The sequence below is a fragment of the Nocardia sp. NPDC051832 genome (assembly GCF_040681285.1).
GTDB lineage: Bacteria > Actinomycetota > Actinomycetes > Mycobacteriales > Mycobacteriaceae > Nocardia.
In genome coordinates, this window is sequence record NZ_JBFAYL010000003.1 from 1 (window position 1) to 56,545 (window position 56,545).

Below are 56,545 nucleotides of genomic sequence, written 5' to 3' on the forward strand. Positions count from 1 at the left end.
TTATTTATATTATACTAGTCCTACAAAAACTCTAACCGCACCAACAAAAATAATCCCCCCGCGGCCAAAACCCCCGGCCGCGGGGGGGGGGGGGGGGGCCCCCCCCCCCGCCCCCCCCCCCCAACACTCACTTCGAGACACAACCTAGCCGGCTCCAGGCAAACCAGAGCCTCCGGCTCAGTGGGTCCCAGTACCACTGAGCCGGAGGCTCTTTTGGCTGCTCAGAACAGGGTCAAGGTCTGAGCAGCCGCAGGCGCGGAGGCCTTCTCCGGGGTCGGTGCCGGAGTCGGCTTCGCAGGCGCCGCCGGTGCCTTTTCGGCCACCGGCTTCTCTACTGACAGCGCCGTCTCGGTGCTTGGCCCTGCCGCTGCCGCCTTCCGTGCTGCTTCCCCAGCCAGCACGTCGGCCTTTTCATTGAAGTAGTTCCCCACGTGACCGCGCACCCAGCGGAACCGCACCGGTCCCGGGCGGGTGGCGATGGCCCGATCGATCTGCTTGATGATCTCGACGTTCTTCACCGCGCCGCCGCTGGCGGTGCGCCAGCCGTTGATCCGCCAGCCGTTGATCCACTCCGAGGAGCATTTGATGGCATAGAGCGAGTCGCTCTCGATGAGCAGCGGTTCGGCTCCCGGATGGGCGATGATCGCCTCGTGGACCGCGCGCAGCTCGGCGATCTGGTTGGTGCCCGACGCGCCTCCCCCACTGTTGGATCCCCCCTCGTGATTGACCCAAGCCCAGCCGATGGCGCCGCCGGGGTTGCGGAGGCAGGATCCGTCGGTGCTCACGATGATCATGGCTGGCACCCTACGCAATCCGGCCGACAAGATCGGTACCGTGGAATTCCTCTATCTCCCTTCGCAATTGCGACTCGGTGCGGCGTAGTGCCGAGCGCACCGCGGCATCCACCAGGCTGGCGCATACGCGCCCGGTGAATCCTCGCGGAGCAGAGTACTCCGCTTCTGAGGTGAGCACCGCACGCCCGTAGCCGAGTGGATCGAAGCGCAAGGTCAGCGTCCCGGAGAGCGGGCCGCGCAAGGTGTAGCCGATCACCACATTGCGGCGGTACTCGGTGATTTCGCAGGCCAGGACGGGCCGCCAGATTGCGATCCGGGCGGTGGCGGCGAAGCGGGCGCCGAGGCCGTGGTCCATCTCGCCGACCGGTTCGAACGCGGCGACGGCGAACATCCAGTCCGGGACGAAGACGTAGTTGTCGGTGTAGCTGAACGCTGCCTCAACCGGTGCGCCGACGTCACTCGCGTACTTGATGTGGCCCATGAGGCCCTCCCTGCCCGATTTCCGGCGGCGATCCACGGCTGGCCTAAAAGTACTACAGCTCTCCTCTTTATTGGAGTCGATCGACGATATGGGCGGCGATCGGCATGGCCGAGGTGGCCGCGGGCGAGGGCGCGTTGAGCACGTGCACCATGCGCGCGGTGCGTTCGATCATGAAGTCGTGCACCAGGGTTCCGTCCCGCAGCACCGCCTGGGCGCGGATGCCCGCCGTCCGCGGACGCAGGTCGTCGAGCGTCAATTCCGGGCAGTAGCGGCGGCATTCGGCCAGATAGCCGCGTTTGAACAGGGAGTTGCGCAGCTCCCGCGCACCGGTGCGGACGTGGTTTCGGGCGACGCGATGCAGGCCGCGGTAGCCGAGGACGTCGCGGGCGTCGCGCAGGTTCACACTGCCTTTGCGGTAGCCCTCGCGGGCGAGCCCGAGCACCGCGTTGGGACCTACGGTCAGCGCGCCGTCGATGGTCGGGCTCAAGTGGACGCCCAGGAACGGCAGACTCGGATCGGGCACCGGGTAGATCAGGGTGCGCACCAGGTCTTTTCGCTCCGGCGGCAGCTGGTAGTACTCGCCGCGGAAGGGCACGATGCGGAAATCGATGGGCAGGCCCGCGAGCCGGGCCATCCGGTCGGCCTGCAAACCCGCGCAGGCCACCAGCTTCCGGGCGGTCCAGGAACCGGCCGGACCGGCCGCGGTGACTGTGTCGGCGGTTTCGGCGAGGGCCGTGATCTCCGCGCCGAACACAATGTCCCCACCCGACTTCCGGACCATTTCAGCGAGTGCGACAACGACTTTCGTGAAGTCGATGATGCCGGTGCCGGGGACGAACAGCGCGCCGGTGCCGGTTACCCTGGGTTCGCGCCGGCGCAGCTCGGCGGCATCCAGGAGTTCGACGTCGACCCCGTTGACGACCGAGCGCTCGTGCAGCGCCAGCATTCGCCGATGCTCTTCGGAATCGGTGGCTACCAGCAGTTTTCCGCAGACCTCGAAGGGAATGCCGTGCGCGGCGGCGAATTCCTTGGTCCATTGCGCGCCGCGGCGGCACAGTTCGGCCTTCAGGCTGCCCGGTTCGTAATAGATGCCGGAATGGATGACCCCGCTGTTGTGGCCGGTCTGATGGGTGGCCAGGGCCGCGGATTTCTCCAGCAGGACCAGGCTGGATCCGGGATGGCGGCGCAGGATTTCGTGCGCGGTGGCGACGCCGACGATGCCGCCGCCGATCACACAGAAGTCATAGGTGCTGGCGGTGCCGGGCGACGTCACACGGTAATGGTGCCAGGCGTGGCCGCCGGTGCGGGCTGTGATGTCAGCGGCGATGGCTCCGACGAGGAAACCGGTGCCTGCTCGGACGGTGCCGGCTCCGACGGCGGCACCGAGGACGGCGCCGGATTACGGTTCAGCTGGATCGCGTGCTCGCCCAGCGCCGGATCGGAGAACACCAGGGTGACGCCCGCGCGGGCGTCGAACTCGGTGCGCAGGCGGGTGACGCCCGACAGTTCCTCCTGTGCGCCGAGACCTTCGCGGACCGGTTCGGACAGCAGGATGTTCGACAGCGTGGAGAACACGTTGGTGTCGAGGGTGATCGCGAAAGTATTGGTGTGGACCGGCGCGACGTGCGCGCCGACGTAGGCGCTCTCGCCCAGGTGCAGCGTCCCGGTCAGGCCGGGCGGTGTGCTCGGCGCGGTCGAGACGACCTGCGGCACACTCTGTTCCGGCGCGGGGGCGGGCGTCCGGAAGAACGCGGGCAGCACGTTGTGCTCGCTGGTCAGGCGGACCGCGCTGGTTTCCGGATCGATGCCGGAGTGGTTCGCGGTGGATTCGCCGGATTCGCGCACCGGTGCCGGCCGCGCTGTCTCCGAACGCTGGATATCGGTCATCTGACTCATGATGTAAGCGCCGGCGGCGCCGGTGAGCCCGATACTCGCGGCACCGGCGAGCACGATGGCGATATGCCGGATGACCTGGGCAGGATTGTGTGCGTGCACGATGCTTCCCCTTCCCTGGGCGCCCCTTATCTCCCCTGGCGACGACCCGCATCGTTGAAAGCCGTACGCCCGTCCAGGTTACGGCCCGGGGTGCGGCGTCGGCGCCCAGGTGCGAGCAGGATCACAACTCCGCACGGTCGGGTGTGAACTCTGCGAAGCCGGGTAATTGAAAGTGGCAGGTTTCTGGGAGGGGTCCACCGGGTAAATAGGGAGGTAGTCGGCGAGCGTCATCCTCGACTGCCACATCGAGACACCCGGCCAACGGCGTCCGGCCGACACGAACGGCGCACCCAAGTGTGATGCTCGCCGGCTCCCGAATTTTCGGATCGGGGGCCGGGTGGCTCCGGCCGGACCTCGCGTCCGGCCGGTTACCCGTTTCAGCTGAACTGACCCGCTTTCCGGCCTTCGCCGGTGGGTCCGGCGAACGCTTGCGCGATGGTCAGCCAATGCGCGGCGTCCGCGCCCTGCGCGGTCAGCGCCAGATCGTCACGATGCCGCCGCTGCGTCACCAGCAGGCAGAAATCCAAGGCCGGGCCTGTGATTCGCTGCGGCGCGTCCGCCGGGCCCCAGGTCCACACCGAGCCGTCGGGCGCGTCGAGTTCTACCCGGAATTCCTCGGCAGGCGGGTTCTCGCCGCGCACCTGGTAGGCGAAGTTCCTGGTCCGGACGCCGATATGGGCGATATTGCGCAGTCGCGCGGCGGGTGCGCGGGTGGCGCCGAGCGCGTCGGCGACATCCTGCCCGTGCGCCCAGGTTTCCATGATGCGGGCGGTGATCATCGAGGCCGCGCTCATCGGCGGGCCGAACCAGGGCAGTTTGGTCCCGGCGGGCACCGCGCGCAGCGCCTCGATCAGCTCGGTCCGGCCGCCCTGCCAGCGCCGCAGCAGATCGGCGGGCGGCGCGGTGGCGGCGGCTTCGGCGGCTTCGTCGACGAAGGTGAGCGCTTTCGGCCCGGCCTCGGCGACCAGGGTCAGGAAGCGCGCGGAGTCGGCGGCGGCGAGGGTGGCGACCTCGTCGGTCCAGGCGAGGTGACCGATCTGGTGTGCGACGGTCCAGCCTTCGGCGGGCGTGAGTCGCGCCCAGTCCGCCGGCGCCAGCGGGGCAACCAGGGATTCCAGGTCCGCGCATTCCGCGGCGAAATCGCCGAGCAGCGCCTCTAGGTCAGCCATGCCGCTCAGCATCGCAGCGGTCTCGGAAAAAGGCAAGCACGCGTGCTTGTTTATTGCCGAACGGACCCGCTCACCACCCGAACAGCACCAGGTGGGCCGCGCCCACCACCAGCCCGAGCACCGCGCCGTGCAGGTACAACAGCCACGCGTCCTGCTCGACCGAGGCGTAGAACATCTCCATGAACTCCCCCGGGCTCAGCTCCTGCAGCTTGCGCGCGGCGAACTCATCGATCTTCTTGGCCTGCTCGCGGGCGAACTCCTCGTCGGCGATCATGCTCGGCGCCAGGCCCACGGCCGCGCCTGCCGCGCCGACCTTCAGATTGTCGAACTGCCGCTTGCCGAACGCGGCCCGCACCATCGACTTGGCCGGGCCCAGCTGCCGATGGATCTCGTCGGCGACCAGGCGCTCGATCAGCTGCCTGGTCTTGTCGCCGTTGGGACCCTCGAGCAGTTCGCTCGCCAGATTCGGCAGCGTCAGCACCTGATAGGCCAGGATGTGCGCGAGATCGGTCGCGGCCTGCGGCTGCCGCTTGGCCAGCAGCGCCTGCCGCCACAGGTACTTGTAGCGCGGCTGCGGATCGCCCGGCTCGAACACCATCTTCACCGCGATGACGTTGACGGCCACGCCGATCGCCGCCGCGCCGGCCAGCACGATCACCCACGCGGGCAGCCACCCGACGATCGGAATCTGCTGGTGCACATGCAGATACAGCGCCATCAGCAGGCCGAACGGCCCGCCCAGCAGGCCGATCCGGACCATGAACTTCAGTTCCGGGGCCGCGATGGTGGTGGTCAGGTCCTTGAGGATGTACGGGTTGTCCTGCAGGTACCGGATGACGAAGCTCTTGATGTCGATGAGCTGATCGATGTTGTCGCCGAGGGTTTCGAAGGCCCGCTCGCACAGTGCCGGGAGTTCCTTGTCGATGCGCTGGTAGATCACCTGGCGCACCTGCCGCGGCACCGACCGCCACAGATCTGGGTTCTCCCGGTACATGATCTCGTCGACGATCGGCTGCACCTGGGCGCGGGCCAGCTCGGCGATGTAGTCGGCGATGCCGTCGAGGTCGAGTTCGTGGATGAAATCGCGCGGGCTGCCGATCCGCATCAGCGCCTTGTCGACGCAGATGCTGGCCATCTTCTCCGCGCGCGCCGGAATGAAGCCCTGGAACCCGAGCCGCCGGCCGTCACCGGAGAAGGTGGGCAGCACCTGCACCCGGCGCGGGAAATACGGATACAGCAGTTGCAGGCCCGGAATCCGGATCCCGCGGAACTGCACCGGCCAGAACAGCATCAGCACGCCGGTCCAGTTGGTCAGCCACCCGGCCAGCGCGCTGAAGATCGGGAAGGTGATGAGCTCGACCACGAACTTGGATTGCCCGGTCAGCTGTTCCCAGTCGATGAACACGCCGGAGGCGAGTGTCGCCATCGTGGGATCCCCCTAGAGCCTGACCTGAGAACTTAAGGCCCCAACAGTCTCATTGCCTTCACGGGAGTGTCAACGCGGGAAGCGGCATGCAGATACGTGCCGAAGCCCTGCACCCAGTCGATCAAGCGATACTGGCGCCGCAGCAGATCACGCCTGGTGGGGCCGCCCGGGCCGAAGGCCTGCCGGGCAGCGGTGCGCGCCATCCGCCGGGTGCGCCGGGTGATCAGCATGGCGGGTTCCTCGGCCGGTGCGATCCCCCGCTCGACGGCGGTGGCGATGGTGGAGCGGAACCAGCGCCGCTCGCCCCGCACCACCGAGCTGTAGATCAGCGCGAAGATCAGCAACGCCGCCGCCATCCGCAGGATCAGGATGACGATCGCGAGCCCGTCCTGCGGTTGCGGCGAATCCCACAGGAAATGGAACAGGACGCCCAGCAGGTAGAACATCACGAACACCCGCACCCGTTTGGCCATCGGCCATTCCGAGCGCGCCACGGCCTGCACGATGCCGATCCCGGCGAGCGCGGTGAGCATCCAGTGCGAGGTGATCCCGGTGACGAACCGCAGCGCGCCCACCAGGATCGCGTCGGTCGCGGCGGGCTGCGCCGATTGCAGCCCGGCGTTTGCCTCATAGGTGGCGTTCTCCACGACCTGGAAACCGAGCCCGGTGAACCCGCCGAGCAACAGGCCGTGGATGGGCCGCCACAGCAGCGTCCGCCAGAGCCAGGCCACCGTGAAGACGCCCAAGCCCTTGATCGCCTCTTCGACGATCGGCGCGGAGATCGCGGCCTGCCAGTTGATGGCGAACGCGTCTCCGGCCAGATTCTTGATCACCTCGAGGTTGTGATCGTTGGCCCACATCGCGATGCCCGGTCCGGCCAGCGCACCCCAGAGGAAGCCCATGACCAGGGCGCGGCCGATCCAGACATGGGCGCGCAGCCGGTCCAGGTGGATGAGCAGCCCGCCGAAGACGACGAAGGTCAGCACCACGAACGGCGCGCCGGCCAGGCTGTCGCGCCAGGTCAGGACGAGTACCGGCAGCAGCTGATAGAGCAGGCCGAAGGCGCCCGCGAGCAGTGCCGCGCAGTAGACCCAGAAGACGGGCGATCTTCTCATTGCTCGACCCGGAGTGTGTCCGCGATCCGATCCAGCTGCTCGAGCGTCGCGTCTTCGCCGTGCAGCACCAGCGTGACCAGCAGATTCTTATTGCCGAGGATGGCGCACACGCCCTTGGACTTCGTGCCGTGGCAGACCGGCCCGGCGAACCCGTGCTGGTTCCACAGCTCCCAGTCCCGGTCCCATTCGGCGGGGAAGCCCTCGACGCCCAGGACTTTCAGCCGCCAGTCGGCGGCGTCGCCGAAATCGGTGACGCCGTTCACGACGCTCACGGCCAGCACCGCGTCGTCCCTGGTCAGCAGGGCGGCCGAGCCGTCGCCGGTGGGGCGCCGGTCCCAGCCGTCGACGCCGGCGAAGTTGACAGTGTCGGGCTCGGCGCCCCCCGCGGTCAGCTCGATCACCGCACCCGCGTGCTGCGGGGTCTTCCGGTCCGGGACGAGCGTGGCCAGGAGCGCGGGAACGGCGAGCAGCGCGGCCAGCACGACGAGGACGACAGCGGCGACTCTCCAGTCGACACGCCGCGGTGGCGGGCTTTGCAGCACATCCGCCATCCGCGCCGCGGGATCCCGCCAGGCGGGATCCGGATCCCAGTCCTCATGTGGCACGCCACTGCTCATATCCAACGCTCCGCTCGGCTTCTAACGCCTGAAGTAACCGAAGAAACTAGCCGTAACCTGCGGCTCAGTAGCGCCAACGATAGGGCAGCCGAACGACCATTCCGGTGAGCGACGCGGCGCGGCCGCCTGCGCGTATTCGCCGACAGCGAACGGGGGCACGGATCCGGAACAAACCCGGAAGCGGCGGGGTTGACTGGACATCGCTCAACTTTCAGAAGGGTCGAAGACGTGACTACACCTCAGAACCTGCCGGTGCTGTTCCTCACCGATCCGATCGTGCTGCCGGGCATGGTCGTGCCCATCGAACTCGACGAATCCGCGCAGGCCGCCATCGACGCCGCGCGGGCCGCCAAGACGGATCAGGTGCTCGTCGCACCGCGGCTGGACAACGGCTACGCCTCCTACGGCGTGGTCGCCACCATCGAACAGGTCGGCCGGATGCGCGGCGGCGCGCCCGCCGCGGTCCTGAAGGCCGAACGCCGCGCCAAGATCGGCCACGGCGTCACCGGGCCGGGCGCCGCGCTGTGGGTCGAGGCCGAGCCGGTCGAGGCCGGCGTGGCCGATGGCCGCAGCAAAGAGCTTGCGGCCGAATACAAGAAGCTCGTCGTCTCGGTGCTGCAACGGCGTGAGGCCTGGCAGATCATCGACGCCGTCAACCAGCTCGACGATCCCGCCGCGATCGCCGACACGGCCGGCTACGCCTCCTACCTGACCGCCGACCAGAAGCGGGAACTGCTCGAAACCCCGGATGTCGCAGCGCGTTTGACCACGCTCATCGACTGGACCAAGGCGCATATCGCCGAGGCCGAGGTCACCGAGAAGATCAGCGACGAGGTCCGGGAGAACGTCGAGAAGACCCAGCGCGAATTCCTGTTGCGCCAGCAACTCAACGCGATTCGCAAGGAACTCGGCGAGGACGAGCCCGACGGCGCGGACGACTACCGGACCCGGGTCGAGCAGGCCGACCTGCCCGCCGAGGTGCGGGAAGCGGCGCTGCGCGAGGTGGGCCGGCTGGAACGGTCCAGTGATCAGAGCCCGGAGACCGGCTGGATCCGGACCTGGCTGGACACCGTCCTGGAATTGCCGTGGACGGTGAAAACCGAGGACAGCACCGACATTTCGGCCGCCCGCGCGGTTCTGGACGCCGATCACCACGGGCTGGACGAGGTCAAGGACCGCATGGTCGAGTACCTGGCCGTGCGCGCCCGCCGCGCGCAGCGTGGGCTGGACGTGGTCGGCGGCCGGGGCTCCGGCGCGGTGCTGGTGCTCGCCGGTCCGCCCGGTGTCGGCAAGACCTCGCTGGGTGAGTCCGTGGCCCGGGCGCTGGGCCGCGAGTTCGTCCGCGTCGCCCTCGGCGGCGTGCGCGACGAGGCCGAGATCCGCGGTCACCGGCGCACCTATGTCGGCGCGCTGCCCGGCCGGATCGTGCGCGCCATGAAGGAAGCGGGATCGATGAATCCCGTTGTGCTGCTGGACGAGATCGACAAGGTCGGCGCGGACTTCCGCGGTGATCCGGCGGCGGCGCTGCTCGAGGTGCTCGACCCCGCGCAGAACCACACCTTCCGCGATCACTACCTGGATCTGGATCTGGACCTGTCCGACGTGCTGTTCATCGCCACCGCGAACGTGGTGGAGTCCATCCCCGGCCCGCTGCTGGACCGGATGGAGCTGATCACCGTCGACGGGTACACCGAGGAAGACAAGGTCGCCATCGCCCGTGACTTCCTGGTGCCCCGGCAGTTGGAGCGCAATGCCCTGACCGCCGAGGAGGTTTCGATCAGCGAGGCGGCGCTGCGGGAGATCGCGGCGAACTACACCCGGGAAGCGGGCGTCCGGCAGATGGAGCGGCTGGTCGCGAAGGCGTTGCGCAAGGCGGCAACTCGGCTGGCCGAGACGCAGAGCCTGGGTTATGACTCCGAGCTGGGTTACGACTCCGATTCGGGCGCAACGGCTCTGACCATCGACCTGGATGACCTGAAGGACTACCTGGGCCGGCCGCGCTTCACCCCGGACGGGATGGAACGCACCGCGGTCCCCGGTGTCGCAACAGGATTGGCGGTCACCGGCATGGGTGGCGACGTCCTCTATATCGAGGCCAACGCCGCCGAGGGCGAGCGCGCGCTCACCCTCACCGGTCAGCTCGGCGACGTCATGAAGGAGTCGGCGTCGATCGCCCTCACCTACGTGCGCTCGCACCTGGAGGAGATCGGCATCGAGCCGAAGGTGCTGGATCGCAACATCCACATCCACTTCCCGGCGGGTGCGGTGCCGAAGGACGGACCGTCGGCGGGCGTCACCATGGTCACCGCCCTGGTGTCGCTGGCGCTGGGCCGGCCGGTGCGCGGGGATGTCGGTATGACCGGCGAGGTCACGCTGAACGGGCGAGTGCTCCCGATCGGCGGCGTCAAGCAGAAGCTGATGGCCGCGCAGCGCAATGGCTTGAAGACGGTCTTCATCCCGGCGCGCAACGAACCGGATCTGGACGACGTCCCGGCCGAAGTGCTTGCCGCACTGGATGTTCGCCCCGTCGCCGACGTGGCGGAGATCCTGGCCTACGCCATCGAGCCGGTGCGGGAAGCGTCGTTGACCGCCCCGAAGTTCGCAGCCACCGCCTGAGCGAGCGGAAACGGGCCGGGCACGGAATCCACCGTGTCCGGCCTGTTTTCGTGCTGTCGGCAGGCGGTACCACTGTTATCCGTCTAGCTGCCGTTGGCTTCCAGAGCGCGCTCGACAGACCGCGTCGTGCCCTGCGCCACCGCGCACAGCACCGGCTCGGAACCAGCTGTCTCCGCATAAATTTCGCAACTGACGACCGCCTGGCGGCGAGTAGCGCCGGTGACCTTCGCCTGCGCCCGCAGCCGATCGCCCGCGGCGGGGCGCAGGTAGGTGACGCTGAAACCGCCGGTGAGGACATTCGCGCCGAGCACAGTCCCGGCCGCGAAGGTGAGCGCGTTGTCCGCGGCGTAGGCCAGCACTCCCCCGTGCACGAAGCCGAACTGCTGGCCGAGCTCCGGCCGGATGGGGATGATCAGCGTGGCGGCGCCGTCGCCGAAGGCGGTGATCTCGGTGCCGACCAGCTGCGCGAACGGCTGCGCGGCCAGCACTTGCTGGGCTAGATCGAAGGTCAGTGCGGTCGAGGTGGTCATCGGAACTCCGTCCGTCGTGGTGGGTGGCCGACACGCCGAGTCGGTTGCGGCGCTTCGGGATTCAGCGGTCGTCGGCGCGCAGCGCGACCCAGGCGGCGTCGGCTAGCTCCTTGCCGACATCCTTGGGCGAGGAGCGCATATCCCCGCCGAGCCACTGGCGGGCGTATTCCTGCGCCGGACCCAGCCACAGGGCGTAGACCAGGTCGAATTCGAGGTCGCGGACCGCGCCGTAGCGCGCGTGCGTGCGCCACCAGCGGTACACATTGCCGAAGAATTCCTTGTTGCTGTCGCTGTCGCGCATGCCGGGCGGCCGGGATGCGGCGAGAACCTTGGCCCGGTACTGGTTTTCGGTGACCCACCGCAGATGCTCGCGTACGCCCGCGGTGATCCCCTCCTGCGCGCCGGTGCTCTGCCCGACCGCGACCCAGAAGTGCTCCTGATAGTCGGCCAGCGCGTGCGCCCACACCTGGCGGTACAGCTCGGCCTTGTCTGGGAAGTGGTGATACAGCGCCCCGACGCTCGCGCCCGCGGCATCGCGGATCTGGGTCAGCGTCGCATCGAGGGCGCCGCGCTCGGCGAACTGCCGCTCGGCCGCCAGCAGCAACCGATCTCGAATCTTCATATCCAGAATTTAGTTCTGTTTTGTGGACATGCGCAAGGGCTCCCAACGTATTGGTCAGCTCAGTACGGGCGGCGGCGCACCCAGGTCCAGAAGTTCCGGCGCGGATTGCGCGCCTCGATGTCGCCGGACTTGACGCGGCCGTCCAAGCGCAGCAACGGCGCACCGGTCAGATGCGGGACCCGCAGCTTGCCCGCCACCTCCCCGCTTTTCACGACCACCTGGTCGAAGTCGACGCCCCAGCCGTAGGGCAGCACCAGCTCCAGCGTGCCGGAACCGAGATCGACGTGCACCGTCACCTCCTGGTGCGTGCACACGGCTTCGGTGAAATCGAGATGGATATCGCCGGATCCGCATTCGATGGTGAGCTCCGACGGCACGACCCACCGGCCGCGTTTGTCTCGGGACCCGCTCTTGGTGCGCAACTCGATCGGCGGCGCGGTGCGTCCGGGCAGATCCGCGGTCACCGCGACCAGTTCGGCCTGGGTCCGCGCCGCGTAGACCTGCGCCAGCCGCCGGTCCAGCTCGAGCAGGTCGAGCCGGCCCTCGCCGACCGCGACCTCCAGCTGCCGTGCGGCGAGCGCGCGTTCCGGGTCACCCACCCGCACGGCGGGCAGCGGTACCGCGTTGTCGGCCGATTCCGTCATCGCGCCCTCCCTCGGTCGGCTCCACCCGATCGTACGACGAGGATCTCGATGTCGCGCGTGAGCTGGACATTTGCCCCAGTTTGTCGGTCCGGTGCGGTAAGAACGACATATGGCCCGGTGGCTGCTGCATGTCGATCTCGACCAGTTCCAGGCGGCGGTGGAGTTCCGCCGTCATCCGGAACTGCGCGGTCAGCCGGTCATCGTCGGGGGTAACGGCGATCCGAGCGAGCCGCGCAAGGTGGTCACCTGCGCGTCCTATCCGGCGCGGGCCTTCGGGGTGCACGCCGGCATGGCCTTGCGCTCGGCTCAGCGCAAATGCCCCGAAGGGGTGTTCCTGCCGCTGGACATGGTGGCCTACGAGGAAGCCTCGGAGGAGGTGATGGCGCTGCTGCGCGGGTTTCCCGGCCGGGTCGAGGTGTGGGGCTGGGACGAGGCCTTCCTCGCCACCGACACCGATGACCCCGAACACCTCGCCGCCGAAATCCGCAGCGCCATCGCAGAACTTGGCCTGACCTGCGGTATCGGAATCGGCGACAACAAACTCACCGCCAAACTGGCCACCGGTTTCGCCAAGTCCGTGAGCAAGTCCGATGCCCCGGCGGCGGGCGACGGTACCGGCATGTTCCGCCTCACCGCCGCCAACTGGTCCGAGGTGATGGCGCATCGTCCGACCTCTGCGCTGTGGGGCGTCGGCAAACGGATCGCCGCCCGCATGTCCGAGCTGGGCATCGACACGGTCGGTGATCTGATGGCCGCCGATCGGCAGCGCCTGGCCGCCGAGTTCGGTCCGAACACCGGGCCTTACCTCTGGGTGCTCGGGAAGGGTAAGGGCGACACCGACGTGGTCACTGAGCCGCGAGTTCCGGTGGGCCGCAGCAAATCCGAGACCTTCCCACAGGACCTGACCGAGCGCGCCGAGATCGAAGCCCAGGTGGCTCGCATCGCCGCCGAGGTCGCCGAGGAGATGGCCGCGGCGGGCCGCACGCCCTTCCGGGTATCGGTCACGGTGCGCAGCAATACTTTCTACACCCGCAGCAAACAGACCAAACTGCCCGAACCGACCAACGACGTGGCCGTCATCGTGGAAACCGCCGTGCGCATCCTGGATCGCTTCGAGCTCGCGCGCCCCGTGCGCCTGCTCGGCGTCCGCCTGGAACTGCTGCCCGAATAGCGCTCACCGCCAACGGTGTACGACGGCCACCGGTCTACCCGCGAAATCCGCCGCGGTCACCGCCAGCCGCCAGCCGGCGTTGGCGCTGTCCTGGAGAAATCCGTTGCCCGTATCGACATCCACCCAGGATCCGTCGGGTAGCAGGCAGGTGTCCGCACCGGTGTCGGAGAGCTGATTCCACGCGTCGACCCAACGCATTTCGATTTCCGCGGCAGAGACGTGGTCCGCGGGATCTTGGTGCGTCATGCGACCACAGTAGGTTTCCCCGCGGGTCTTCTCCACCGGTGGAATTCCACCACCACCCCGGCGGCACTCGTATGCTCGAGGCCATGGAGTTCTGGGCGATGGTGGCGCAGCGGTCGGATAACGGGATCGAATTGACGCGGGAGAAGGTCGGCGAGGAGTTCCTCGGCCCGGGCACCGTGCTGATCAAAGTGCACTACACGAGTGCGAACTTCAAGGACGGTCTGGCGATCACCGAGGGCGGCGGGGTGGTCCGCGACTACCCGATCGTGCCGGGCATCGACCTGACCGGCGAGGTGGTCGGTTCCGAGGACGACCACTTCGTCCCGGGCGACCTGGTGGTGGCGCACGGCTATGACATCGGGGTCTCACACCACGGCGGTTTCGCCGAGTACGCCCGCGTTCCGGCCGAATGGGTGGTGAAGCTGGACGGCCTGACCCCGCGGGAGGCGGCCGCCCTCGGCACCGCGGGCTTCACCGCCGCCATGAGCGTGCAGGAACTGCTGAACCGCGGGCTGACTCCCTCGGACGGCGCGGTGCTGGTCACCGGCGCGACGGGTGGCGTCGGCAGCGTCGCGATCGACATTTTGTCCGGCCTGGGCTTCGAGGTGGTCGCCTCCACCGGCAAAACCGATGCGGCGGAGTTGCTTTCCGAACTCGGCGCCGGCGAGGTGATCGGCCGGCTGCCCGAAGATCCCGACGCCAAGATCCGCCCGCTGGCCAAGTCCCGCTGGTCCGCGGCGGTCGACAGCGTCGGCGGAAAATCCCTCGCCTACATCCTCAGCTCCATCGCCTACGGCGGCACGGTCGCGGTCAGCGGCCTGACCGGCGGCGCCGACCTCCCCACCACGGTCATGCCGTTCATCCTGCGCGGCGTCGCGCTGTTCGGCATCGACTCGGCGCATTTCCCGATCGATCAGCGCCGCGATCTGTGGGCCCGGCTGGGCAAAGAGCTGAAGCCCCAGCACCTTTCGGCGATCGAGAATCTCGCCCCGATCACCGAGGTGGCGGAAGTGCTGCGTTCCATCCAATCCGGAACTCACTCCGGCCGGACAGTGCTGGCGGTCGCCGGCGCGTTCTGAAACACGAAATCGGCCCGATCGGGTGATCCGATTGGGCCGTTTTTCGGGTGTTCGGCTGCGCTACTTGGCGATTGCCAGTTCCTCGGCTTCGGTGGGCGTTTCCGGGGTGCTCTTGGTGTTTCGCATGACGAACAGGGCCAGGACCGCGGCGACCAGGACGCCGACGCCGCCCGCGACGAAGCTGGCCGTCATGCCGCTGGCGAAAGCCGTTCGGGCGGTGTCGATCAGGGCGGAGTCACCGGTGCGCGCGGCCACCGCGAACGCGTCGCCGATGGAGTGGCGGGCGGCCTCGGGTGCGTCGTCGGGCATGGCGTTGGTGAAGCCGGTGGACAGGATCGAGCCGAGCACCGCGATACCGAGGGCCGCGCCGGCCTGCTGGATGGTGTCGTTGAGGGCGGAACCCGCGCCGGCCTGCTCCTCCGGGACCGCGCTCATCAGGGCGGCGATGGCGGCAGGCTGGGCGAACCCGGAGCCCGCGCCGAGCACGACCAGGGCGATGGCGACCATGGTGAATCCGCTGTCGGCCTGCAGGTTCGACAGCAGCCCCAGGCCCACGGTGCTGATCAGCATGCCGGTGACGGCGAGGGTGCGGTTGCCGACTTTGCTGCCCAATCCGGCGCCGAGACCGTTGCAGACGATGGAGGCCAGCAGCATCGGGATCAGCGCCAGGCCGGCCTTGGTGGGCGAGTAGCCGAGCACGAACTGCAGGTACTGGGTCAGCACCAGCAGGATGCCGCCGTTGGCGACTTGCACCAGGGTGAGCGAGAGGCTGCCGCCGGCGAAGTCGCGGTCCCGGAACAGGTTCAGCGGCACCATCGGCTCGGCGACGCGCTTCTCCCAGACGATGAACGAGACCAGGCTGACAATGGCGATGGTGAGCGTGATCAGGGTGGAGGCGTGATCGAAACCGCCCTTGGGGAATTCGATGATGGTCCAGACCAGGGCGGTCATGCCGACCATGGACAGCACGGCGCCGGGCACGTCGGGCTTGGCCTGCGGCCCCTTGGACTCCGGCATCAGCACCAGCGCCGCGATGATGGCCACGATCGCGACCGGAATGTTGATCAAGAACGCGGCGCCCCACCAGAAATGCGCGATCAGTACGCCGCCCAGCACCGGGCCGCCGATCAGGCCGAGCACCGACGCGGCGCTCCACGCGGCCATCGCCTTGCGGCGCTCCGCGTCGTCGAACACGGTGATCAGGATGGACAGCGTGCTCGGAAGCACCAGAGCGCCGCCGATGCCCATCACGGTGCGGGCCACGATCATCTCGATCGAGCTGTCGGCCAGCGTCGCACCGAGCGAGGCCAGCCCGAACAACGCCAGGCCGATGATCATCACCCGCCGCCGGCCGTACCGGTCGGCCAGGCCGCCCGCGGTGAGTAGCAGGCCGGCGAACACCAGGATGTAGGAATCCAGGATCCACTGGATGTCCTGCGCGTTCGCGCCGAGGTCCGCGGCCAGTGGCGGCACCGCCACCGCCAGCACGAAGTTGTCGATGACCAAGACCAGGGTGCTCAGGCACAGCACCACCAGGATCCACCAGCGTTTCGGGTTGCGGGTGTCGATCGCGTCCATCGGAAAGCTCTTCTCTCGCTGTGTTGCGTACGCTGTTTGCGTGTTGCGAACACTGTACGCATAAATTGAAGGCGTTCGCAAGTGCGAACGTTGTGCGCTAGGCTGGTGGAAACGGAAAGGAACCCCATGCCAAGCGAGAAACCGCAGGTCGAATCGGTGTGGACGCGCCCGCGCAAAGGCCGGGACCAACCCGCGCTCACCCGCGAGCACATCGTCGCGGAGGCCGTCGCCCTACTGGACGCCGAAGGCATGGACGCGCTGACCATGCGGCAGCTCGGCGCCCGCCTCAACGCCGGCGCCACCTCCCTGTACCGGCACGTCGCCAACCGTGACGAACTGATCGAACTGGTGGTGGACGACGTCTACGGCGAGATCGCCGTTCCGGGCATCGAGGGCCCCGCCGAATGGCGCTCCGCCACAGTGCAATTCGCGGTCAACATGCGCGCCATGATCCTGCGCCACCCCTGGATGGCCATCACCCTGAGCCAAGTCGGCCTCTCCCACTTGGGCCCCAACGTCACCCGCATGACCGACCGCATGGTCGCGCTCTTCCAGGCCGGAGGCTTCGCCCCCGAGGAAGTCGGCGACGCTATCAGCGCGGTGAGCTCTTATGTCGCGGGCGGCAGCGTCAGTGAAGCGGCCTGGCTCACCACCATCGCCCGGTCCGGGCAAACCGAAGCCGAACTGGTGGCCGGGCTGCGCCCCGCCGTCGAACAGGCCGCCGCCGAATTCCCCCGCCTCAGCGCGGATCTCACTACCGAAAGCTGGAACCAGGATCCGGCCGAAATCCGAACCCGCAAATTCACCTATGGACTCGACCGCCTGCTCGACGGGCTGGACCCGCGCCGCAACACCTGAGTCGGCTCGGGCCGCCAGCGTTCTCTGCGGTTGCCAGGCCTTCTGATCGCGCGCCTCACACACGTAGGCGCGACCCCGCCTGTGCGATGGCATAGGTGGGGTCGCGGAAACGCGTGTGCTCTCAGGCGGCGACTTCGACCGGGTCGTCGGCGAATTGGGTGCGGTACAGCTCGGCGTAGCGGCCCTCGGCGGCGAGCAGCTGAGTGTGGGTGCCGCGTTCCACGATGCGGCCGTCTTCCAGGACGACGATCAGGTCGGCGGCGCGGATGGTGGACAGGCGGTGCGCGATCACCAGGGCGGTGCGTCCGTCGAGTGCTTCGGAAAGCGCTTCCTGGACAGCGGCTTCCGAGGTGGAGTCCAGCGAGGCGGTGGCCTCGTCGAGGATGACCACCCGGGGCTGCTTGAGCAGCAGCCGGGCGATGGTGAGGCGCTGGCGTTCGCCGCCCGAGAGGCGGTAACCGCGTTCGCCGACCACGGTGTCCAGACCGTCCTGTAGCGAGGCGACCAGATCGCCCAGGCGGGCGCGCTCGAGGGCGTCCCACAGCTCCGCTTCGGTGGCTTCCGGGCGGGCCAGCAGCAGGTTCGAGCGGATCGAATCGTGGAACAGGTGGCCGTCCTGGGTGACCAGGCCGACGGTGTCGCGCAACGACTCGGTGCTCAGCTCCCGCACATCGGCGCCGTTCAGGCGCACCGCGCCGCTGTCGACGTCGTAGAGCCGGGAAACCAGCTGCGCCACAGTGGATTTACCGGCGCCCGAGGAGCCGACCAGCGCGACCAGCTGACCGGGCTCGGCCCGCAGCGACACATCGTGCAGCACGTCCACGCCGCCGCGAGTGTCCAGCGTCGCGACCTCTTCCAGCGAGGCCAGCGACACCTTGTCGGCGGAGGGGTAGCCGAAGGTCACGCCGTCCAACTCCACGGCGACCGGGCCCGCGGGCACCGGCACCGCGCCGGGCGCGTCCTCGATCAACGGCTTCAGATCCAGCACCTCGAACACGCGCTCGAAGCTCACCAGTGCGGCCATGATCTCCATGCGGGCGCTGGCCAGCGCGGTCAGCGGGGTGTACAGCCTGGTCAGCAGCAGCGAAAGGGCAACGACCGCACCGGCATCCAGCTGCCCGCGCAGCGCGTACCAGCCGCCCAGACCGTAGACCAGGGCGAGCGCCAGCGCCGACACCAAGGTCAGCGAGGTGACGAACACCGTCTGCAGCATCGCGGTCCGGACTCCGATATCGCGGACCCGGCGCGCCCGCAGCGCGAACTCGTCCGATTCCTGCACCGGCCGGCCGAACAGCTTCACCAGCGTGGCGCCCGGCGCGGAGAACCGCTCCGTCATCTGGGTGCTCATCGCCGCGTTCAGCTTCGCCGCCTCCCGCTGCAACGTCGCGAGCCGATTGCCCATGCGCCGGGCCGGAATCACGAAAACCGGCAACAGCACCAGGGCGAGCAGCGTGATCCGCCACGAAATAGTGAGCATCACGCCGAGGGTGAGCGCCAGCGTCACCATATTCGCGACCACACCGGACAGGGTGTCGCTGAAGGCCCGCTGCGCCCCGATCACGTCATTGTTCAAGCGGCTGACCAGCGCGCCGGTCCGCGTCCGAGTGAAGAACGCGATCGGCATCTTCTGCACATGATCGAACACCGCCGTCCGCAGATCCAGGATCAGCCCTTCACCGATCCGCGACGACAACCACCGCGTCCCCACCCCGAGTGCGGCATCGAAGAGCGCGAGCACACCGATGACCAGCGCCAGCAGCACCACCACCCGCGGCGCCGCACCACCGACGATGTTGTTGACGACTCGCCCGGCCAGCACCGGAGTAGCCACCGCCAACAGCGCCGACACCACGCTGAACACCAGGAACACCGCGATCCGCGTCTTGTGCGGCCGCGCGAACCGCAAAATCCGCTTCGCCGTCGCCACACTGAACGGCCGCTCCTCATCGGGCGCGTTCATCCGCCGATACATCTGGCTGTACGCCACCGATTCGATATTCACGCTCGCACTCCCTCTGCACTCCCGGCCCATCCAACCCGGCACCCCCGACACTAGAACCTCAACATTTGTTGAGATCAAGCCATTCCCAGCCGAACGGACTTTCCGAACCTATCGACGGCCCGAACGCCCCAGGGAGGCCCTGCTACTACCACCACCAAAGCCAGGTTCTGTCGAACCCGCCTGGCCTGGCTGCGCACCACCCCCTTGCGCCGGTCGCGCTTAGATGCGTACGCGACGGTTGGGGGCGCGCTCGAGATTGGTGCGGCGGGTGCCGTGGGGGTGGTCGGGGGCGGGCATAGGCTGGCTGGGTGAGCGCGGATCGGGTGGTGGAGGCGTTGCGGGAGCGGGTCGGCTGCGAGGTCGATCTGTCGCCGCGTCGGCGGGTGGAGTACTCCTCTGATGCCTCGAACTATCGGGTTTTGCCTGCGGCGGTGGTTTTTCCGCGTAGGGACGAGGACGTGGCGGGGGTGCTGGAATTCGCCGGGGGGAATGGGATTTCGGTGACGGCGCGTGGGGCGGGGACGTCGGTCGCGGGGAATGCGATCGGGGTCGGAGTGGTGCTGGATTTCAGCCGGTTCATGAATCGGGTGCTGGAGGTGGATCCGGAGCGGCGCGTGGCTCGGGTGCAGCCCGGGGTGGTGTTGTCGGAGTTGCAGCGGCAGGGGCGGGCGCATGGATTGCGGTTCGGGCCGGATCCTTCGACGCAGAACCGGTGCACGCTCGGCGGGATGATCGGGAACAATGCCTGCGGCCCGCGGGCCGTGGCTTGGGGGCGGACCTCGGACAACGTGCGGGAGCTGCGGATACTCGACGGGCGAGGTGTCGAGCGGAGGTTGGGTAGTGACCTGGCGGTGGTGCCGGGGCTGCCGGAATTCACCAGGGCGAATCTTGCCGTGCTGCGTACCGATCTCGGGCGGTTCGACCGGCAGGCCTCCGGATACGGGTTGGAACATTTGCTGCCGGAACGTGGTTCGGCGGTCGCGAAAGCGTTTGTCGGTACTGAGGGCACCTGTGGACTACTGCTCGACGCCACCGTCGACTTGGTCGCCCTACCCGAGGCCACAGTGTTGACGGTGCTCGGTTACGACGACATGGCAAGCGCGGCAGACGATGTCGCGGCCGTGATGGCGTGTGGCCCGATCGCTGTCGAAGGCATCGATGCGCGCCTCGTCGATATCGTTCGCGCACACCGGGGAACCGTGCCGGAACTCCCCCGCGGCGGCGGCTGGTTGTTCGTGGAAACCGCCGGTGCAAGCCCGCAGGAAGCGTGGGACACCGCCGCACGCCTGTGCACAACGGCGAATGCCCTGGATTCCCGAATCGTCACCGAACCTGCTGAAGCAGCGGCGCTGTGGCGCATCCGTGCCGACGGCGCGGGCCTGGCCGGTCGCACCCCCGAGGGGAAACCGGCCTGGCCCGGCTGGGAGGACGCCGCGGTACCGCCCGAACACCTCGGCGCATATCTGCGCGACTTCGCCGACCTCACCCGGGACCATGGCGTCGACGGCCTGCTCTACGGCCATATCGGTGACGGCTGCATCCATGTGCGCCTGGATCTGCCGATCCGGGACGCACCCGAACGTTTCCGGGCGTTCCTGTTCGACTCCGCCGAGCTGGTGGTCCGCTATGGCGGCTCACTCTCCGGCGAACACGGCGACGGCCGCGCCCGCTCGGAACTGTTGCCGCTCATGTACTCCCGCGAAGTGCTCGACGTATTCGCCGGGTACAAGGCACTATTCGACCCGAACAACCTGCTGAACCCCGGCGTCCTGGTAGATCCCCAGCCGATCGATGCCGATCTGCGTGTCGCGAATCTGCCAATAGTCCCCGCCACCAACGGTTTCGCCTTCCCCCATGACGACGGCGACCTCGCCACCGCCGTCCACCGCTGCGTCGGCGTCGGCAAGTGCCGAGCCGACACCACCCCCACCGGCGGCTTCATGTGCCCGTCCTACCTCGCGACCGCCGACGAGAAAGACAGCACCCGCGGCCGCGCCCGCGTCCTCCAGGAGGTCGTCCGCGGCGCCCTCCCTTGGAACTCTCCCGCCGTCGCCGAATCCCTCGATCTCTGCCTGTCCTGCAAGGCCTGCCGCTCCGACTGCCCCGCCGGCGTAGACCTCGCCACCTACAAATCCGAAGCCCTGCACCGCCGCTACCACCACCGCCTGCGCCCCCTCGACCACTACACTCTCGGCCAACTCCCCCGCTGGCTCACCCTCGCCACCCGCATCCCCCGCACCGTCAACACCTTGTCGAACATCAACTGGCTACGCCGAATCAGCCTGCGCGCCGCGGGAATAGACCCCCGGCGCAAGATCCCCCGCCTCGCGGACCGCAGCCTCCGCCGTCAACTGCGCGAAAGCCCATGGACAACAGAGCCGCCCGCACCCCTCGAAATCGCTGCTGCGGAGCAGCCGGAAGTCCTGCTGTGGATCGATACCTTTACCGACGCTTTCGATCCTGAAATCGCGCTGGCGGCCGTTCGATTGCTGCGTTCACTCGGCTATCGGGTGCGTTATCCACAGGAACGGTTGTGCTGTGGATTGACGTGGATAAGTACGGGCCAGCTGGATGACGCGCGGGCACGATTGCGCGCCACGCTGGACGCGCTCGACGAGCATGTGCGGGCGGGTGGGATCGTCGTCGGTCTGGAGCCGTCTTGTACGGCGGTGCTGCGAGCCGACCTGCCGGAGTTGCTGTCCGATGATCCGCGAGCGGCGCGGACTGCCGCGGCTGTCCGCACTTTGGCGGAGATCCTTGCGGCACAACCGAACTGGGAGCCACCGCGCAAAGACGGGGTGGAGGTGGTGGTGCAGCCGCACTGCCACCAGCACGCCGTGCTGGGATTCGACGCCGACCGGCGAGTGCTGGCGGCGATGGGGGTGCGGGTGCGCGAGGTCGCCGGATGCTGCGGGCTCGCGGGTAATTTCGGCATGCAGCGGGGGCACTACGACGTCTCGGTGCGGGTCGCCGAGAACGGTCTGCTACCGGCGTTGCGCGCGGAAAAGGACGCGGTGTTGCTGGCGGACGGCTTCTCCTGCCGTACCCAAGCCGATCAGCTGGCGGGGCGCAGGGGAGTGCACCTGGCGCGGTTCCTGCTGGGCGACTGAGCTCGCCGCGGCGGCGGCGAGCTCGACGACCTCAGCTGCCGAAGGGCAGGACGCCGGGCGGGATCGAGTAGCCCGAGCTGCCGGGGGAGATGGCGCCCCAGAAATTGAGCAGTGCGTTGAGCAGGTTGGTGATCATCGAGATTTTCCTCCGAGGGTGACGACTGGCGAAGCTTTTTGCAGATCGAGATCGTTATCGCCGCCGGCAATTCGCCCGTTAGCCCGGTGCGGCGGAGCCGGGCGGCGGCAAGGCAGAATGATGCGGTGCGTGAACAGGCGGCGGTTGCCGAATCCGGCCTGGTCCGGACGGTGACCTCGGACCGCCCGGTCGATCTGGCGCACACCATCGCTCCGCTCCGCCGCGGCCCCGGTGATCCTTGCCACATCGATGCCGCGGACGGCACGCACTGGCACGCCTCGCGGCTGCCGTCCGGCCCGGTGACCTATCGCCTGGCCCAATCCGATCGCCATTCGGTGCGCGCCCGCGCCTGGGGCCCGGGCGCCGCCGAATTCCTGGACCGGCTCGAGCACATGCTCTGCCTCGACGAGGACGTCTCGGCGTTCACCCCCGACCATCCGAAACTGCTCGACGCGCACCGGCGTTTCCCCGGCCTGCGCATGCTGCGCACCGGGCTGGTCTTCGAGGCGCTGGTTCCCGCGGTCCTGGAACAGAAGGTGCACACCAAATCGGCGCGGGCCTCGTGGCGCGGCCTGGTCCGCAAGTTCGGTACGCCGGCGCCCGGCCCCGCCCCGGCCGGTCTCACCGTGCCCCCGGACGCCGACACCTGGCGCCGCATTCCCTCGTGGACCTACCACCGCGCCAACGTCGGCCCGCAACGTTCGCAGACCATCGTCCGCGCCGCCCGCCTCGCGGAAGCCTTGGAACGCACCGCGATTCAGGACCCCGCCGAGGCCGCCCGCCTGCTGTGCACCATCCCGGGCATCGGCGTCTGGACGGCCGCCGAGATCGGCCAGCGCGCTTTCGGGGACGCCGACGCGCTCTCGGTCGGCGACTACCACCTCGCCGCGATCGTCGGCTGGACGCTGCTCGGCCGCCCGATCGAGGACGACGAGATGGTCGACTACCTGGAACCCCTGCGCCCGCACCGGTATCGGGCGGTCCGGTTGCTGGAGATCAGCGGTTACGCCCACAAACCCAAGTTCGGCCCGCGCACTCCGCTGACCGACCACACCTGGCACTAGCTTCCGCCGGGTCTTGGGGCGGGACCCAGACATCGGCACCCGCGCACGGGTCCTCTCATTCCGATGCTGCTGGGTCCCGGCCGAAAACCCGCCGGGTGCACCCGTGCCAGGACGACGGAGCGCGCTGCCGAGACCTTCCCCAGCCGCGGCAGCGCGCCACCCTCGGCGAGCGCCGCTAGATCCGCAGCGCCCGCTCGTCCAGAACGCATTTGCCCGCCTCGACCAGTGTCGCCCGCGCACGGCGACGGACTCGGCACCGGTCCACGGTGCAGTCGAGGTGCAATTGCATTGCCGCATGCGCTTGTTCGGTCGTCATCGGGCCCGGATCGGTCCCGCAGGCGAGCAGCGCGGCAACGTGCATATTCAGATTGGTCAATTGCATGGCCCGAACTCCATCCTTTCCCGGGGGCCGAGTACCGGTACCGGCACTCCACCAGTTACCTTCACCGTCGTGATCGCCCACCGTCCAGTCTGCCGACGCGCGTGTCGCGGGGGAACCATCCAGCGCTCACGGCGGGACTGGTCCGGGCATCGATCATCAACGGCCATGACTCCTCGTTCCTGCGTGCGATTCCTGTGATGTGCCCGGAGCTTTCGCAGCGGGGAGGGGCCGGGCCTGGAAGGCTCCGGGCACACTCTCAGCACACCATCGGATTCGCCGTCGAGCAACGGACTTGCCGGGAACCGGAAGATTTCGCGCGAATTCCCAGCACGAAGTCCATCGGGGAGAGGAAGATTCTCCATATTGGATGAGAAGTGCTGTTGCCCTCAAAGAGCCTATTGCCCAAGTGAAGTGCTGGGCCCGCGCCGAGTGGCGGCCCAGGCGCTTCACCGGGGTGAGCTGAGCACTGAACGGAGCGTGCCGTGTCTGCGAGTATGGCAAGAGTTTCCGCGACCGACAGCGAGACCGACCGCGCGAGCGCGGAGGGCGGTTCATCGACCCTGCCCCGGCGCCAGCTCGGCCGGTATCTGCGCGACTGGCGCACCCAGGCCGGCCTGACCATCGCGGAGGCGTCCCGGCTGATGGAGTGGGGCGCGAGCACCTTGCAGCGCATGGAGAAGGGTCAGGCCGACCGTATCCGCACCATCGACATCCAGGAGCTGTGCCGCATCTACGGCATTCCCGGCGATCTGGCCGAAGCGCTCAAGGGCCTGGCCCAGCAGGCCGCGGTGAAGAGCTGGTGGCACGCCTACGGCGACCTGATCCCCGAGAACTTCGATGTGTATGTGGGTTTGGAGGCGTCGGCACACCAGCTCACCTCCTACCGCTCCGAACTGGTCCTGGGGCAACTGCAGACCGCCGACTACGCCCGGGCGCTGAACCGGCTCGGCTATCCGGAGGCGTCCGAGGACGAGCTGGAGCGCCGGGTGCAGTTGCGCCAGCAGCGGCAAGCGCTGACCTCCCGCAAGACCGCGCCCGCCGCAGTCGACGTGGTCTTGCACGAATCGGTGCTGCGCCGCGTGGTCGGTGACGTGAAAGTGATGGCGGCGCAATTGCGGCACCTCGCCGATATCAGCACCAAACCTAATGTGACGCTGCGTATTCTCCCGTTCACGGCGGGCATACCCCTCGGCGACGCGACGGGGCCGTTCACCGTTCTGCACTTCGGGACCGACAGCAAGGGACATCCGGTGGAGCCGCCGGTGGTCTACGTGGAGGGCTTCACCGGCGATCTGTACCTGGAGCGTCCGGCCGACGTCGATCGGTACCTGCGAGCGCACGAGTGTCTGCAGCGCGCGTCGCTGGACGTGCAACCGACCCGAAACCTGTTGCGGCAGGTAGCGAAGGAGTTCGTGGCATGAAGGGGAACGTCGATCTGTCCGAAGCCAGCTGGCGGGCGACCGGGGGACCGGACGGCAACGGCGTCGAGGTCGCGCTGCTGGCCGACGGATACGTGGGGCTGCGCAACGGAAATGATCCGGACGGCGGGGTTTTGATATTCACGCCCGCGGAATGGACCGCATTCACCGCGGGAGTACAGGACGGCGAGTTCGATCGACCGCGCTGATTTGATCACGGAACACACCCTGTGCTATCACCGGATTGTTTACCTCGCCTAACAGCGGGGTAGTCAACTTCTTGTGGACCGTGGGTTGAAGAACACCCATCCCCGGTATCGGAAATTACGTCCGGGCGATTGGGTGGAATGGCTGATCGTGGCGCTGCTTTTCGGCGTCTCGGCGATCGGCGTGTATATCTTGTCCGGCTCGCTGCTGTCGGCGTTGTTCGTCGGCGTGCTGGTGTGGGTCGTCGCCCTCGGTGTCATCGCCACGTTGTGAATTGGGTGCGCGTACCGGCCGGGTGAGCCACCCGGCCGGTTCCCGGTGTCAGCGCCGGAAAAGCTTGTTGCCCAGCCACACCAGCGGATCGTACTTCTGATCCACCACGCGCTCCTTCATCGGAATCAGCGCGTTGTCGGTGATCTTGATATGTTCCGGGCACACTTCGGAACAGCACTTGGTGATATTGCAGAGCCCGATCCCGTGCTCCTCCTGCGCCATATCGCGCCGGTCCGCCACATCCAGTGGATGCATTTCCAGCTCCGCGATCCGCATGAGGAAACGCGGCCCGGCGAAGGACTCCTTGTTCTCCTCGTGATCACGCACCACGTGACAGGTGTTCTGGCACAGGAAGCATTCGATGCACTTGCGGAACTCCTGCGAGCGTTCCACGTCCACCTGCTGCATCCGGTAGTCACCCGGTTTGAGATCGGCGGGCGGTGTGAAAGACGGTATTTCCCTTGCCTTTACGTAATTGAACGAGACGTCGGTGACGAGATCGCGGATCACGGGGAAGGTACGCATCGGCGTCACGGTGATCAATTCGTCCGCGCCGAAGGTCGACATGCGCGTCATGCAGAGCAGCCGCGGCTTGCCGTTGATCTCCGCCGAACACGAACCGCATTTGCCCGCTTTGCAATTCCAGCGCACCGCCAGATCTGGCGCCTGCGTGGCCTGGAGGCGGTGGATGATGTCGAGGACCACCTCGCCCTCGTTCACCTCGACCGTGAAATCCTCCAGCGCGCCGCCGGTATCGTCGCCGCGCCATACGCGGAACTTCGCGTCGTATCCCATGGCTAGGCCTCACCTTCCGTGGCAGTAGCCGGTTGACCCGGGAGTTCATCCGGGCGGTAGTACTTTTCGAGCTCGGCCACATCGAACAGCTCGAGCAGATCCCGGCGCATCGGCACCTGATCCTCGGGAGTCACCCGGACCGCTGGCACCGGCGCGTTCGCGTCGTTGGGGTCGATGGAGCAGACCAGTAGCGTGTTGCGCCAGCCCGGATCCATCGAGGGGAAGTCGTCGCGGGTGTGCCCGCCGCGGCTCTCGGTGCGCAACAGCGCCGCCTGCGCGACGCATTCGCTGACCAGCAGCATGTTGCGCAGATCGAGCGCGAGATGCCAGCCGGGGTTGAACGCCCGGCGGCCCTCGACGACCACGGCATCGAAGCGCTCCCGCAGCGCGGCCAGGCGTTCGATGGCCTGCTGCAGTTCGTGTTCCTTGCGGATGATGCCGACCAGGTCGTTCATCGCCTCCTGCAGATCGGAGTGCAGGGTGTAGGGGTTCTCCCCGGCGCCCTCCTCCGGCAGTTCGAACGGCGCCACAGCGCTTTCCGCGGCCGCCGCGATGTCCTCGTCGGTGACCGCCGGCCGCTCGGCCAGCTGCTCCACATAGCTCGCGGCGCCGAGTCCGGCGCGTCTGCCGAAGACCAGCAGATCCGACAGCGAGTTGCCGCCGAGCCGGTTCGAGCCGTGCATGCCGCCGGAACACTCACCGGCCGCGAAAAGCCCGGGGACGGTGGCGGCTCCGGTGTCCGGGTCCACCTCGATGCCGCCCATCACGTAGTGGCAGGTCGGCCCGACCTCCATCGGTTCCTTCGTAATGTCCACGTCCGCAAGCTCTTTGAACTGGTGGTGCATGGACGGGAGCCGGCGGCGGATCTCCTCGGCGGGCAGCCGGGAGGCGATATCGAGGAAGACGCCGCCGTTCTTGGTGCCGCGGCCCGCCTTCACCTCGGAGTTGATGGCGCGCGCGACCTCGTCGCGGGGGAGCAGGTCGGGGGTGCGGCGCGCGGAATCGTTGTCGCGCAACCACTGATCGGCTTCTTCCTCGGTCTCGGCGTACTGCCCCTTGAAGACCGGCGGAATGTAGTCGAACATGAACCGCTTGCCCTCGGAGTTCTTCAGTACCCCGCCGTCGCCGCGCACGCCCTCGGTGACCAGGATGCCCTTCACGCTGGGCGGCCAGACCATGCCGGTCGGGTGGAATTGCAGGAACTCCATGTTGATCAGCGTCGCCCCGGCGCGCAGCGCGAGAGCGTGCCCGTCGCCGGTGTACTCCCAGGAGTTGGAGGTCGTCTTGTAGGACTTGCCGATGCCGCCGGTCGCCAAAACCACCGCGGGCGTTTCGAACAGGATCAGTCCGCCGGTTTCCCGCCAGTAGCCGAAGGCGCCGGAGATCTTGTCGCCGTCCTTGAGCAGCTCGGTGACGGTGCATTCGGAGAAGACTTTGATCCGCGCCTCGTAGTCGCCGGTCTCGGCGAAATCCTCCTGCTGCAGCGACACGATCTTCTGCTGCATGGTGCGGATGATCTCGAGCCCGGTGCGGTCGCCGACGTGCGCCAGCCGCGGGTAGGTGTGGCCGCCGAAGTTGCGCTGGCTGATCCGGCCGTCCTTGGTCCGATCGAACAGCGCCCCATAGGTTTCCAGTTCCCAGACCCGGTCCGGGGCCTCCTGCGCGTGCAGTTCGGCCATGCGCCAGTTGTTGAGGAACTTGCCGCCGCGCATGGTGTCTTTGAAATGGGTCTGCCAGTTGTCCTTCTCGTTGGCATTGCCCATCGAGGCCGCGCAGCCGCCCTCGGCCATCACGGTGTGCGCTTTGCCGAACAACGACTTGCACACCACCGCGACGGAATGGCCGTGTTCCCTGGCTTCGATCACCGCGCGCAGACCGGCGCCGCCGGCACCGATCACGACGACGTCGTATTTGTGCCGTTCGAGTTCTGGCATGGGTGCGAATACTCCTGGGGTCGAGGCTGATTCAGCTCTAGTTGATGAACCGCAGATCCGAGATGGTGCCGCTGGCCACCAACATGACGTAGAAATCGGTGAGCATGAGGGTGCCGAGCGTGGTCCAGGCCAGCTGCATATGCCGGGTGTTCAGCTTGGAGATCTGGGTCCAGAGCCAGTACCGCACCGGATTCGCGGAGAAGTGCTTGAGCCGCCCGCCCGCGATGTGCCGGCAGGAGTGGCAGGACAGCGTGTAGGCCCAGAGCAGGATCACGTTGCCCAGCAGCACGATATTGCCGAGGCCGAAGCCGAAGCCGCCGCCCTTGCCGTGGAAGGCGGTGATCGCGTCGTAGGTGTTGATCAGCGAAACCAGCACGGCCACATAGAAGAAGTAGCGGTGCACGTTCTGGATGATCAGCGGGAGCTTGGTCTCGCCGGTGTACTTGGCGTGCGGCTCGGCTACGGCGCAGGCCGGCGGGGAGAACCACACCGCGCGGTAGTAGGCCTTGCGGTAGTAGTAGCAGGTGAGCCGGAAGCCGAGCAGGAACGGCAGCACCAGGAAGCCGAGCGGCAGGATGGCCGGGATCTCCCCGAACCACGCGCCGAAGTGGCGCGAACCCTCGACGCAGCTGGTGCTTACGCAGGGGGAGTAGAACGGCGTCAGGTAGTGGTAGTCCTCCACCCAATAAGCCGTTCGCACATAGGATCTCACCGTCGCGTAGATGATGAACGCGCTCAGGCCGAGCACCGTGATCAAGGGCGGAATCCACCACTTGTCGGTGCGCAGCGTGCGCTCGGTGATCCGGGCCCGGGTCTTGGCGAAGACGCCGGTGCCGGTATCGGGAGTGGTTGTCGGTGCGGCACTCACAGCTGGATGCCTCGCTGATCTGCTCTGCGGGTGGTCATTCGATACCTCCGCGATCGAATGTGATGCTGAGCACCATACGACACGTCAGCTATCGCGTGAGCGGGGTCCTGGCAAACCTGACCCATATGATCTGCGCCACAACTGATCTTGGTTGGGTATGACACTGACCGAAAACTAGCACTCGCCGAACTCCGTTCGAGCAGAACAGGATTCATGTCACACCGGCGAAAATGAAACCGTACGGCCTGGAACTTCACACGCCCGCAACATGGCTGTGCTGTGCTGAGCCGATGAGAAGAGCCGCGATCGTGGCGCCGGTTCGCACCCCCAGCGGAGTCGACGGCGGCGCGCTGTCGGGAATGACGCCGGATGGATTGGCCGCCGCGATCCTGGACCGGATCGTCGACCGGTCCGGCGTCGATCCGCGCCGCATCGAAGACGTCGCGCTGGCGGGCGGGGGAGCGGCGGCCGGGCTGGCGCTGCCCGCCTTCGGCACCGATCGCCGCTGCGGCAGCGGGCTACAGGCGGTGATCACCGCGGCGATGATGGTGCAGACCGGCGCCGCCGATGTGGTGGCGGCCGCGGGCGTGGAAGCCACGCCGCATCCCTCCGGTCCGGATCAGCGGGCCCTGGTCAACGCTGAAACCGTGGCCCAGCGCTATGGCATCGGCCGCGCCGAGGCCGACGAGTTCGCCGTCGCCAGCCACCGCAAAGCCGCCCGGGCCTGGCGGCAGGGCCTTTTCGCAGCCGAGATGGTTGCGGTCGGCCGGGCCGCCGATCACGCCGGCATAGATTCGCTGACCGACTCCGCGATGCACCGGATCCTGCGTGACGAGGGCGTCATCGAGGAGATCTCGGCGCAGACTCTCGGCATGCTCGACCCGGTGCTGCCGGACGGCGTGGTGACCCGGGCCAATATGAGCGCACACCGGCGCGGCGCGGCCGGCTGCCTGGTGGTGGCCGAGGACCGGCTCGAGGAACTCGGCCTGCGGCCGATCGCCTATCTGGCCGGTTGGGCCGTCGCCGGAACCGACCCCGGCGCGGCGACTCTCGGCGCCGCGCCCGCGGTCACCAAACTGCTGGCCCGCACCGGGCTCACCCTCGACGACATGGACCTGGTCGAGATCAATGAAGCCTTCGCGGTCGAAGTGCTTGCGCTGGCCCGGGAATGGGACCTGGACCCCCAGGTCCGCCTGAACGTCAACGGGTCGGCGCTGGCGCTGGGTCATCCGGTCGGCGCGACCGGGCTGCGCATCATGACGACGATGCTGCACGAGCTGGGCCGCGGCGATGGGCGCTTCGCCTTGGAGGCCATCACCCTCGGCCCGGACCACGGCATCGCCGCGGTCTTCGAATCCGCACGGGAAGCCCCGGTGGCCGAGCCCCCGCGCGGAGCGCGTTTCCATGGCTCCCGCCCGTCCCGGCGGTTCGGCCGGCACCGCGCCTGAGAACGCCGTCGCCCCGGCATGATTTCGGCCGGGACCCGGACGTTCACCGTGGAACCGTCTGGATCCCGGCCGAGACGACCGGGGTGGTGCTACTTGGTGCGGGGCCGCGAGTGGAAGCCGAGGCCTTCGTCCTGCGCACCCATCCACGCCGCCTCGTCGGACTTGCTGTCCGGCACGTAGATGGTTTCGCCTGGGCGGCGGGTGATCTCCGGCGGTGGGGCCTGCTCGAAGTCCTCGGCGTCGATGACGAGCCGTTCGAGATCGTTCTCCAGCCGGCGCACGGTGTTGGCGTCGCCGTAGTGCGACCGCAGTGCGCTGATGGATTGCCGGAGCTGGCCCACCGCATAGCGGAGTTCCGCGATTTCGCTGCGTGTCATCGTTTCCTCCTGTGTTCGCTGGCAGGTCGTTGATCGCGATGAGGCTAGTTAACCCTGTGACCCACCACACATCGTGATCTACAACACAGTACGTGACGAATTCGGATCTGGCTCGTCGGATTCGGAATTCTGGTGGATAGCCCGAGTGTTGCCGGTTATCCGGCAACATCAGCCGTAGCTTCGGCCAAGGGCTAGCTGGCCGTCGCGAACTCCGATTCCGGCCCGTGCTCGGTCAGCGTCGCGCACACCCGGTTGACCAGCGCGACGATCTGCAGCGCCACCTCTTCGGCGCGTTCCAGGATCACGCTGTGCCCGGCGCCCTCCACCCGGACCAGCTCCGAGCTGCTCAGCTGCGAGGCCAGCACCACCGAATGCACGAAGGGCACCACGATGTCGTGCGAACCGGCCAGCACCAGCGCCGGAATGTTCTCCAGATGATGCAGCGACGCGGTCTCGTCGAAGGCGATCAGCGAGCCCAGGAAGCTGGACATGGTGAGCAGCGGCGTTTCGTTCAACATGGCCGTGGCGACCGCGATCATGCGCGGGTTCACCTTCTTGGTGCCGAACTGCGCCTCCCGGATGATCGGTTCGAAGATCCGGCGGGAGAACCGCTTCGAGGCCTGCATCACCCGGGGCGCGCGCACCACCGCGGTCTGCAGCGAGTTGACCGCGTAGCGGTGCAGGAAGCGGCCCAGGCCCACCTCGGTGATGCCGTTGGCGGCGCCGGCGATCAGGCCGACGCCGACCACGCGGGTGCCGATCGCCTCGGGAAACAGGCGGGCATAGGCGAGGCACACCATCGCGCCCATCGAGTGCCCGACCAGGACGACCGGCCCGGCCGGCGCGACCGCGCGCAGGACGGCGTCGAGATCCTTGCCGAGGTGATCGATGGTGTAGGTCGAGGGGTGGGCGACCCCCGATTCGCCGTGCCCGCGATGGTCGTAGAAGACCATCCGGGTGTCGGAGGTCCAGTGGCTCAGCAGCTGATCCCGCAGGTAGGACCAGGAGTCGGTGCGCAGGCAGTGCCCGTGCACGAAGACCACGGTGAGGGGGGCGGTGTCCAGGCCGAAGGTTCGCACAGCGATCGGGACACCGTCGTCGGCCGATACGGTCACGCGGTGGCCGTCGTAATCGGCGGCCACCCGGGCGATGGGGGTGGACATGGTTTCTCCTGTGGCGCGTCAACCCAGTCGGAGCTTCTTGCCCGGTTGTCGATATACATTGCCGCCCCGTTAGCTACTCATACCTGCCGTTATGTACGCGTTGTGCAACTGACGCGGTAGATCGACCGGAAACATCTGTCTATCAAGTGATCTCGAAAATCCTCTAGATAGACCTAGATTTCAATATCGACCATGACAAGGGCCCTCGCCGGAAGGCCGAGGGCCCTTGTATCGAGATTCTTCAGTTGTCTAGTGAATATCCAATAGAGACGAATACTCGCCGATCGAGGATCAGGTGGTCGTCGTGCGGGTGGAGGGCAGGAAGGGATTGAGCAGGTTGGGTTCGGTGGACGCGCCCATCTGCCACTCCGCGATCCAGGGCCCGGTGCCTTCGCTCGGGTCGAAGATGCCGCCCTCCAGCCAGGTGTAGCGCCCGTCGAGGACACCGCGCGTGATGGTGCGATCGTCGTCGTCGGTGTTGTCCCAGAGCGCGCTGAACAGCTTGCGCACCCGGACCCGGGACTGCTGGCAGAAGGCGTCGGCCAGTTCCGCGGCCGCCGCGCCCTCCGGGGCGTCGCGCAGCGCGTGCGCCCGGACCACCGCGGCCGACATGGCGAACAGCTCGGCCCCGATGTCGACGATCCGGCCCAGGAAGTTCTGCCGGTACTCCAGGCCCGCCTGCCAGCGGCCCATGGCGTACATCAGCGAGCGCGCCTGCTTGCGCGAGTTGCGTTCGATGAAGCGCAGATGCTTTGCCAGTGCGCCGAATTCGGCGTAGGTGGCGGGCACCGTGCCGGTGCCGACCGCGAGCTGGGGGAACCACTTGGCGTAGAAGCCGGTGGCGCCCACCGCGGCTTTGGCCTTGTCCTTGAACTCGGCGTTGCGGTCCACCAGTGCGCCGGCGGCGGACATGTGCGCGTCCGCCATCTCGCGGGCGATCAGCAGTTTCATGATCTCGCTGGAGCCTTCGAAGATGCGATTGATCCGCAGATCGCGCACCAATTGCTCAGCCGCGACCGCTCTTTCGCCGCGCGCGGCCAGTGACGCGGCCGTCTCGTAGCCGCGGCCGCCGCGGATCTGGACGAGCTCATCGGCGATGGCACAACTCATTTCGCTGGCCCACAGCTTGGCGAGCGCGGCCTCGATGCGGATGTCGTTGCGGGCCTCGTCGCACATGGTGGCCGAAAGGTCCAGCGCCGCTTCGAGTGCGTAGGTGGTGGCCGCGATGAAGGCGATCTTCTCGCCGACCGCCGCGTGCTCGCCGACCGGGCGGCCCCACTGCACCCGGGTGCCGCTCCACTCGCGCGCGATCTTCAGCGACCACTTCGCCGAGGCCGTGCACAGCGCGGGAATCGCCAGGCGGCCCGCGTTCAGGGTGGTGAGCGCGATCTTCAGGCCGTCGCCCTCGCGCCCGATGAGGTTGCGTTTGGGCACCCGGACCTCGTGCATCCGGGTGACGCCGTTCTCGATGCCGCGTAGCCCCATGAACTGGTTGCGGCGTTCCACGGTGATGCCGGGGGAGTCCGCCTCCACCACGAACGCGGAGATGCCGCCGCGGTGGCCTTCGCTCTTGGGCACCCGCGCCATCACCACGAGCAGTTCGGCGACAACGCCGTTGGTGGTCCACAGCTTGACGCCGTTGAGGATGTAGGCCTCGCCGTCCTCGGTCGGCGTCGCCGAGCTGGCCATGCGCGCCGGGTCGGAACCGACATCGGGTTCGGTGAGCAGGAAGGCGCTCACCGCGCCGGCCGCGCAGCGCGGGAGGAACTCGGCCTTCTGTTCGGGCGTGCCGGCCAACTTGAGCGGTTCGGGGACGCCGATCGACTGGTGCGCCGAGAGCAGCACGCCCAGGCTGGCGTGCGCGGAACCGACCAGCATCAGCGCGCGGTTGTAGCCGACCTGGGAAAGCCCCTGTCCGCCATAGGATTCCGGGATCTTCAGGCCGAAGCAGCCGAGCTCGGCCAGGCCCTTGACCACCTCGTCCGGGATCCGGGCCGAGGCTTCGATCGCCGCGCCGTCGATGCTTTCGCAGAACGGGCGCAGCCGGGACAGGTAGGCCTCGGTGCGCGCGGCGTCTTCGGCATCGGGCTGGGGATAGGGATGGATGAGGTCGAGCCGGAACCTGCCGAGAAACATCTCCTTCGCGAACGAGGGTTTGGCCCAGCTGGTTTCGCGAGATTCCTCGACGAGCGCGCGGGACTGTTCTTCGGTGGCGTCGACTTTGGCGGTGGTCGCCATGATGTCCTCCTTCGGAGGTGATCAGCGTCACATCCGAGTGTAGGAACTCTGGTTACCCACCGGTAGGCTTATCGCCGAAAGATCTTGAAGGGACCGGCATCTCGTCCGGATCAGACGCTGCGCAGGTAGCGCCCGAAGTGCGGCACGGTGAAACCGATGGTGCCGCGCTCGGCGGAGTAGATCAGGCCCTTCTTGATCAGTCCGTCTCGGGCGGGGGAGAGGGAAGCGGGTTTACGGCCCAGCTCCAGCGCCACCGCCGAGGTCGCCACCGGGCCGTCGTCACCCGCCAGATCGGCCATGGCGCGCATGTATTCGCGCTCGGCCGGCGTCGCGCGTTCGTAGCGTGAGCCGAAGAAGCCCACGGCCAGCTCCTCTTCCGCGCTCGGCGCGGCCACCTCCACATCCTCGGCGGAGATCGGGCTCTCCGGCGCCTGATCCCAGGCCGCCTTGCCGTAGGCCTGCACGAAATACGGATAGCCGTCGGCCTTCTGGTACAGCGCGTCCAGGGCCTCGTCGGTGAACTTGACGTCCTCGCGCTGCGCGGGCGCGATCAGGGCCTGATCCGCGGAATCCCGGTCCAGCCGGTCGATCCGGTGATAGCTGAACAGCCGCTCGGAGTAGCTCTTGGAGGCCGAGAGCACCGCGGGCAGGTGCGGCAGCCCGGCGCCCACGACGATCAAAGGCGCGGCGTCCTGGCTCAATTCGTGGCAGGCGCCGCAGATCGCGGAGATGTCGGCCGGACCCAGGTCCTGCATCTCGTCGATGAAGATCGCGATGCCCACGCCGATGTCGCTGGCCAGCGCCGCCGCCTCTTTGAGCAGCTCGACCAGGTCGATCTCGATATCGCCGGAATCGGCGCGGCCGGAGATCGCGGGGACGTCGATGCCGGGCTGCCAGCGTTCCCGCATGCCTTTGTCGGCGGTGGAGCGGAGCGCGAAAGCCTTGAGGATGCCGAGGAAGTCGTCGACCCGCTCGGGATTGCGGTGCGCCATCGCGACCGCGCGAGTCGCCATGTGCAGTGCGGAGGAAAGCGGCCGGCGTAATTCCTGGTCGGGGCGCGCCTCGATCTTGCCGGTGCCCCAGCCCCGGCCGACGGCGGCGGAGCGAAGCTGATTGAGCAGCACCGTCTTTCCGACGCCGCGCAAGCCGGTGAGCATGACGCTGCGTTCCGGGCGGCCGCGCGCGATGCGTTCCAGCACGATGTCGAACGCGGTGAGCTGCTTGTCGCGCCCGGCTAGTTCGGGTGGGCGCTGGCCGGCTCCGGGAGCATACGGATTCCGCACGGGGTCCATACCCTGACACCGTAGCGCTTGAAGTCCGTTATCTCTCGGGCATTCTACGAACTCTCCTAGACGCGACAATTTTGTCCTTGCCATTGCCGTGGAACTCTTTACGCTGAGGGCGGTGTCCGAGGAAACCGTTCCCCATACGACCGCCGAAGTAGTCGAGTCCTGGCATGTGCCCGCGGGGGCCACCCAGGCCGAGCTGATCCGATCCAACATCCTGGTCGCGATCGAGCAGGGGTACGACGATCCGCAATTAGTGGCTGATCTGGCGGTGGGCCCGTTGGTCATGGCGCTGGGCAAGCTCGAGGTCGGCCTGGCCGACGCGCGCCGGCGGATCGCCGAACTCGAACGCGCGCTCGCCGAGCGAAATAGGTAACGGTGCGGGTTGCTCGGCGATATCGAGTTGTAACCCCCGGTTACGCCGCCGCTGGCAGCGTCCCGTCCTGGGGTTTTGCTGTCGCACAAGAACACGAGTCGCTGTGCGCTGGACAACATCCGGTCCGCACCGTAATCTCTTCGTGACTTAGTGGAGTCTGTCGTTTCGTAAGAGAAGCGGCGCCACGAAGTCACCACTGATCGGTCGTCGGGACCTCGTGTCCCCGTTCGGTGGTGGAGCATGAAACGGAGACTCAGCTCGGTGGGTAGACACAGCTTGCAGCGGGAATCTCGGGTTCCGAATTCCGTAAAGGGCGCTATTGTCATGGGCGCCATTGCTACGACCGGTGCGATGCCGGCCATTCAGGCGCAGGCCGCAACGATCAACGTCCCCGGTATCGGCGACTTCGATGTCCCGGTTCCGCAGGAGTTCCAGGCCCAGGCCCAGGATCTCACCAACCAGCTGTCGCAGGCCCTCGCCGCGACGCCTGCGATCCCGCCGTCCTCGCTCGGCACGCTCCCCGCGCCGAGCACCGGGTTCGGTAATTTCTTCGACAACCCGTCCTCCCCGGCCGATATCGCGCTGGACGCCGCCAAGACCAAGGTCGGCGCCGCGTACTCCTGGGGCGCCTCGGGCCCGTACAACTTCGACTGCTCGGGTCTGGTCCAGTGGGCCTACAAGCAGGCCGGAATCGAACTGCCCCGCACCAGCTTCGAGCAGTCGCATGTCGGCGCGCCGGTAGCCTTCCAGAACCTGCAGCCCGGTGACATCGTCATCACCAACGGCGGCGGCCACGTCGGCATCTACGCCGGCGACGGCAAGCTGCTCAACGCGGTCCAGTCCGGCACGCCGGTGTCCTACACCCCGCTGCGTCCCGACCAGGTCGTCACGGCGCGCCGCGTCGTTTAATTTGTAGGGGTGCCCCCTACCGAACGGATTGCTCCCGTCCAGGCCCGCGTCGACGCGTGGACCTGGGCGGTGCGTCTTTTCAAGACTCGTTCGGCCGCCGCCGAGGCGTGCCGGGGCGGGCATGTACGCGTCAACGGCGTCACGGCGAAACCCGCCCAGATCGTGAAGCTCGGTGACGAGATCCGCATCCGCGGCGGTGGTCTCGAACGCATCGTGGTCGTGGAGCGGATCGTCACCAAGCGCGTCGGTGCTCCGATCGCCGCGCAGTGCCTGATCGATCGCAGCCCGCCACCGCCGCCGAAGGAACTGCTCGCCAGTCTGCCGGTCCGCGACCGCGGCTCGGGCCGGCCCACCAAACGCGAGCGCCGCGAAACCGACCGTCTCCTCGGTCGCGCCGACTAGCCGCGCGTGTCGCCCCAGGGCTAATTCGAGGTCTCCCGCTCCGGATTTCACACGATCACCTACGGTGACAGGCGTGTCAGACTCCAGCGGTTCTAGCGATGGCCGGACGCCGTTCCTGCCGACCGTGCTGCGCTGCTGTGCCGCGCTGGCCGCGACACCGGCCCGCCTGCTGCTCCCGCGCCAGCCCGACGCCGCCTTGCTGGCGGGCCTGAGCTCGGTCGACCCGCCGCGTGCGACCAGTGCCGTCCGGCTCACCGTGCTCACCCAGGCTTCCATGTCGGCGCCGAAGACATTTGTGGCCGAAGGTGTGCGGAGCCTGCGGGAACTGCCGCTGACCATGGCGGCGTTCCTGATCGAGCATCCCCGGGCCCGGTTCCTGGTCGATCCGGCGCTGTGCTCGGATGTGCACGAGCGGGTCATCCCCGAGATGCCGCTGCCCATTCAGGTGCTCGTGGCGCCGGACAAACCGGTGCTCGGCCTGTCCGACGCGCTCGCCGCGCGCGATATCACCGGCGCTGACATCGATTTCGTGATCCCGACCCATCTGCATTGGGACCACGTGTCCGGGCTGCTCGAGCTGCCGCCGACGGTGTCGGTGAAACTTCCTGCCGCCGAACATGATTGGGCATTGGGCGGGCCACATGCGCCGATCGGGGTGGCGCGCGGCCCGTTGCGCGAGCGCACCTTCGACCTGTTCGAGCTGGACGGCCCGCCGGTGCTCACCTTCGCCCGCAGCAAGGACCTGTTCGACGACGGATCGGTTGTGCTGGTAGATCTTTCGGGTCACACGCCCGGCAGCATCGGCGTCCTGCTCGCGGTCGACGACGGCACCCGCGTGCTGCTGGCCGGTGACGCGATCTGGAGCAAGTTGCAGGTCGAGCTGCTGCGCGAGAAGGCCCCGATGCCGGGCCTGCTCTTCGACAACGACCGGGACGCGGCGTTCGCCACCATTCACCGGCTGCACGCGCTCCCGCCCGGCATCGAGGTGATCGCGGGCCACGACCTCGCCGCGGTCGCGGCCCGCGCCGCCAAGAACTAGCGCGCCACCAGGCCCAGACCCGCGGGCACCGAGCGATGCACCGGGGCCCAATTCAGTTCGCGCCGGGCCCTTTCACTCGACACCCGGATCGAGGTGTCCGACATCAGGCAGGCCAGATACGGCACCGTGAGACGGATCAGCCAGGTGGGCAGGGCCAGCGCGCGCGGAGTGTGGTGCGCCGCGGCGACCGCGTCGACGAACTGCCGCCAGGTGATCGGCTCGTCGTCGACGATGTTGTAAGCCGCTCCGCCACGGCCGTTTTCGAGCGCCGCGACGGTCGCGTTCGCGGCGTCGGCGACGTGGATCCAGCTGGCGTATCCACCGCCGCCCACCGGCAGGACCGGGGTGCGCTTGCGCATCAGGCCGGCGAACATGTCGCTGAAGGCGTTCGGGCCGTAGAACAGGCCGTAGCGCAACGCGATGCCCTCGATATCGGCCGCGAACACCTGCTCCTCGGTGGCACGGCAGCCCGCCAGCACCGGATCGGCGTAGCTGCCGGTCGCCACACCGAAGGGGTCGTCCTCGGTGACCGGCCGGTCGCCGTGATCGAAGTAGCCGTACCCGGTGATCAGCGACTGGGTGAGGAACCGGTGCGCGCCGACCACCTCAGCGGCCGCCAGCAGATGCGCGGTGCCCTTGTCCCGCAGGGCGTTTGTCGGGTCGTCGGCCGTCAGCTTGCGTCCCACGCCTTTGAGCGCGGTCGCCTCGTGCAGCACGGCGTCGGCGCGCAAACCGCGCACCGCCCGCAGCAGGCCATCCCGGTCCATCACATCGGCGGTCACCGGCTCGGCGCCCAGGTCCCGGAGCGGCCCGTGACTTTCCGGTCGACGCGCCAGCGCCAGCACCTGGTGACCGCGTTCGGTCAGTGCCGCGATCAGTGGCCGCCCGATCGCTCCGGTCGCACCCGCAAGAAGAACCCGCATCGTCCCACTCCTGTTCGTCGCTTGTACCCCTTGGACGAGACAGCCCCGGACGATGTGATGCGGAGTGACACAGCACACGCGAGCGACACAGTCCGCTGACCGTGCTTGCCGGGTTCCGGCGGCAACCCGGGGAAGAATTCGTGCGGAGACGTCCCCGCTCGGACAAGGAGCCGGAATTGGGAGAGTTCGTCGCATACAGTCCGCAAGAACTGCGTCAGCATGCCCTGCGCCAGCGCGACCCGGAGTTCACCACCTGGCTCGCCGCGATGGACGAGGACCTGGAGCGACTGGCCCTCGACGAGGCGCCGGAACTCGGTCCGCGGCCGTGGGGTCCGGACCGGTTGCCGATCCTGGAACAGGCGCTGCTGCGCCATTTTCCGACCGGCGGGCTGGCCCCGACGATGGCGCAGTACAGCCTGTTCGAGCGGTTCGCCCGCGGCGTCGGGCACATCTTCGCCAGCAACCTGGACGGCACCTGGGTCTACGCGACCCCGATCGTGGCGCCGGGCGCCCCGGCTCATCCGGTGGTCGAAGTGCCGCCGCTGCCGGTGTGGATCGATCCGGGCGCGTTCCTGAGTGAGGCGCTGACCCGGCGCACCGGCGCGATCTTCGACGCCGCCTACCAGGTCGCCGCCACCGAGCACCGGCACTGGACCGCCGCGGGCAGCCCCGACCCGGAGCAGTGGGCACGCGCCCACTGACCCCCGGGGTTCGTCACTCGTATTCGGTGCCGCCGTCGCGCAGCAGGTACGCGTCGGACACGATCTTGCCGATGGCGCGCCCGCCCAGGATCGGGGCGTACCGCTCGGTGGCGGGCCGGACCACCAGGCCTTCCCGGATGTTCGCGCCGGTGCCGGTCACGGTTTCCGTGCCCTCGGCGAGCGCGAGCAGCACCGCGGCGTCGTACGGGCCCTCGTAGAGCACCGGGACCCGCGGCACCGTGATCCCTAGATCGCCTAGGACAGAGCCGATTTCAGCATGCGCGAGCCACCGCACCGGTTCCGGCGCCGGATCGATCGCGATGTCGAACAGCGCGTAGCCGAGGGTCTCGTCGTGCCTGGCCGCCGCACCGTAGTGCAGGTCCTGCACGCCCTGCCCGTACACCTCGCCGAAGAACGCGACCCGCGCCAGACCCAGTGCGGCACTGAGCTTCCGGGCCGCTTCGACCAGACCGTGCCGATGCGTCGCCCGCCAGTACAGGTTGCTCTCGTCGGCCACCAGCGCCAGCGACTGGCCGCCGATTCCCTTGGAGGACACCTGAACCCGGTCGCCCTCGCGGAGATAGGTCAGCAGGCAGGTGCTGCCGTGGATCTTCTCGGTGGCGACCACCGCTTCGCCCGGCTCGAAGATCCCCGGGTAGCGCTTGATGTTCTCCACATCGATCCACCGGATCAGCTCCGGCGCCGCCTCCACCTGCCCGGACATGGCCACCGGAATCGGCGGCGCCCACTTGGTGACCCCGAGCAGCTCGGCGAAGTCGGTCCGCTCGGCCTCGGCCCGCGCCAGATCGACGCCGGCCAGCGCCGCCGGCCGGCACACGATGCCCTGCGACACCTCGCCGCGCAGCCGCACGGTCTTCACCCGATCCCGTTGCGCGCCGGCCAGTTTCCCGGTCAGCCCGAGCTCGGCGATCAGCGCCTCGGGCAGGATCGCCTGCTCCGGGATGTACAGCGCGTAATCGCCGGTGGCGAACTCGCCCTTGGCGATCACGGCGCGATACAACCCGACCTGCGCCAGCTCCAGCCGATCGGCGTTGGAATGCGGGTGTACGACCAGCTTTTCGACGGTGACGGACAACGTGGACATGGCATCCCCTCCCAGCGGATCGGGTCAGCCTACGTCCGTGCCGTCACCTCGGTCGATGCATTTTCCGGCGGTCGTCAGGCGACGAGATCGGCGAGCCGGGCCTTGATGAGGGCTTCGGCTTCGGTGACCATGCGCTCGATCAGCTCCGCGCAGGTGGGGATGTCGTGGATCAGGCCCTGTGCCAGGCCGGCCGACCAGATGCCGGCGTTCAGGTCGCCGTCCTCGAAGACGCGACGGCCGCGGGCGCCGGAGACCAGCTCCCGGACGTCGTCGAAGGTGCCGCCGGACTTCTCGATCTCGACCACCTTGCGGCTGATCTCGTTGTCCGCGACGCGCGCGGTATTGCGCATGGTGCGGAAGATGAGCTGGGTGTCGAGCTCGCTGTTGGCGACGATTTGTTCCTTGACCTTCTGATCGATCGAGGACTCCTGGGTGCACAGGAAGCGTGTGCCCATGTTCACACCGTCGGCGCCCAGCGCGAGAGCGGCGACCAGACCGCGAGCGTCGGCGATGCCGCCGGAGGCGACCATCGGGATGTCCAGCGCGCGGGCGGCGGCGGGGATCAGGATGAGGCCGGGGATGTCGTCCTCGCCGGGGTGGCCGGCGCATTCGAAGCCGTCGATGCTGACGCCGTCGACGCCGATCTTCTGGGCCTTGAGGGCGTGCCGGACGCTGGTGCACTTGTGCAGCACCTTGATTCCGGCCTCGCGGTAGTACGGCAGGAACGGTTCCGGGTTGCTGCCCGCGGTTTCCACGATCTTGATGCCGCTGTCGATGATCGCCTGCACGTATTCGGCGTACGGCGGCGGATTGATCGACGGCAGGATGGTGACGTTCACGCCGAACGGCTTGTCGGTCAGCTCCCGGGTGCGCGCGATCTCCTTGCGCAGGTCATCCGGGGTGGGCTGGGTGAGCGCGGTGATGAAACCGAGGCCGCCCGCGTTGGCGACGGCGGCGACGAGTTCGGCGCGGCCGACCCACATCATGCCGCCCTGCACGATCGGGTGCTCCACCCCGAAGGTCTCGGTGAACCTGGTACGCAGCATCGCGCTCTCCTGTATGTCTGTGGTCTTCGGCCTTGATGGTGACACGGGAGTCGTGGCGGATACAAGCGGGAAGTGAGCCGTGATTCGCTGCAAATCCATCGATTACCTCGATTTCCGGCACATCAATTCGCTCTTGCCGCCCAATTAAGTTAGTTGTTATTCTCGTCTCAGTCGGCCCCGACGGTGTGGGCCGCCGGCGAGGAGCTCAACTCATGACCAACGGTGCCCCAGCGCTCGACGAGCCGATTCGTTCGCGGCGCAACCACTGGAACAACCAGCTCGCGACGCACGCGCTGATGCGCCCCGACGCGGTCGCGCTCCGGTTCCGTGGACAGGACACCACCTGGGCCCAGCTGCACGACCGGTCGCGGAAATTCGCGGACGCGCTGGCCCGCCGCGGCGTCGGCTTCGGTGACCGGGTGCTGCTGCTCGCGCTGAACTACCCCGAATACCTGGAAGCCGTGTTCGGCATCAACGCGCTCGGCGCGATCGCGGTGCCGGTGAACTTCCGGCTCACCCCGCCCGAGGTCGCCTATATCGTCGGCGACAGCGGCGCCAAGGCCATCGTCACCGACACCGTGCTGCAGCCGCTGGCCACCGCCGTGCAGGCGCAGGCGCCCGCGCTGGCGACCTGCGTCGTCATCAACGGCACGTCCGGCGACGGCGTGCTGGGCTTCGACGAACTGCTCGCCGAGGACGGCGCGGCGCACACCCCGCTCGACATTCCCGAGGACACGCCCAGCCTGATCATGTACACCTCGGGCACCACCGGCAGCCCGAAGGGCGCGGTGCTCTCGCATGCCAACATGAACGCCCAGGCGCTGACCTGCATCCGGGCCATGGACATCACGCCGGACTCGGTCGGCTTCTGTACCTCGCCGCTGTTCCATATCGCCGGCTTGGGAAGCCTCGCACCGTATTTCCTGCTCGGCGGCAAGACCGTCCTGCATCCGCTCGGCGCCTTCGACGCGACCGAGTACCTGGACGCGGTGGAGACCGAAGGCGCCACCACCGCGTTCTGTGTGCCCGCGCAGTGGCAGCTGATCTGCGACGAGCCGACCGTCAAGCAGCGCAAGCTGGCGCTGAAGATGCTCAGCTGGGGCGCGGCGCCCGCCTCGGACACGGTGCTGCGGGCCATGGCCGACTGCTTCCCGGACGCGCAGAACGTCGCGGTGTTCGGGCAGACCGAGATGTCGCCCATCACCTGCGTGCTGGAGGGCCGGGACGCGATCGCCAAGCTGGGCTCGGTGGGCAAGCCCATCCCGACCATCCAGACCCGCATCGTCGACGACGAGATGAACGACGTCGCGCCCGGCGAGATCGGCGAAATCGTCTACCGCGGGCCGACTCTCATGCAGGGCTACTGGAACAAGCCCGAAGCCACGGCGGAGGCGTTCGAGGGCGGCTGGTTCCACTCCGGTGACCTGGTGCGGCAGGACGCGGAGGGTTTCGTCTACGTCGTCGACCGCAAGAAGGACATGATCATCTCCGGCGGCGAGAACATCTACTGCGCCGAGGTGGAGAACGTGCTGTTCGCGCATCCGCAGATCCGCGAGGCCGCGGTCATCGGGCGCGCGCACGAGAAGTGGGGCGAGGTGCCGGTCGCGGTGGTCGCGCTCACCGACCCGGCCGCGGAGCTGACCATCGCCGACCTGGAGCCGTTCCTCAACGAGAACCTGGCCCGCTACAAGCACCCGAAGGACCTGGTCGTGGTGCCCGAGTTGCCCCGCAACGCCAGCGGCAAGGTCGTCAAAGTACAACTCCGTAAAGATTATTCGTCCTGAGTCCTGCGCGGCCGGTGCGGATGCTTCATGATCGGCCCATGGCTACTCCCCGCATCCGCGCCGCCGTGCTCGGACTGCACTGGCAGGTGAATGTGATTCGGCCCGAGGGATTCTTCGGGCCGATGCTGGCGGCGCCTGTCGCACGCAGCGGAGTGGTGCGCCGCGCCGTGGGCTTCCATGCCGGCGCGCTCGACGCCGGGGTGCCGGTGGTGTTCACCCGTTTCACCATCCCGATCGGGGAGGGTGAACTGGTCCGCAACACCGGCTTCATGCGTTCGGTCGCGGCCGGGCAGACCGATTTCCGGCCCGGATCGGCCGGGGCGCAGACCATTCCGGAGATGGCCGGGCGCTACACGGTGGCCTTCGACAACCAGAAGCTGTCCGGCCTGGCCGGCAGCAATATCGTCGAATGGCTCGCCGAGCGCGAGGTCGACACCCTGTTCCTCACCGGCGTCGCCACCAATCTCACGGTCGAGCAGACCGCCCGCCACGGCACCGATCTCGGCTTCACCGTGCACGTCGTCACCGACTGCGTCATCGCCGCCACGGCGGAAGCGCACGCGGCGGCGCTGGCCAATCTGGAGCTGGTCACCGCGGGCAGTCTCACGTCGGCGGTGGCGCTGGAGTTGCTGCGCCGCCGGTGAATTCAGCGCAGCTGGGTGCGCAGCCCCGGCGCTAGCAGCTTCGTGAGGCGCCGATAGGCCTCGCGTGGCGGCGTCGGCGGATCGTCCTGCGCGATCGCCCCGAGCAGGCCGACCGCACCCCAGGACAGGAATGTCACGGTGGCGGCCAGCTCGGCCTTGTCCAGGTCGAGGCGTTCGGCGAGGTGCTCGGTCAAGAGCTCGGCGAGCACCGCCTGGTAGGCGCGCAGCAGCTCGCCACTGCTCTTGCGGCCCAGCCAGGCCCGGTACACATCGGAGTATTCGGCGGTCAGCCAGAAGACGGTGTACATCGGGGCCAGCGGATCGGACTTCGGCGGCGCCCAATCAGCGTGCGGCGCACTGCGTTCGGCCGCGCTCAGGGCCGTGCGCAGGAACTCGGTGCTGCTCACCACCAGTAGGTCGTCCTTGTCGCGGAAGTGCGTGTAGAAGGTGGATCGCCCGACGTCGGCGCGTTCGAGGATGTCGCGCACCGTGATCCGGTCGTAGCCGCGCTCCAGCATCAGCTCGATCAACGCCCGATGCAGCAGCTGTCTGGTCCGCCGGACGCGGCGATCCACACTCTCGTTCATATCTACTCCCGAAGCCGGACAATACCCGGCGAGGTGTCCGGAAACGAACTGAATCCGCCGCATTGTTCCTGGTAGATGCGGCCGGACCGGCCGACCATGAGGACATGAACGAAACCACGAAGCAGCCCGCGAATCGCACCGACGAGATCGGCATCCTGCTCACCAAACCGCGCCAGTACCTGATCTTCCGGTCGGTGTTCATGCTCGGCCGCAGCGCTACGCTGAACCGGCGGCTGACCGACCTGAGCGGGGTGAGACCGGGCGAAAATGTGGCCGATATCGGTTGTGGCCCTGGCGATCTGGTGCGCAGCCTGGCCCAGCGCACCGGTGCGGCCGGATCGGTGACCGGCGTCGATCCGTCCCCGGAAATGCTCGCCTATGCCGCGGCCCGCTCCGCGCGGCTACCGCACTGCGCATTCGAACACGCGCCAGCACAACAACTTCCACTTCCCGACGCCAGTATCGACCTGCTCACCTGCACCTTCGTCATGCACCACATCCCCGAAGCGAAACGCGCCGACGCGCTGGCCCAGATGTTCCGGGTGTTGCGGCCCGGCGGCCGGCTCCTGCTCGCCGACACCCATCCGCACGGCCTCGTCCTGCCGGCGCTGATCCGCGCGATGGGCCGCTCGGCCGGGCGCAAGACCCACGATCCCGCCGCACTCGGCCCGGATGCCGACCCGATAGCCGCCGTCGACATCCGCCGGTATCAGAATCTGCTGCGGCAGAACGGCTTCCGGGATATCGAGTTCACCGCGGTGCGTCCGATCACCGGTGTCCTGAGCGCTGTGAAACCAGGCTAGATCAGGTTGCGGGCCGTCATCCAGCGCATCGTGAACCAGCCGCAGAAGACCGGCAGCCAGCAGGTCAGGACGCGGTACAGCAGGACGCTGGGCACGGCGATCGTCGGCGGCAGGCCGAACGCGGCGAGGCCGCCGATGAGGGCGGCCTCGACCGCGCCGACGCCGCCCGGGGTGGGGGCGGCGGAGGCGAGGGTGCCGCCGATCATGGTGACGATGGTGACCGTGACGAAATTGGCGCCGCCGCCGAAGGCTTGGACGCTGGCCCAGAGTGCGCCGGCCATGCCGAGGGTGATCGCGGCCGAGCCGAGCACGATGATCGCGAACCGCTTCGGATCGCGCGCCAGCTCACCGAGCTCGCCGAGCACCTCCTGGAGTTGCGGCCGCACCGAATTATTCAGCCAGCGGCGCAGTTTCGGCACGAACATGAAGGTGCCGATGACGCCGACGCCGACACCCGCGGCCAGGTACAGCACGGTGGCGTCGGGCACGAAATGCGAGAGGTCCGTCGAGGTGCCCGCCACCACGCTGAACAGCAGCAGCAGCGCCAGGTGGGTGAGGATCTGCACGGCCTGCTGCAACGCCACCGCCGCGGTCGCGCGCACCGCGCCGAGCCCGCTCTTCTGCAGGAACCGCACACTCAGCGCGAGCCCGCCGACCCGGGCGGGGGTGGTGGTGGCGGCGAAGGTGTTGGCGATCTGCATGATCACCAGGTTCGGGAACGAGGCCAGCCCGGACGCGCAGGCCCACAGCGCCGCCGCCGCACCGATATACGTCAGCAGCGAGACCGCCAGCCCGAGCAGCGCCCACCACCAGTTCGCCGTCTTCAGCTGGGTGAAGAAGGTCGGCACCTGGCTGATGAACGGATAGGCGACGTAGACCAGGCCGATCAGCAGCGCCAGCTGGATGATCTGCTTGCGGCTGAACCGGGTGATCTGATCGGCCTCGATCTTGTCCTTGCCGGTCTGCTCGCGCACCTCGTCGCGGGTCCCGGCGAGCACGGATTTCCACTCGGGGACGGACTTGCGGATCCCGGAGGGCATGGCGGACTTGGTCAGTCGCGGCGAGGCGGTCAGCACCGGCTCCTCGCCGAGCGCGTCGATCGCCGCCCGCACCGCGGTTTCCTTGCCGAAGACCGCGGCGGTGAGCACCAGCAGCTGCGCGATGTCGGTTTTCTGCTGCACCTCGGAGGCGCCGAACTCGGCATTGCCGAAACCGGTGAAGCGGGTGACGCCGTCGGCGCCGAGCCGGATCTCCTCGGGCCGCAGGTCGCCGTGCGCCGCCTGGCCGGTGTGCAGGGCCTCGAGCGACTGCCACACACTCGGCAGGTCCGCGGCATCCAGCTCGCGCAGCGATCTGCCGCGGGGAATGGTGTGCGCGTACAGCATCCAGCCGCGATCCAGGGCGGCGACCGCGATGGCGGCCTGGTCGGCCAGGCCGAGCTCGCCGACCGCCACCGTCATCAGCGCGCGATGCTCGACCGCGCGATGCAGCGAGCCGTGCAGTGCCGCGGTTTCCCCGCGCCGGAAGGTCAACCATCGGAACAGCATTCGGATCGCGCCGTGACTGCGCTGATCCTTGCCGTAGAGCTCGACGTTGAGGTCGCCGCCCGCGTCGGCGGTGGCGGCGGCGAGCACCAGCGGCCCGGGCCCGGCCGGTCGCACCACCCGGAGCGCGGTGACGGTGTACCCCCGCTTGGCCAGCACCCGCACGGCGGCGTCCAAAGGCACCTCCAGCGCCGGCGTGCCGACCAGCCACACGATGACCGCGCCGACCAGCCAGCCGACCGCCAGCCCGAGCATGGCCCGGGCCGGCACCACGGTCGAGACCACCAGGTGGATCGGTGCGAACAACAGCAGCAGGAACCACAGCCAGCGGCGCGACTTGCGCGGTAGCCACGGACTGGAGACGGTGAGCACCGCGGCGATCATCGCGATCCAGCGCGGGTCGTCGAGGAACTGGGACAGGAAGGTGTCCAGGCGATCCGGGACTTGCAGATGCCATTGCGGCGCGGATAGCCCGGTGCCGGTGATCGAGAGCAGGAGTCCGGCCAGGAGCGCCGCCGCCGCGTATCCGGCGAGCAGCTTCCACTGTCTGCCGATGATCAACTCGACCAGGATCGCGAACGGCAGGATCAGGATCAGCACGCCGTAGACGAGATAGACCAGGTTCGACTGATCCGGGGTCAGGAAGCCGACGATGTCGGAGACCGAGTCCTCCAGCGCCAGCCATTCCGGGCGGGTGATCACCGACGCGGCGATGATGACGCCCAGCCAGGCGGCGGCCAGCACGACGCGAACTATGTCGGTGGTCCGCCTGGTCAGCGGCTGCAGCAGGCTGCCCGTGACCGGGATGTCCCGCCCGTCGACTCGCATGTCGTATCGGCACCTTCGGATCGAGTTGAGCTGTGAGTATGCAGCAGCCCGCCGGGCCGTTCGGCGCCAACACGCCGACGTCCGCGCGGTGATCAGCCTGCCAGAACCGCCCTTGTCGGTCGTAGCCCGGGAGACATCTTCGGCGCCCGCGCGGGTATGCGCCCTTGAAGAACTCTTCCGATCCGTCGACCATCAAGACGGGTGGGCAATGCAGGGAGGAAGTTATGGCAGTGCAGGACAAGGACTTACAGGGCCGGACCATCGTCATCACCGGCGCCAGCAACGGTATCGGCGCGGTCGCGGCCGAGCGGCTGGCCGAGCGCGGCGCGACGGTCGCGGTCGTCGGGCGTAATCCGGAGCGGACCGCGCACGTCGCCGACAAGATCGGCGCGGCGCATTTTCTCGCGGATTTCGGCCGCCTCGACGACGTGCGCAAGCTCGCCGACCAACTGCTGGGGCGTTTTCCCCAGATCGATGTCCTGGTCAACAACGCGGGCGGCTCCTGGGCCGAACGCGCCGTCACCGCCGACGGTAACGAGCGCACCTTTCAGGTCAACCATCTCGGCGGCTTCCTGCTGACCGCGCTGCTGCTGGAACGGCTGCAGGCCGCGCCGCAGCCGCGGGTCGTCAACACCTCGAGCCTGACCTACCGGACCGCGAAACTGAACCTGGACACCGTGAACGCGCCCACCGGCTCGTTCTCCATGCTGGGTTCCTATGCCGCGTCCAAGCTGGCCAATATCGTGTTCACCCGGGAGCTGGCGCGCCGCACCGCGAGTACGTCGCTGGTCACCGCCGCGTTCCATCCGGGCGCGGTCGCCACCAACGTGTACGACAACATTCCGTTCGGCATCGGCGCGCTGATCCGGTCGCCGCTGTCGCGGCCGTTCTTCATTCGCCCGGACCAGGGCGCCGAGCCGCTGGTGCACCTGGTGACCACGCCGGACGCCGCGGCGATCAACGGCAAATACTTCCACCGGTTCAAGGAGGAGTCGCCGAGCGTCAAGCAGGCGGTGGATCCGGTGTTCGCCGAACAGCTCTGGGAGCTCTCGGAGAAACTGACGGGGGTGAGCTACAAGCGCTGACGCGCCGTCAGGCGGGCAGGGCGTGCCTGCCCGCCGGCGGTTCCCCGGATTCGATCTCGACCTCGAAGACGCCGCCGGTCATCGCGCCGTTGTCGAGTTCGAAGATGGCTCGCAGCACGTTCTCGACCGGGACGACGCCGGGAAAGCTGTTGGGCGTGAGGGCGTTCACGCGCACGCCGAATTCGGTGAACTCCGCGGCCAGGTGCCGGGTGAGTTGGTTCAGCGCCGCCTTGGACGCGGCGTGCAGCGCCTGCCCGCCGGCGAACACCTCGGTGCCGTAGATACAGGAGACGTTGACGATATTGCGGTTCCAGGCCTGGTTCCCGGCGTGGTCGTGCAGCCAGCCGCGCTGCGCCAGCCGGGTCGAAAGCCGCAGGGGTACACCGACATTGGTTCGGAAAGTGCGATCGAAATCGTCGAGCGCGGCATCGCCGTCCACCAGCCCGTGCAGGTGGGTGGGGATGTGCACCGCGTTGTTGACCAGCAGGTCCACCCGGCCGAACCGGGCCAGCGCCAGGTCCACGACCCGCTCCACCTCGCCCGGCTCCGTCAGGTCCGCCTTGATCAGGTGTACGCGCGAATCGTTCTCCGGCACAGCGCCGTCCGGCTGGAACGGGTCGATGAACCATTCGTGCTGCGAGGGCGCCGAGGGCACCCGCTCGCGGTGCACCGCGACGATGTCGTACTCGGTGTAGAGGCGGCGGCAGAACTCGTCGCCGAGCTGCCCGCCCGCGCCGGTGAGCAGGCAGACGCGGCGCTCACCACTCGACAATGTGGCCCTCTCCCCAGCGCCGGACGGCCTCGGACTTCGGCCGGTGCAGCCACATCACCAGGCAATTGCGATCGTGGACGTTCTCACCCGCGAAGGTGTGCCAGGACCGCGGCGTGCACTCGAAGATCACCATGGAGTTGTTCAGCGGCGGCACGAGCAGGTCGGGCGCCGGATCGAAGCGGCCGTTCACGTGGGCGAACAGCGCGGTCTCGCCGCCGTCGCCGGCGTTCCAGTTCGGCTCGTTGGCGAGGTAGAACATGATCGCCACGCCGCGCACCAATTCGCGTGCGGCGACGCCGGGTTCGCGTGCGCCGCTCTGGATGTCGACGGTGTCGCCGGGGAGCTGGGTGGTGTCCGGGGCGGGCAGCTCGCCGGCGAACCAGGCGGGTGCGAGGTCGTTGTGCGGCCAGCCGCGCGGGCTCTCCGGCGGGTGGTGGTGCACGCCGCCCTCGATGTCGCCGGTCCCCGGCACGCCGGCGACGCCCGCGATCAGGTCGTGCCATTCCCGGGAGCTGAACAGCGCCAGCGGGCCGCTCTGCAACTTGGTCAGCGAGATCGAATCGGCGCTGTAGTTCTTCTGGACCTCGTGGAAGTCCGCCGACCGGTCGCGGCGCACGCGCTGGTATTCGGCCGAGAGCCGCTGATAGAACTCGTCGACGAACACGTCGCGGACATAGACATGCGGAAACGGTGTGGCGCGGCGGACCCACCGCCGATGTGCGAACAGCTCGGTGAACCACCCGGGCAGCGCGGGCGCCGGACTTTCCATAACCCCGGTCAAGGTCACTCCCTCCCGAAACGAACATCGCGATCCTATTGGGTCGGTGCGGGATCCGGCGGCCCGGTTAAGGAGAATTGAGGCTGTACCGGGAAAACTAGAACGTGTTACAGTCGGTCGACCAGTTTCTATGGCAGGGAGACCAGCAACCCATGCGTACCGAAATCTGCGACCGGCTGGGGATCGAGTTCCCCATCTTCGCCTTCACCCACTGCCGCGACGTCGCCGCCGCGGTCAGCAATGCCGGTGGCATCGGCGTGCTCGGCGCGGTCGGGTTCACCGCCGAACAGCTCGAGGTCGAGCTGGCCTGGCTGGACGAGCACGTCACCGGGGTGTACGGCGTCGACCTGGTGATCCCGTCCAAGTACGAGGGCAAGGGCGTCGAGGGCCTGACCCCCGAGGAGCTGGAAGCCAAACTGGCCGAGCTGGTTCCGCAGGGCCACCGGGATTTCGCCGAGAAGCTGCTCAACGACCACGGCGTCCCGCATCTGCCCGAGGAGGAGCAGGTCAACCAGCTGCTCGGCTGGACCGCGACCACCGTCGCGCCGCAGATCGAGGTCATCCTCCAGCATCCCAAGGCGAAACTGGTCGCCAACGCGCTGGGCACCCCGCCCGACGACGTGATCAAGCAGATCCAGGATTCCGGCCGGCTGATCGGCGCGCTGTGCGGTTCGGTCAAGCACGCGCTCAACCACAAGGCGGCCGGCCTGGACTTCGTCGTCTGCCAGGGCACCGAGGGCGGCGGGCACACCGGTGAGGTCTCCTCGATGGTGTTGTGGCCGCAGGTGGTCGACGCCATCGGCGATCTGCCGCTGCTCGCCGCGGGCGGCGTCGGCAACGGCCGCCAGGTCGCCGCCGCCATGGCGATGGGCGCGTCCGGCGTGTGGACCGGATCCATTTGGCTCACGGTCGAGGAGGCCAATGTGCCGCCCGCCCAGATGCAGAGCTATCTCGAGGCCTCCAGCAACGACACCGTCCGCTCGCGCGCCTGGACCGGCAAGCCGGCCCGCATGCTCAAGAACGACTGGACCGAAGCCTGGGAGGCGCCGGAGAACCCGAAGCCGCTGGGCATGCCGCTGCAGATGATGGTCGCGATCGACGGCGTGAAGCGCGGTCATCGCTATCCGGAGCAGGCCAAGGACGTGAACTTCAACCCGGTCGGTCAGGTCGTCGGCATGATGAACAAGGTCGAGCGCTCCGCCGACGTGGTGGCCCGCCTGATCCAGGAGTACGTCGACGCCTGCGAGCGACTGAACAAGCTCAACGACGCGCTCTAGCTACCAGCGACGCAACGGGCCGCTTCCGCGATTCGGCGGAGGCGGCTCGTGCCGTGTCCGGCCGCGCCATCGCTTAGTTGCCATAAACTTGCTGAATTCCGATGCGCGCCCGGTTCTCTTCGGCTGCGCGTCCCGGCGGCGACGGAGGTGGCAGGCGAGCGTGAACTCCGGACGGGTGGGTTCCTGGGCCGACGCGCTGGGTCGGAGGATCGCGGATTTCCTGCTGCGGCGCTGGGACGCCGCCCGCGCGCCGCTGCCGCCGAAACCGTCCCCGCTCGCGCAGCCGCCGGTGCCCGCGGATCTGCTCGATCTGCTGCGCTGGCTCGGCGTCGCTCTGATCGGGGCAGGTGAGACCACCAACCGGGTGCAATCGATGCTGGACGAACTGGCCCGGCGCTATGGTGCCGAGGGCGTGCACTTCTTCGTGCTGCCAACCGGTGTCTTCGTGCGCATCCAGGATGCGAACGGGTCCGCGGTCGACATCATGAGCGCCTCCGTCGACACTTTGCGGCTGGACCAGATCGCCGCGCTGTACCGGCTGCTGGATCGGGTGAAGCGGGATCTGCCCCCGCCCACCGAGGTAACCAGGTCGTTGCAGCAAATCTTCGAATCGACACCCCGCAATCCGGTGCTGCTGACCATGCTCGGGCAGGTGGTGCTCACCCTCGGGCTGGGGCTGATGCTCAATCCGTCCGTGCACGCGCTCGTCGGCTACTGCGTGCTCGGCGCGCTGGTCGGCGTGCTGGTGTGGCTCGCGCACCGGATCCCGTTGCTGTCACTGGCGTTGCCGGTCACCGCCGCGGCGCTGGTTTCGTGGGTCGCTTTCCGGTTCCCGGCGCAGCTGTCCGGCGGGCATCCCAGCCAGCTGCTGATCCCGGCGGTCGCCACCATGCTGCCCGGGGCCATGCTCACCAACGGCACCATCGAATTGGCCACCGGGTCCATGGTGGCCGGGGCCAGCCGGCTCATCTACGGCCTGAATGTGCTGCTGCTGTTGTCCTTCGGGCTGTTGATCGGACTGGAAGGGCTCGGGCGGCATCCGGTCCCGGAGGCCGCCGGGGTCGATCAGCTGGGCTGGTGGGCGCCGTTCCTGGGCGTGCTGCTCATCGGCATCGGGCATTCCTGGCGGGCCAGCGCGCCGCCGAAATCCCTGGGCTGGTTGCTGATCGTGCTCTATGTGACCTACGCGGCGCAGGCGCTGGGCGGGCACTTCTCCGGTCAGGTGCTCGGCGCGTTCCTCGGCGGGCTGATCGCGGTCCCGGCCGCCTACTTGGTGCAGCGCCGCAAGAACGCGCCGCCGTCGCAGGTCGCGTTCCTGCCCGCGTTCTGGATGCTGGTGCCCGGCGGGATCGGGCTGACCGGTGTTTCGGACCTGATCGCGCAGTCCAATCCCAATGGGCTGCACGTGATCGTCTCCGCGCTGCTCACCGTGTTGTCCATCGCCCTGGGCGTGCTGGTCGGCTCGGGTCTGGTCGGGGATCAGCGGCCGCGGATCAGTACGCTGCTGGATACCTTCTTGCCCGCGGACCGGCGGTATCCGGCCGACCGGATCGAGGCCGATCGGCCCTAGGCGGCGGCGCCGTCGGCGGCGTAGCCCGGCAGCCACCGTTGGACCAGCGCGAGGAACGGCCCCTCGGCGTCGAGCTGGGCGCAGACTCCGACGACGCCGGCGAATGTCCTACCGAGCATGGCCAATTCGGGCCACTGTGCCGGCGCTTTGATCGCCATGGCGTTGTTCATCGACAGGTTCTTCGCGTCGAGAGCGCGAGCCGTATGGCCCTGCAACAATTTTCGGCTGATATGCAGGTTGTCGCCGTCGATCTGGGCGACGATCGGCGCGACCAGACGTTCGATCGGCGCCAGATCCAGTTGTTCCCCGGTGCGCAGAAAGCCGTTGTCCTGCAAGGTTTTCGCAGCGGTGCGATAGTCCCCGGCGACCGCATGGCGGGCCACCTCGCCGATGGCCGCCGGAATGCCGCGCGGTAGCGCGATGGCCGCGCCGAAGTCGATGACGCCGAGGCGGCCGTCCTCGAGGAGCTGGAAGTTGCCGGGGTGGGGATCGCAATGCAGGTAGCCGACGCGCACCGGTGAACTCAGGCCGAATTCGGCCAGGAGCAGTCCGGCGCTGTCGCGCTGGGCCTTCGAGCCGTCGGTGATGATCCGCGCCAGCGGCGTGGCCGACAGCCATTGTGTGACAAGCACTTTCGGTGCGCTGGCGATCACCTTCGGAACAAAGAACTGCGGGTCGCCGTCGAAGGCGAGCGCGAAGCGGCGCTGGTGCGCGGCTTCGATGCGGTAGTCGAGCTCGTCGGCGGTGCGGTCGATGAATTCGTCGATCAAGCCCTTGGCGTCCGCGCCGGGCATCATGCGGGCGAACGCGCCGGAAAACATCTGCAGCATCTTCAGATCCGACAGCAGCGCGGTATCCGCGCCGGGGTACTGCACCTTCACCGCGACCGTGCGGCCGTCGTGCCAGACGGCACGATGCACCTGACCGATGCTGGCGGCGGCGACCGGCTCGTCGTCGAATGCGGAAAACCGGTCCCGCCACCGGATGCCGAGCTGTTCGGCGAGCATGCGGTGCACCGATCGGGTGGACATCGGCGGCGCCTGGGATTGCAGCTTGACCAGGGCTGCGCGGTAGCGGTCGGCATAGCGCGGCGGAATGCTCGCCTCGGCGACGCTCAGCGCCTGACCGAGTTTCATGGCGCCGCCCTTGAGTTCGCCCAGGACGGCGAAGACCTCGTCGGCGGCCTTCTCGACGAGCGCGTCGTCGAGGTCGCCGCGGGAAGCGCCGGTCATGAATGCCTTACCGGTCGCGGTGACCCGGCGCGCCATGATGCCCATGGGCAGACTCGCGAGTTTCGCCGACCGCGCCAAACCGGTGCGCCTGCTGCCTGCCATGGTGAACTCCCTTGTTCGGCTGCACCCCACGGTATGGCGTCCCAGACAGTCGGTCAACTATCCGGGTCGCGCAACAGCTTTCGGCAGGTCTACGCGGTGGCGGCGTGCACCTCTTCCGCTTCGCCGACGGTGCCGACGAGTTCGTTGAACCGCGCGATCACCTTTTCGTGGTACATCCCGAACAGGTCCTCGAACAGCGCCAGTTGGGCTTCCGAGGGGCCCGAACCGGACTCCCACACCGCGATCAGCGCCCGCCAGACCAGCACGTGCAGGTCCGCGGCCCCGGCGAAGAAGGCCTCGATGGCCTCCGGCACCTCGAGCACCATGTCGCCGATGGAATTCAGGATCGCGCGCTGCATGCTCGAACCGATACTGGTCAGCAGATTGCGCACCAGCGTGAGTTCGATATCGAGAATCCGGTGGAAATCCGGAACTTCGAGGCGCGCCAGCGCCTCCATCTCGTCGACGGCCGATTTCAATTCCGCCGGATCGATCTCCTGCGCGCTGCCGGTGTACGCGAGCAGCGCATCCATCACGATCCCGCGTTCGACTTCCACGATGTCGCGGAACATGTCGATCGCGACCTCGGGACTGGAAAAACGAAACAGATGCCGGTACACATCGATGCCGCCCGCCTCCCGGACGTCACGAATGGTAAACCCCTTGCCCCGGCGTGCTTCGACGAAACCGTAGGACTCCAACCGCCCGAGAGTCAGCTGCGCGGTCGCACGGTTCATCTGAAATTCCTCGGCGACCTGGCGGACCGAGGGCATCAAATCCCCTGGCTGATATTCCCCTGCGGCAACCCGGCGCGCCAATTCGTCGGCAACGTCGGCGACTACCGTTTGGGATCCCATCGATGCCACCTCTCAAGTCTGGGCCAATTATCCCAGACAGTCTAGGCGCTCTTGTGTCATCCCGCACCTGCGGTAACACTGGTCAGCGCAGAGTGTGAGGTGATTCATGACTGGGAAACCGCCCGTGCGCAGTTCGGTGCGCGGCGTCAAACTGGCGGCGCTGCCGATGGCGTACGCGGGGCGGCAGGCCGCGGGGGTCGGCAAGCGGGTGCTCGGGCGTTCGTCGAGCGAGATCAATCGCGATATCCAATTGCGCACGGCCCAGCACATCTTCGAGGTATTGGGCGAGCTGAAGGGGTGTGCGGCGAAACTCGGGCAGCTGCTCGCGATCTATGGCCTGGCGCTGCCGCGCGAGGTGGCTGAGCCGTACACCGCCGCGCTGAGTCAGTTGCAGGATTCGGCGCCGGCGATGCTGCCCGCGATGGTGCACGCGACCATGGCGGAGCACCTGGGCGAGGACTGGCGCTGGCATTTCCAGGAATTCGACGATCGCCGCGCCGCGGCCGCGTCTATCGGGCAGGTCCATCGCGCGGTGTGGC

53 protein-coding genes (1 of these 53 cut by a window edge) are annotated in these 56,545 nt (G+C 68.0%); 22 read left to right on the plus strand and 31 right to left on the minus strand.

Annotation, left to right across the window (positions count from 1 at the left end; genetic code table 11):
- Positions 1–221: 221 nt before the first annotated feature.
- The 8 genes from AB0M14_RS17705 to AB0M14_RS17740 all read right to left on the minus strand — a co-directional run bounded on the left by AB0M14_RS17705 (position 222) and on the right by AB0M14_RS17740 (position 7,597).
- Positions 222–794: a ribonuclease H gene (locus AB0M14_RS17705; RefSeq protein WP_364995940.1), complete on the minus strand. Its 573-nt coding sequence runs from the start codon at positions 792–794 to the stop codon at positions 222–224.
- 10 nt (positions 795–804) lie between these two features.
- The gene (locus AB0M14_RS17710; protein WP_364995943.1) at positions 805–1,275 is read right to left on the minus strand and encodes an SRPBCC family protein; all 471 of its coding nucleotides are present in this window, start codon (positions 1,273–1,275) and stop codon (positions 805–807) included.
- A 67-nt stretch (positions 1,276–1,342) separates the two neighbouring features.
- Positions 1,343–2,548 (minus strand): L-2-hydroxyglutarate oxidase, encoded by a 1,206-nt coding sequence (gene lhgO, locus AB0M14_RS17715; RefSeq protein WP_364995946.1) that lies wholly within the window; start codon positions 2,546–2,548, stop codon positions 1,343–1,345.
- A complete protein-coding gene (locus tag AB0M14_RS17720) occupies positions 2,545–3,270 on the minus strand; it encodes a hypothetical protein (protein ID WP_364995948.1) in 726 nt (241 codons plus the stop codon). Before AB0M14_RS17720 ends, lhgO begins: the two co-directional genes overlap by 4 nt.
- Positions 3,271–3,647: 377 nt before the next feature.
- Complete coding sequence (locus AB0M14_RS17725) at positions 3,648–4,439, minus strand: TIGR03084 family metal-binding protein (RefSeq protein WP_364995951.1); 792 nt, start codon at positions 4,437–4,439, stop codon at positions 3,648–3,650.
- Between the two features lie 70 nt (positions 4,440–4,509).
- Positions 4,510–5,865 carry a hypothetical protein gene (locus AB0M14_RS17730; protein ID WP_364995954.1) on the minus strand — a complete coding sequence of 452 codons (1,356 nt, stop codon included), beginning with the start codon at positions 5,863–5,865 and terminating at the stop codon, positions 4,510–4,512.
- 32 nt (positions 5,866–5,897) lie between these two features.
- A complete protein-coding gene (locus AB0M14_RS17735) occupies positions 5,898–6,980 on the minus strand; it encodes a PrsW family intramembrane metalloprotease (protein WP_364995957.1) in 1,083 nt (360 codons plus the stop codon).
- Positions 6,977–7,597, minus strand: coding sequence for a hypothetical protein (locus AB0M14_RS17740; protein WP_364995959.1), 621 nt, complete (start codon positions 7,595–7,597; stop codon positions 6,977–6,979). The genes AB0M14_RS17735 and AB0M14_RS17740 overlap by 4 nt, the downstream gene beginning before the upstream one ends.
- A 288-nt stretch (positions 7,598–7,885) precedes the next feature.
- On the opposite strand from AB0M14_RS17740, the gene lon reads away from it, so the two are divergent.
- Positions 7,886–10,213 carry an endopeptidase La gene (lon, locus tag AB0M14_RS17745; RefSeq protein WP_364998915.1) on the plus strand — a complete coding sequence of 776 codons (2,328 nt, stop codon included), beginning with the start codon at positions 7,886–7,888 and terminating at the stop codon, positions 10,211–10,213.
- Positions 10,214–10,296: 83 nt separating this feature from the next.
- On the opposite strand, the gene AB0M14_RS17750 is transcribed toward lon, so the two are convergent.
- From AB0M14_RS17750 to AB0M14_RS17760, 3 genes are all read right to left on the minus strand, one after another.
- Entirely contained in the window at positions 10,297–10,743 is a 447-nt protein-coding gene (locus tag AB0M14_RS17750) for a PaaI family thioesterase (RefSeq protein WP_364995961.1), read from the minus strand.
- A gap of 61 nt (positions 10,744–10,804) precedes the next feature.
- The gene (locus AB0M14_RS17755) at positions 10,805–11,365 is read right to left on the minus strand and encodes a TetR family transcriptional regulator (RefSeq protein WP_364995964.1); all 561 of its coding nucleotides are present in this window, start codon (positions 11,363–11,365) and stop codon (positions 10,805–10,807) included.
- A 59-nt stretch (positions 11,366–11,424) separates the two neighbouring features.
- A complete protein-coding gene (locus tag AB0M14_RS17760; RefSeq protein WP_364995966.1) occupies positions 11,425–12,009 on the minus strand; it encodes a DUF1707 domain-containing protein in 585 nt (194 codons plus the stop codon).
- 109 nt (positions 12,010–12,118) lie between these two features.
- On the opposite strand from AB0M14_RS17760, the gene AB0M14_RS17765 reads away from it, so the two are divergent.
- Positions 12,119–13,180, plus strand: a complete 1,062-nt coding sequence (locus AB0M14_RS17765; RefSeq protein WP_364995969.1) for a DNA polymerase IV — start codon at positions 12,119–12,121, stop codon at positions 13,178–13,180.
- Positions 13,181–13,183: 3 nt separating this feature from the next.
- On the opposite strand, the gene AB0M14_RS17770 is transcribed toward AB0M14_RS17765, so the two are convergent.
- A complete protein-coding gene (locus AB0M14_RS17770; RefSeq protein WP_364995972.1) occupies positions 13,184–13,426 on the minus strand; it encodes a hypothetical protein in 243 nt (80 codons plus the stop codon).
- A gap of 83 nt (positions 13,427–13,509) precedes the next feature.
- Here AB0M14_RS17770 and AB0M14_RS17775 point away from each other — a divergent pair, with 83 nt between their 5' ends.
- On the plus strand, positions 13,510–14,505 hold the full coding sequence (locus AB0M14_RS17775) for an oxidoreductase (protein WP_364995975.1): 996 nt from the start codon (positions 13,510–13,512) through the stop codon (positions 14,503–14,505).
- A gap of 60 nt (positions 14,506–14,565) precedes the next feature.
- Here AB0M14_RS17775 and AB0M14_RS17780 read toward each other — a convergent pair whose 3' ends face one another.
- Positions 14,566–16,083 (minus strand): MFS transporter, encoded by a 1,518-nt coding sequence (locus AB0M14_RS17780; RefSeq protein ID WP_364995977.1) that lies wholly within the window; start codon positions 16,081–16,083, stop codon positions 14,566–14,568.
- Positions 16,084–16,209: 126 nt separating this feature from the next.
- On the opposite strand from AB0M14_RS17780, the gene AB0M14_RS17785 reads away from it, so the two are divergent.
- Positions 16,210–16,941 (plus strand): TetR/AcrR family transcriptional regulator, encoded by a 732-nt coding sequence (locus AB0M14_RS17785; RefSeq protein WP_364995980.1) that lies wholly within the window; start codon positions 16,210–16,212, stop codon positions 16,939–16,941.
- Between the two features lie 121 nt (positions 16,942–17,062).
- Here AB0M14_RS17785 and AB0M14_RS17790 read toward each other — a convergent pair whose 3' ends face one another.
- Positions 17,063–18,943, minus strand: coding sequence for an ABC transporter ATP-binding protein (locus AB0M14_RS17790; protein WP_364995982.1), 1,881 nt, complete (start codon positions 18,941–18,943; stop codon positions 17,063–17,065).
- A 308-nt stretch (positions 18,944–19,251) separates the two neighbouring features.
- Here AB0M14_RS17790 and AB0M14_RS17795 point away from each other — a divergent pair, with 308 nt between their 5' ends.
- The gene (locus AB0M14_RS17795; protein WP_364995985.1) at positions 19,252–22,053 is read left to right on the plus strand and encodes an FAD-binding and (Fe-S)-binding domain-containing protein; all 2,802 of its coding nucleotides are present in this window, start codon (positions 19,252–19,254) and stop codon (positions 22,051–22,053) included.
- 261 nt (positions 22,054–22,314) lie between these two features.
- Positions 22,315–23,253, plus strand: coding sequence for a DNA-3-methyladenine glycosylase 2 family protein (locus AB0M14_RS17800; protein ID WP_364995988.1), 939 nt, complete (start codon positions 22,315–22,317; stop codon positions 23,251–23,253).
- Positions 23,254–23,428: 175 nt separating this feature from the next.
- Here AB0M14_RS17800 and AB0M14_RS17805 read toward each other — a convergent pair whose 3' ends face one another.
- Positions 23,429–23,635 (minus strand): hypothetical protein, encoded by a 207-nt coding sequence (locus tag AB0M14_RS17805; protein WP_364995990.1) that lies wholly within the window; start codon positions 23,633–23,635, stop codon positions 23,429–23,431.
- A 494-nt stretch (positions 23,636–24,129) separates the two neighbouring features.
- Here AB0M14_RS17805 and AB0M14_RS17810 point away from each other — a divergent pair, with 494 nt between their 5' ends.
- The 3 genes from AB0M14_RS17810 (at position 24,130) to AB0M14_RS17820 (ending at position 25,533) form a co-directional block, all read left to right on the plus strand.
- Positions 24,130–25,056 carry a helix-turn-helix transcriptional regulator gene (locus AB0M14_RS17810; protein ID WP_364998917.1) on the plus strand — a complete coding sequence of 309 codons (927 nt, stop codon included), beginning with the start codon at positions 24,130–24,132 and terminating at the stop codon, positions 25,054–25,056.
- Positions 25,053–25,262 (plus strand): DUF397 domain-containing protein, encoded by a 210-nt coding sequence (locus tag AB0M14_RS17815; RefSeq protein ID WP_364995993.1) that lies wholly within the window; start codon positions 25,053–25,055, stop codon positions 25,260–25,262. The genes AB0M14_RS17810 and AB0M14_RS17815 overlap by 4 nt, the downstream gene beginning before the upstream one ends.
- A 73-nt stretch (positions 25,263–25,335) precedes the next feature.
- Complete coding sequence (locus tag AB0M14_RS17820) at positions 25,336–25,533, plus strand: hypothetical protein (protein ID WP_194816553.1); 198 nt, start codon at positions 25,336–25,338, stop codon at positions 25,531–25,533.
- A 48-nt stretch (positions 25,534–25,581) separates the two neighbouring features.
- Here AB0M14_RS17820 and AB0M14_RS17825 read toward each other — a convergent pair whose 3' ends face one another.
- Genes AB0M14_RS17825 through AB0M14_RS17835 form a run of 3 tightly spaced genes read right to left on the minus strand, consistent with a single transcriptional unit; the run spans position 25,582 to position 29,130 of the window.
- On the minus strand, positions 25,582–26,328 hold the full coding sequence (locus AB0M14_RS17825; protein WP_364995997.1) for a succinate dehydrogenase/fumarate reductase iron-sulfur subunit: 747 nt from the start codon (positions 26,326–26,328) through the stop codon (positions 25,582–25,584).
- 2 nt (positions 26,329–26,330) lie between these two features.
- Complete coding sequence (locus AB0M14_RS17830) at positions 26,331–28,262, minus strand: fumarate reductase/succinate dehydrogenase flavoprotein subunit (RefSeq protein WP_364996000.1); 1,932 nt, start codon at positions 28,260–28,262, stop codon at positions 26,331–26,333.
- A gap of 37 nt (positions 28,263–28,299) precedes the next feature.
- Complete coding sequence (locus AB0M14_RS17835) at positions 28,300–29,130, minus strand: hypothetical protein (RefSeq protein ID WP_364996002.1); 831 nt, start codon at positions 29,128–29,130, stop codon at positions 28,300–28,302.
- A 290-nt stretch (positions 29,131–29,420) separates the two neighbouring features.
- Here AB0M14_RS17835 and AB0M14_RS17840 point away from each other — a divergent pair, with 290 nt between their 5' ends.
- Entirely contained in the window at positions 29,421–30,578 is a 1,158-nt protein-coding gene (locus tag AB0M14_RS17840) for an acetyl-CoA acetyltransferase (protein ID WP_364996005.1), read from the plus strand.
- A gap of 89 nt (positions 30,579–30,667) precedes the next feature.
- On the opposite strand, the gene AB0M14_RS17845 is transcribed toward AB0M14_RS17840, so the two are convergent.
- The 4 genes from AB0M14_RS17845 to AB0M14_RS17860 all read right to left on the minus strand — a co-directional run bounded on the left by AB0M14_RS17845 (position 30,668) and on the right by AB0M14_RS17860 (position 35,648).
- Positions 30,668–30,955, minus strand: a complete 288-nt coding sequence (locus tag AB0M14_RS17845) for a hypothetical protein (protein WP_364996008.1) — start codon at positions 30,953–30,955, stop codon at positions 30,668–30,670.
- Positions 30,956–31,146: 191 nt separating this feature from the next.
- Positions 31,147–32,118 (minus strand): alpha/beta hydrolase, encoded by a 972-nt coding sequence (locus AB0M14_RS17850; protein WP_364996011.1) that lies wholly within the window; start codon positions 32,116–32,118, stop codon positions 31,147–31,149.
- A 291-nt stretch (positions 32,119–32,409) separates the two neighbouring features.
- Entirely contained in the window at positions 32,410–34,356 is a 1,947-nt protein-coding gene (locus tag AB0M14_RS17855) for an acyl-CoA dehydrogenase family protein (protein WP_364996015.1), read from the minus strand.
- A 110-nt stretch (positions 34,357–34,466) separates the two neighbouring features.
- Entirely contained in the window at positions 34,467–35,648 is a 1,182-nt protein-coding gene (locus tag AB0M14_RS17860; RefSeq protein WP_364996018.1) for an ATP-binding protein, read from the minus strand.
- 112 nt (positions 35,649–35,760) lie between these two features.
- Between AB0M14_RS17860 and AB0M14_RS17865 the strand changes: the two genes are divergently transcribed.
- The 4 genes from AB0M14_RS17865 to AB0M14_RS17880 all read left to right on the plus strand — a co-directional run bounded on the left by AB0M14_RS17865 (position 35,761) and on the right by AB0M14_RS17880 (position 38,368).
- Entirely contained in the window at positions 35,761–36,018 is a 258-nt protein-coding gene (locus AB0M14_RS17865) for a hypothetical protein (RefSeq protein ID WP_364996021.1), read from the plus strand.
- Between the two features lie 351 nt (positions 36,019–36,369).
- Complete coding sequence (locus AB0M14_RS17870; protein WP_364996024.1) at positions 36,370–36,927, plus strand: NlpC/P60 family protein; 558 nt, start codon at positions 36,370–36,372, stop codon at positions 36,925–36,927.
- 9 nt (positions 36,928–36,936) lie between these two features.
- Positions 36,937–37,329 (plus strand): RNA-binding S4 domain-containing protein, encoded by a 393-nt coding sequence (locus AB0M14_RS17875; RefSeq protein WP_364996027.1) that lies wholly within the window; start codon positions 36,937–36,939, stop codon positions 37,327–37,329.
- Positions 37,330–37,402: 73 nt separating this feature from the next.
- On the plus strand, positions 37,403–38,368 hold the full coding sequence (locus AB0M14_RS17880; RefSeq protein ID WP_364996030.1) for an MBL fold metallo-hydrolase: 966 nt from the start codon (positions 37,403–37,405) through the stop codon (positions 38,366–38,368).
- Here the strand turns inward: AB0M14_RS17880 and AB0M14_RS17885 are convergent.
- Positions 38,365–39,291, minus strand: coding sequence for an NAD(P)-dependent oxidoreductase (locus AB0M14_RS17885; protein ID WP_364996033.1), 927 nt, complete (start codon positions 39,289–39,291; stop codon positions 38,365–38,367). The two genes, AB0M14_RS17880 and AB0M14_RS17885, sit on opposite strands and share 4 nt — an antisense overlap.
- A gap of 140 nt (positions 39,292–39,431) precedes the next feature.
- On the opposite strand from AB0M14_RS17885, the gene AB0M14_RS17890 reads away from it, so the two are divergent.
- On the plus strand, positions 39,432–39,992 hold the full coding sequence (locus tag AB0M14_RS17890) for a hypothetical protein (protein WP_364996036.1): 561 nt from the start codon (positions 39,432–39,434) through the stop codon (positions 39,990–39,992).
- A 13-nt stretch (positions 39,993–40,005) separates the two neighbouring features.
- Here the strand turns inward: AB0M14_RS17890 and AB0M14_RS17895 are convergent, their stop codons facing one another.
- A complete protein-coding gene (locus AB0M14_RS17895) occupies positions 40,006–41,097 on the minus strand; it encodes an RNA ligase (ATP) (protein WP_364996039.1) in 1,092 nt (363 codons plus the stop codon).
- 74 nt (positions 41,098–41,171) lie between these two features.
- Entirely contained in the window at positions 41,172–42,143 is a 972-nt protein-coding gene (locus AB0M14_RS17900; protein ID WP_364996041.1) for a nitronate monooxygenase, read from the minus strand.
- Positions 42,144–42,355: 212 nt separating this feature from the next.
- Between AB0M14_RS17900 and fadD5 the strand changes: the two genes are divergently transcribed.
- Positions 42,356–43,927, plus strand: coding sequence for a fatty-acid--CoA ligase FadD5 (gene fadD5 / locus AB0M14_RS17905; protein WP_364996044.1), 1,572 nt, complete (start codon positions 42,356–42,358; stop codon positions 43,925–43,927).
- A gap of 38 nt (positions 43,928–43,965) precedes the next feature.
- Entirely contained in the window at positions 43,966–44,571 is a 606-nt protein-coding gene (locus tag AB0M14_RS17910; RefSeq protein WP_364996047.1) for a cysteine hydrolase, read from the plus strand.
- 2 nt (positions 44,572–44,573) lie between these two features.
- On the opposite strand, the gene AB0M14_RS17915 is transcribed toward AB0M14_RS17910, so the two are convergent.
- Positions 44,574–45,158, minus strand: coding sequence for a TetR/AcrR family transcriptional regulator (locus AB0M14_RS17915; RefSeq protein WP_364996049.1), 585 nt, complete (start codon positions 45,156–45,158; stop codon positions 44,574–44,576).
- A gap of 104 nt (positions 45,159–45,262) precedes the next feature.
- On the opposite strand from AB0M14_RS17915, the gene AB0M14_RS17920 reads away from it, so the two are divergent.
- The gene (locus AB0M14_RS17920; RefSeq protein ID WP_364996051.1) at positions 45,263–45,961 is read left to right on the plus strand and encodes a methyltransferase domain-containing protein; all 699 of its coding nucleotides are present in this window, start codon (positions 45,263–45,265) and stop codon (positions 45,959–45,961) included.
- Here the strand turns inward: AB0M14_RS17920 and AB0M14_RS17925 are convergent.
- The gene (locus tag AB0M14_RS17925; RefSeq protein WP_364996053.1) at positions 45,958–48,333 is read right to left on the minus strand and encodes a lysylphosphatidylglycerol synthase transmembrane domain-containing protein; all 2,376 of its coding nucleotides are present in this window, start codon (positions 48,331–48,333) and stop codon (positions 45,958–45,960) included. The two genes, AB0M14_RS17920 and AB0M14_RS17925, sit on opposite strands and share 4 nt — an antisense overlap.
- Before the next feature lie 224 nt (positions 48,334–48,557).
- Here AB0M14_RS17925 and AB0M14_RS17930 point away from each other — a divergent pair, with 224 nt between their 5' ends.
- The gene (locus AB0M14_RS17930; RefSeq protein ID WP_364996056.1) at positions 48,558–49,418 is read left to right on the plus strand and encodes an SDR family NAD(P)-dependent oxidoreductase; all 861 of its coding nucleotides are present in this window, start codon (positions 48,558–48,560) and stop codon (positions 49,416–49,418) included.
- A gap of 7 nt (positions 49,419–49,425) precedes the next feature.
- Here the strand turns inward: AB0M14_RS17930 and AB0M14_RS17935 are convergent, their stop codons facing one another.
- Both AB0M14_RS17935 and AB0M14_RS17940 read right to left on the minus strand, forming a co-directional pair.
- A complete protein-coding gene (locus tag AB0M14_RS17935) occupies positions 49,426–50,190 on the minus strand; it encodes an SDR family NAD(P)-dependent oxidoreductase (protein WP_364996059.1) in 765 nt (254 codons plus the stop codon).
- Positions 50,177–50,971: a 2OG-Fe(II) oxygenase gene (locus AB0M14_RS17940; RefSeq protein ID WP_364996061.1), complete on the minus strand. Its 795-nt coding sequence runs from the start codon at positions 50,969–50,971 to the stop codon at positions 50,177–50,179. The genes AB0M14_RS17935 and AB0M14_RS17940 overlap by 14 nt, the downstream gene beginning before the upstream one ends.
- 149 nt (positions 50,972–51,120) lie before the next feature.
- Here AB0M14_RS17940 and AB0M14_RS17945 point away from each other — a divergent pair, with 149 nt between their 5' ends.
- Both AB0M14_RS17945 and AB0M14_RS17950 read left to right on the plus strand, forming a co-directional pair.
- A complete protein-coding gene (locus tag AB0M14_RS17945; protein WP_364996063.1) occupies positions 51,121–52,245 on the plus strand; it encodes a nitronate monooxygenase family protein in 1,125 nt (374 codons plus the stop codon).
- A 160-nt stretch (positions 52,246–52,405) separates the two neighbouring features.
- Positions 52,406–53,815 (plus strand): threonine/serine exporter family protein, encoded by a 1,410-nt coding sequence (locus AB0M14_RS17950; protein ID WP_364996067.1) that lies wholly within the window; start codon positions 52,406–52,408, stop codon positions 53,813–53,815.
- Here AB0M14_RS17950 and AB0M14_RS17955 read toward each other — a convergent pair.
- Positions 53,812–55,149 (minus strand): AarF/UbiB family protein, encoded by a 1,338-nt coding sequence (locus AB0M14_RS17955; RefSeq protein WP_364996070.1) that lies wholly within the window; start codon positions 55,147–55,149, stop codon positions 53,812–53,814. The genes AB0M14_RS17950 and AB0M14_RS17955 overlap by 4 nt on opposite strands.
- An 89-nt stretch (positions 55,150–55,238) precedes the next feature.
- Positions 55,239–56,006 (minus strand): GntR family transcriptional regulator, encoded by a 768-nt coding sequence (locus AB0M14_RS17960; RefSeq protein ID WP_364996073.1) that lies wholly within the window; start codon positions 56,004–56,006, stop codon positions 55,239–55,241.
- 106 nt (positions 56,007–56,112) lie between these two features.
- Here AB0M14_RS17960 and AB0M14_RS17965 point away from each other — a divergent pair, with 106 nt between their 5' ends.
- Positions 56,113–56,545, plus strand: partial view of an AarF/ABC1/UbiB kinase family protein gene (locus AB0M14_RS17965; RefSeq protein ID WP_364996076.1) — the 5' end (the start) only. The gene runs 971 nt beyond the window's last position; 433 of the gene's 1,404 nt are visible here — the first part of the coding sequence; it begins with the start codon at positions 56,113–56,115; its stop codon lies off the right edge, out of view.

Bases quoted from the DNA above. Each gene is read 5' to 3' on its own strand.
- AB0M14_RS17730 (WP_364995954.1), bottom strand. From the start codon at position 5,865: ATGGCGACACTCGCCTCCGGCGTGTTCATCGACTGGGAACAGCTGACC.
- fadD5 (WP_364996044.1), top strand. From the start codon at position 42,356: ATGACCAACGGTGCCCCAGCGCTCGACGAGCCGATTCGTTCGCGGCGC.
- AB0M14_RS17870 (WP_364996024.1), top strand. From the start codon at position 36,370: ATGCCGGCCATTCAGGCGCAGGCCGCAACGATCAACGTCCCCGGTATC.
- AB0M14_RS17840 (WP_364996005.1), top strand. From the start codon at position 29,421: ATGAGAAGAGCCGCGATCGTGGCGCCGGTTCGCACCCCCAGCGGAGTC.
- lon (WP_364998915.1), top strand. From the start codon at position 7,886: ATGGTCGTGCCCATCGAACTCGACGAATCCGCGCAGGCCGCCATCGAC.
- AB0M14_RS17830 (WP_364996000.1), bottom strand. From the start codon at position 28,262: ATGCCAGAACTCGAACGGCACAAATACGACGTCGTCGTGATCGGTGCC.
- AB0M14_RS17920 (WP_364996051.1), top strand. From the start codon at position 45,263: ATGAACGAAACCACGAAGCAGCCCGCGAATCGCACCGACGAGATCGGC.
- AB0M14_RS17735 (WP_364995957.1), bottom strand. From the start codon at position 6,980: ATGAGAAGATCGCCCGTCTTCTGGGTCTACTGCGCGGCACTGCTCGCG.
- AB0M14_RS17760 (WP_364995966.1), bottom strand. From the start codon at position 12,009: ATGACGGAATCGGCCGACAACGCGGTACCGCTGCCCGCCGTGCGGGTG.
- AB0M14_RS17960 (WP_364996073.1), bottom strand. From the start codon at position 56,006: ATGGGATCCCAAACGGTAGTCGCCGACGTTGCCGACGAATTGGCGCGC.
- AB0M14_RS17710 (WP_364995943.1), bottom strand. From the start codon at position 1,275: ATGGGCCACATCAAGTACGCGAGTGACGTCGGCGCACCGGTTGAGGCA.
- AB0M14_RS17755 (WP_364995964.1), bottom strand. From the start codon at position 11,365: ATGAAGATTCGAGATCGGTTGCTGCTGGCGGCCGAGCGGCAGTTCGCC.
- AB0M14_RS17850 (WP_364996011.1), bottom strand. From the start codon at position 32,118: ATGTCCACCCCCATCGCCCGGGTGGCCGCCGATTACGACGGCCACCGC.
- AB0M14_RS17900 (WP_364996041.1), bottom strand. From the start codon at position 42,143: ATGCTGCGTACCAGGTTCACCGAGACCTTCGGGGTGGAGCACCCGATC.
- AB0M14_RS17785 (WP_364995980.1), top strand. From the start codon at position 16,210: ATGCCAAGCGAGAAACCGCAGGTCGAATCGGTGTGGACGCGCCCGCGC.
- AB0M14_RS17895 (WP_364996039.1), bottom strand. From the start codon at position 41,097: ATGTCCACGTTGTCCGTCACCGTCGAAAAGCTGGTCGTACACCCGCAT.
- AB0M14_RS17925 (WP_364996053.1), bottom strand. From the start codon at position 48,333: ATGCGAGTCGACGGGCGGGACATCCCGGTCACGGGCAGCCTGCTGCAG.
- AB0M14_RS17810 (WP_364998917.1), top strand. From the start codon at position 24,130: ATGGCAAGAGTTTCCGCGACCGACAGCGAGACCGACCGCGCGAGCGCG.
- AB0M14_RS17805 (WP_364995990.1), bottom strand. From the start codon at position 23,635: ATGCAATTGACCAATCTGAATATGCACGTTGCCGCGCTGCTCGCCTGC.
- AB0M14_RS17930 (WP_364996056.1), top strand. From the start codon at position 48,558: ATGGCAGTGCAGGACAAGGACTTACAGGGCCGGACCATCGTCATCACC.
- AB0M14_RS17860 (WP_364996018.1), bottom strand. From the start codon at position 35,648: ATGGACCCCGTGCGGAATCCGTATGCTCCCGGAGCCGGCCAGCGCCCA.
- AB0M14_RS17855 (WP_364996015.1), bottom strand. From the start codon at position 34,356: ATGGCGACCACCGCCAAAGTCGACGCCACCGAAGAACAGTCCCGCGCG.
- AB0M14_RS17910 (WP_364996047.1), top strand. From the start codon at position 43,966: ATGGCTACTCCCCGCATCCGCGCCGCCGTGCTCGGACTGCACTGGCAG.
- AB0M14_RS17845 (WP_364996008.1), bottom strand. From the start codon at position 30,955: ATGACACGCAGCGAAATCGCGGAACTCCGCTATGCGGTGGGCCAGCTC.
- AB0M14_RS17780 (WP_364995977.1), bottom strand. From the start codon at position 16,083: ATGGACGCGATCGACACCCGCAACCCGAAACGCTGGTGGATCCTGGTG.
- AB0M14_RS17740 (WP_364995959.1), bottom strand. From the start codon at position 7,597: ATGAGCAGTGGCGTGCCACATGAGGACTGGGATCCGGATCCCGCCTGG.
- AB0M14_RS17725 (WP_364995951.1), bottom strand. From the start codon at position 4,439: ATGGCTGACCTAGAGGCGCTGCTCGGCGATTTCGCCGCGGAATGCGCG.
- AB0M14_RS17825 (WP_364995997.1), bottom strand. From the start codon at position 26,328: ATGGGATACGACGCGAAGTTCCGCGTATGGCGCGGCGACGATACCGGC.
- AB0M14_RS17705 (WP_364995940.1), bottom strand. From the start codon at position 794: ATGATCATCGTGAGCACCGACGGATCCTGCCTCCGCAACCCCGGCGGC.
- AB0M14_RS17815 (WP_364995993.1), top strand. From the start codon at position 25,053: ATGAAGGGGAACGTCGATCTGTCCGAAGCCAGCTGGCGGGCGACCGGG.
- AB0M14_RS17945 (WP_364996063.1), top strand. From the start codon at position 51,121: ATGCGTACCGAAATCTGCGACCGGCTGGGGATCGAGTTCCCCATCTTC.
- AB0M14_RS17775 (WP_364995975.1), top strand. From the start codon at position 13,510: ATGGAGTTCTGGGCGATGGTGGCGCAGCGGTCGGATAACGGGATCGAA.
- AB0M14_RS17915 (WP_364996049.1), bottom strand. From the start codon at position 45,158: ATGAACGAGAGTGTGGATCGCCGCGTCCGGCGGACCAGACAGCTGCTG.
- AB0M14_RS17885 (WP_364996033.1), bottom strand. From the start codon at position 39,291: ATGCGGGTTCTTCTTGCGGGTGCGACCGGAGCGATCGGGCGGCCACTG.
- AB0M14_RS17955 (WP_364996070.1), bottom strand. From the start codon at position 55,149: ATGGCAGGCAGCAGGCGCACCGGTTTGGCGCGGTCGGCGAAACTCGCG.
- AB0M14_RS17750 (WP_364995961.1), bottom strand. From the start codon at position 10,743: ATGACCACCTCGACCGCACTGACCTTCGATCTAGCCCAGCAAGTGCTG.
- AB0M14_RS17765 (WP_364995969.1), top strand. From the start codon at position 12,119: ATGGCCCGGTGGCTGCTGCATGTCGATCTCGACCAGTTCCAGGCGGCG.
- AB0M14_RS17770 (WP_364995972.1), bottom strand. From the start codon at position 13,426: ATGACGCACCAAGATCCCGCGGACCACGTCTCTGCCGCGGAAATCGAA.